Annotated in this window: 54 protein-coding genes and 1 riboswitch (2 of these 55 running past the window's edge); of the genes, 35 read left to right on the top strand and 19 right to left on the bottom strand. The window is 44.2% G+C overall.

Going from position 1 to position 57,671, the window contains the following annotated elements; genetic code table 11:
• A protein-coding gene (locus G460_RS0114620) for a TonB-dependent receptor family protein (protein ID WP_026956065.1) crosses the window boundary here: on the bottom strand, nt 1-1,783 show its 5' portion. The gene continues 452 nt to the left of window position 1, outside the view; 1,783 of the gene's 2,235 nt are visible here — the first part of the coding sequence; its start codon is at nt 1,781-1,783; its stop codon lies beyond the left edge, outside the window.
• A gap of 220 nt (nt 1,784-2,003) precedes the next feature.
• On the opposite strand from G460_RS0114620, the gene G460_RS0114625 reads away from it, so the two are divergent.
• The 3 genes from G460_RS0114625 to G460_RS0114635 all read left to right on the top strand — a co-directional run bounded on the left by G460_RS0114625 (nt 2,004) and on the right by G460_RS0114635 (nt 6,410).
• Entirely contained in the window at nt 2,004-4,055 is a 2,052-nt protein-coding gene (locus G460_RS0114625) for an alpha-L-fucosidase (RefSeq protein ID WP_026956066.1), read from the top strand.
• Between the two features lie 92 nt (nt 4,056-4,147).
• Nucleotides 4,148-4,708 carry a gluconate 2-dehydrogenase subunit 3 family protein gene (locus G460_RS0114630; RefSeq protein WP_026956067.1) on the top strand — a complete coding sequence of 187 codons (561 nt, stop codon included), beginning with the start codon at nt 4,148-4,150 and terminating at the stop codon, nt 4,706-4,708.
• Nucleotides 4,701-6,410, top strand: a complete 1,710-nt coding sequence (locus G460_RS0114635; RefSeq protein WP_026956068.1) for a GMC oxidoreductase — start codon at nt 4,701-4,703, stop codon at nt 6,408-6,410. The genes G460_RS0114630 and G460_RS0114635 overlap by 8 nt, the downstream gene beginning before the upstream one ends.
• Nucleotides 6,411-6,573: 163 nt before the next feature.
• Here G460_RS0114635 and radA read toward each other — a convergent pair whose 3' ends face one another.
• Nucleotides 6,574-7,947 carry a DNA repair protein RadA gene (gene radA / locus G460_RS0114640; protein WP_026956069.1) on the bottom strand — a complete coding sequence of 458 codons (1,374 nt, stop codon included), beginning with the start codon at nt 7,945-7,947 and terminating at the stop codon, nt 6,574-6,576.
• An 84-nt stretch (nt 7,948-8,031) separates the two neighbouring features.
• Entirely contained in the window at nt 8,032-10,854 is a 2,823-nt protein-coding gene (polA, locus tag G460_RS0114645) for a DNA polymerase I (RefSeq protein ID WP_026956070.1), read from the bottom strand.
• Between the two features lie 242 nt (nt 10,855-11,096).
• On the opposite strand from polA, the gene G460_RS0114650 reads away from it, so the two are divergent.
• Nucleotides 11,097-11,420 carry a hypothetical protein gene (locus G460_RS0114650; RefSeq protein WP_245578739.1) on the top strand — a complete coding sequence of 108 codons (324 nt, stop codon included), beginning with the start codon at nt 11,097-11,099 and terminating at the stop codon, nt 11,418-11,420.
• A 57-nt stretch (nt 11,421-11,477) separates the two neighbouring features.
• Here the strand turns inward: G460_RS0114650 and G460_RS0114655 are convergent, their stop codons facing one another.
• Entirely contained in the window at nt 11,478-11,915 is a 438-nt protein-coding gene (locus G460_RS0114655; RefSeq protein ID WP_026956072.1) for a hypothetical protein, read from the bottom strand.
• A gap of 69 nt (nt 11,916-11,984) precedes the next feature.
• Here G460_RS0114655 and G460_RS0114660 point away from each other — a divergent pair, with 69 nt between their 5' ends.
• Nucleotides 11,985-13,661: an amidase gene (locus G460_RS0114660; protein WP_026956073.1), complete on the top strand. Its 1,677-nt coding sequence runs from the start codon at nt 11,985-11,987 to the stop codon at nt 13,659-13,661.
• A gap of 32 nt (nt 13,662-13,693) precedes the next feature.
• Here the strand turns inward: G460_RS0114660 and G460_RS0114665 are convergent, their stop codons facing one another.
• Both G460_RS0114665 and gpmI read right to left on the bottom strand, forming a co-directional pair.
• On the bottom strand, nt 13,694-14,260 hold the full coding sequence (locus G460_RS0114665; protein WP_026956074.1) for a hypothetical protein: 567 nt from the start codon (nt 14,258-14,260) through the stop codon (nt 13,694-13,696).
• Complete coding sequence (gpmI, locus tag G460_RS0114670) at nt 14,257-15,783, bottom strand: 2,3-bisphosphoglycerate-independent phosphoglycerate mutase (protein ID WP_026956075.1); 1,527 nt, start codon at nt 15,781-15,783, stop codon at nt 14,257-14,259. The genes G460_RS0114665 and gpmI overlap by 4 nt, the downstream gene beginning before the upstream one ends.
• A gap of 133 nt (nt 15,784-15,916) precedes the next feature.
• On the opposite strand from gpmI, the gene G460_RS0114675 reads away from it, so the two are divergent.
• From G460_RS0114675 to G460_RS22690, 3 genes are all read left to right on the top strand, one after another.
• Nucleotides 15,917-16,315 (top strand): DUF4783 domain-containing protein, encoded by a 399-nt coding sequence (locus tag G460_RS0114675; RefSeq protein ID WP_026956076.1) that lies wholly within the window; start codon nt 15,917-15,919, stop codon nt 16,313-16,315.
• 52 nt (nt 16,316-16,367) lie between these two features.
• Nucleotides 16,368-17,225, top strand: a complete 858-nt coding sequence (gene nadC, locus G460_RS0114680) for a carboxylating nicotinate-nucleotide diphosphorylase (RefSeq protein WP_026956077.1) — start codon at nt 16,368-16,370, stop codon at nt 17,223-17,225.
• A gap of 75 nt (nt 17,226-17,300) precedes the next feature.
• A complete protein-coding gene (locus tag G460_RS22690; protein ID WP_026956078.1) occupies nt 17,301-17,705 on the top strand; it encodes an META domain-containing protein in 405 nt (134 codons plus the stop codon).
• Between the two features lie 15 nt (nt 17,706-17,720).
• Here G460_RS22690 and corA read toward each other — a convergent pair whose 3' ends face one another.
• From corA to G460_RS23205, 3 genes are all read right to left on the bottom strand, one after another.
• On the bottom strand, nt 17,721-18,824 hold the full coding sequence (gene corA / locus G460_RS0114690) for a magnesium/cobalt transporter CorA (RefSeq protein WP_051316057.1): 1,104 nt from the start codon (nt 18,822-18,824) through the stop codon (nt 17,721-17,723).
• The gene (gene queG, locus G460_RS21915) at nt 18,799-19,776 is read right to left on the bottom strand and encodes a tRNA epoxyqueuosine(34) reductase QueG (RefSeq protein WP_051316072.1); all 978 of its coding nucleotides are present in this window, start codon (nt 19,774-19,776) and stop codon (nt 18,799-18,801) included. The genes corA and queG overlap by 26 nt, the downstream gene beginning before the upstream one ends.
• 658 nt (nt 19,777-20,434) lie before the next feature.
• A complete protein-coding gene (locus G460_RS23205; protein WP_157366936.1) occupies nt 20,435-20,572 on the bottom strand; it encodes a hypothetical protein in 138 nt (45 codons plus the stop codon).
• A 166-nt stretch (nt 20,573-20,738) separates the two neighbouring features.
• Between G460_RS23205 and G460_RS0114705 the strand changes: the two genes are divergently transcribed.
• Entirely contained in the window at nt 20,739-21,839 is a 1,101-nt protein-coding gene (locus G460_RS0114705) for a vWA domain-containing protein (RefSeq protein WP_026956081.1), read from the top strand.
• Between the two features lie 5 nt (nt 21,840-21,844).
• Nucleotides 21,845-23,368 carry a magnesium chelatase gene (locus tag G460_RS0114710; RefSeq protein ID WP_026956082.1) on the top strand — a complete coding sequence of 508 codons (1,524 nt, stop codon included), beginning with the start codon at nt 21,845-21,847 and terminating at the stop codon, nt 23,366-23,368.
• A 174-nt stretch (nt 23,369-23,542) separates the two neighbouring features.
• Here G460_RS0114710 and G460_RS21920 read toward each other — a convergent pair whose 3' ends face one another.
• Nucleotides 23,543-23,827: a GxxExxY protein gene (locus tag G460_RS21920; protein WP_342667611.1), complete on the bottom strand. Its 285-nt coding sequence runs from the start codon at nt 23,825-23,827 to the stop codon at nt 23,543-23,545.
• A 169-nt stretch (nt 23,828-23,996) separates the two neighbouring features.
• Nucleotides 23,997-24,093, top strand: a riboswitch (TPP riboswitch).
• 126 nt (nt 24,094-24,219) lie between these two features.
• Between G460_RS21920 and G460_RS0114720 the strand changes: the two genes are divergently transcribed.
• Nucleotides 24,220-26,607, top strand: coding sequence for a TonB-dependent receptor (locus tag G460_RS0114720; RefSeq protein WP_026956083.1), 2,388 nt, complete (start codon nt 24,220-24,222; stop codon nt 26,605-26,607).
• A gap of 64 nt (nt 26,608-26,671) precedes the next feature.
• Here the strand turns inward: G460_RS0114720 and hflX are convergent, their stop codons facing one another.
• On the bottom strand, nt 26,672-27,934 hold the full coding sequence (gene hflX / locus G460_RS0114725) for a GTPase HflX (protein ID WP_026956084.1): 1,263 nt from the start codon (nt 27,932-27,934) through the stop codon (nt 26,672-26,674).
• A gap of 175 nt (nt 27,935-28,109) precedes the next feature.
• Between hflX and rfbC the strand changes: the two genes are divergently transcribed.
• The 8 genes from rfbC to purU all read left to right on the top strand — a co-directional run bounded on the left by rfbC (nt 28,110) and on the right by purU (nt 35,292).
• On the top strand, nt 28,110-28,664 hold the full coding sequence (gene rfbC / locus G460_RS0114730) for a dTDP-4-dehydrorhamnose 3,5-epimerase (protein WP_026956085.1): 555 nt from the start codon (nt 28,110-28,112) through the stop codon (nt 28,662-28,664).
• Nucleotides 28,665-29,414 (top strand): tyrosine-protein phosphatase, encoded by a 750-nt coding sequence (locus G460_RS0114735; RefSeq protein ID WP_026956086.1) that lies wholly within the window; start codon nt 28,665-28,667, stop codon nt 29,412-29,414.
• The gene (locus G460_RS0114740; protein ID WP_026956087.1) at nt 29,411-30,364 is read left to right on the top strand and encodes an NAD-dependent epimerase/dehydratase family protein; all 954 of its coding nucleotides are present in this window, start codon (nt 29,411-29,413) and stop codon (nt 30,362-30,364) included. Before G460_RS0114735 ends, G460_RS0114740 begins: the two co-directional genes overlap by 4 nt.
• 132 nt (nt 30,365-30,496) lie before the next feature.
• The gene (locus G460_RS0114745; protein WP_026956088.1) at nt 30,497-31,912 is read left to right on the top strand and encodes a tetratricopeptide repeat protein; all 1,416 of its coding nucleotides are present in this window, start codon (nt 30,497-30,499) and stop codon (nt 31,910-31,912) included.
• Nucleotides 31,913-31,929: 17 nt separating this feature from the next.
• Entirely contained in the window at nt 31,930-32,700 is a 771-nt protein-coding gene (locus G460_RS0114750) for a phosphosulfolactate synthase (RefSeq protein ID WP_026956089.1), read from the top strand.
• 60 nt (nt 32,701-32,760) lie between these two features.
• Nucleotides 32,761-33,696: a DUF368 domain-containing protein gene (locus G460_RS0114755; RefSeq protein WP_026956090.1), complete on the top strand. Its 936-nt coding sequence runs from the start codon at nt 32,761-32,763 to the stop codon at nt 33,694-33,696.
• Entirely contained in the window at nt 33,693-34,436 is a 744-nt protein-coding gene (locus tag G460_RS0114760) for a shikimate dehydrogenase family protein (protein ID WP_026956091.1), read from the top strand. The genes G460_RS0114755 and G460_RS0114760 overlap by 4 nt, the downstream gene beginning before the upstream one ends.
• 1 nt (nt 34,437) lies before the next feature.
• The gene (purU, locus tag G460_RS0114765; protein ID WP_026956092.1) at nt 34,438-35,292 is read left to right on the top strand and encodes a formyltetrahydrofolate deformylase; all 855 of its coding nucleotides are present in this window, start codon (nt 34,438-34,440) and stop codon (nt 35,290-35,292) included.
• Here purU and alr read toward each other — a convergent pair whose 3' ends face one another.
• Nucleotides 35,293-36,447 (bottom strand): alanine racemase, encoded by a 1,155-nt coding sequence (gene alr, locus G460_RS0114770; RefSeq protein ID WP_026956093.1) that lies wholly within the window; start codon nt 36,445-36,447, stop codon nt 35,293-35,295.
• 94 nt (nt 36,448-36,541) lie between these two features.
• Here alr and G460_RS0114775 point away from each other — a divergent pair, with 94 nt between their 5' ends.
• Nucleotides 36,542-37,135, top strand: a complete 594-nt coding sequence (locus G460_RS0114775) for a DNA-3-methyladenine glycosylase I (protein ID WP_026956094.1) — start codon at nt 36,542-36,544, stop codon at nt 37,133-37,135.
• Here the strand turns inward: G460_RS0114775 and G460_RS0114780 are convergent.
• The 3 genes from G460_RS0114780 to G460_RS0114790 form a co-directional block, all read right to left on the bottom strand.
• Complete coding sequence (locus G460_RS0114780) at nt 37,112-38,650, bottom strand: sodium:proton antiporter (protein WP_026956095.1); 1,539 nt, start codon at nt 38,648-38,650, stop codon at nt 37,112-37,114. The two genes, G460_RS0114775 and G460_RS0114780, sit on opposite strands and share 24 nt — an antisense overlap.
• A gap of 183 nt (nt 38,651-38,833) precedes the next feature.
• Nucleotides 38,834-40,060 carry a Glu/Leu/Phe/Val dehydrogenase dimerization domain-containing protein gene (locus G460_RS0114785; protein WP_026956096.1) on the bottom strand — a complete coding sequence of 409 codons (1,227 nt, stop codon included), beginning with the start codon at nt 40,058-40,060 and terminating at the stop codon, nt 38,834-38,836.
• Between the two features lie 126 nt (nt 40,061-40,186).
• Nucleotides 40,187-41,263: an anhydro-N-acetylmuramic acid kinase gene (locus G460_RS0114790; protein WP_026956097.1), complete on the bottom strand. Its 1,077-nt coding sequence runs from the start codon at nt 41,261-41,263 to the stop codon at nt 40,187-40,189.
• A 101-nt stretch (nt 41,264-41,364) separates the two neighbouring features.
• On the opposite strand from G460_RS0114790, the gene G460_RS0114795 reads away from it, so the two are divergent.
• The 11 genes from G460_RS0114795 to G460_RS0114845 all read left to right on the top strand — a co-directional run bounded on the left by G460_RS0114795 (nt 41,365) and on the right by G460_RS0114845 (nt 51,472).
• Nucleotides 41,365-42,081, top strand: coding sequence for a type III pantothenate kinase (locus G460_RS0114795; protein WP_026956098.1), 717 nt, complete (start codon nt 41,365-41,367; stop codon nt 42,079-42,081).
• The gene (gene bamG / locus G460_RS0114800) at nt 42,071-43,354 is read left to right on the top strand and encodes a BamG family beta-barrel-assembly machinery protein (RefSeq protein ID WP_026956099.1); all 1,284 of its coding nucleotides are present in this window, start codon (nt 42,071-42,073) and stop codon (nt 43,352-43,354) included. Before G460_RS0114795 ends, bamG begins: the two co-directional genes overlap by 11 nt.
• Before the next feature lie 73 nt (nt 43,355-43,427).
• Nucleotides 43,428-44,732: a hypothetical protein gene (locus G460_RS0114805; protein ID WP_026956100.1), complete on the top strand. Its 1,305-nt coding sequence runs from the start codon at nt 43,428-43,430 to the stop codon at nt 44,730-44,732.
• Between the two features lie 195 nt (nt 44,733-44,927).
• Nucleotides 44,928-45,464, top strand: coding sequence for an LPS export ABC transporter periplasmic protein LptC (lptC, locus tag G460_RS0114810; RefSeq protein ID WP_026956101.1), 537 nt, complete (start codon nt 44,928-44,930; stop codon nt 45,462-45,464).
• Nucleotides 45,461-45,673, top strand: coding sequence for a hypothetical protein (locus G460_RS0114815; protein WP_026956102.1), 213 nt, complete (start codon nt 45,461-45,463; stop codon nt 45,671-45,673). Before lptC ends, G460_RS0114815 begins: the two co-directional genes overlap by 4 nt.
• A 3-nt stretch (nt 45,674-45,676) precedes the next feature.
• Nucleotides 45,677-46,954 (top strand): hemolysin family protein, encoded by a 1,278-nt coding sequence (locus G460_RS0114820; protein WP_026956103.1) that lies wholly within the window; start codon nt 45,677-45,679, stop codon nt 46,952-46,954.
• A gap of 85 nt (nt 46,955-47,039) precedes the next feature.
• Complete coding sequence (locus tag G460_RS0114825; RefSeq protein WP_026956104.1) at nt 47,040-49,148, top strand: peptidylprolyl isomerase; 2,109 nt, start codon at nt 47,040-47,042, stop codon at nt 49,146-49,148.
• Between the two features lie 71 nt (nt 49,149-49,219).
• Entirely contained in the window at nt 49,220-49,486 is a 267-nt protein-coding gene (locus G460_RS0114830; RefSeq protein WP_026956105.1) for a DUF493 domain-containing protein, read from the top strand.
• Nucleotides 49,487-49,497: 11 nt separating this feature from the next.
• Nucleotides 49,498-49,731, top strand: a complete 234-nt coding sequence (locus G460_RS0114835; RefSeq protein ID WP_026956106.1) for a 4a-hydroxytetrahydrobiopterin dehydratase — start codon at nt 49,498-49,500, stop codon at nt 49,729-49,731.
• Nucleotides 49,728-50,468 carry a 16S rRNA (cytidine(1402)-2'-O)-methyltransferase gene (gene rsmI / locus G460_RS21925; RefSeq protein ID WP_035464487.1) on the top strand — a complete coding sequence of 247 codons (741 nt, stop codon included), beginning with the start codon at nt 49,728-49,730 and terminating at the stop codon, nt 50,466-50,468. Before G460_RS0114835 ends, rsmI begins: the two co-directional genes overlap by 4 nt.
• Before the next feature lie 197 nt (nt 50,469-50,665).
• A complete protein-coding gene (locus G460_RS0114845) occupies nt 50,666-51,472 on the top strand; it encodes an inositol monophosphatase family protein (RefSeq protein ID WP_026956107.1) in 807 nt (268 codons plus the stop codon).
• Here the strand turns inward: G460_RS0114845 and G460_RS0114850 are convergent.
• Nucleotides 51,464-52,372 (bottom strand): AEC family transporter, encoded by a 909-nt coding sequence (locus G460_RS0114850; RefSeq protein ID WP_026956108.1) that lies wholly within the window; start codon nt 52,370-52,372, stop codon nt 51,464-51,466. The genes G460_RS0114845 and G460_RS0114850 overlap by 9 nt on opposite strands.
• Nucleotides 52,373-52,477: 105 nt before the next feature.
• On the opposite strand from G460_RS0114850, the gene G460_RS0114855 reads away from it, so the two are divergent.
• Nucleotides 52,478-52,705, top strand: a complete 228-nt coding sequence (locus tag G460_RS0114855; protein ID WP_026956109.1) for a hypothetical protein — start codon at nt 52,478-52,480, stop codon at nt 52,703-52,705.
• A 55-nt stretch (nt 52,706-52,760) separates the two neighbouring features.
• On the opposite strand, the gene G460_RS0114860 is transcribed toward G460_RS0114855, so the two are convergent.
• Nucleotides 52,761-53,135, bottom strand: coding sequence for a hypothetical protein (locus tag G460_RS0114860; RefSeq protein WP_026956110.1), 375 nt, complete (start codon nt 53,133-53,135; stop codon nt 52,761-52,763).
• A gap of 166 nt (nt 53,136-53,301) precedes the next feature.
• On the opposite strand from G460_RS0114860, the gene G460_RS0114865 reads away from it, so the two are divergent.
• The 3 genes from G460_RS0114865 (at nt 53,302) to rpiB (ending at nt 55,988) form a co-directional block, all read left to right on the top strand.
• Nucleotides 53,302-54,570 (top strand): serine hydroxymethyltransferase, encoded by a 1,269-nt coding sequence (locus G460_RS0114865; protein ID WP_026956111.1) that lies wholly within the window; start codon nt 53,302-53,304, stop codon nt 54,568-54,570.
• A 16-nt stretch (nt 54,571-54,586) separates the two neighbouring features.
• Entirely contained in the window at nt 54,587-55,447 is an 861-nt protein-coding gene (gene tatC, locus G460_RS0114870) for a twin-arginine translocase subunit TatC (protein ID WP_026956112.1), read from the top strand.
• Nucleotides 55,448-55,556: 109 nt separating this feature from the next.
• Complete coding sequence (gene rpiB, locus G460_RS0114875; RefSeq protein ID WP_035464489.1) at nt 55,557-55,988, top strand: ribose 5-phosphate isomerase B; 432 nt, start codon at nt 55,557-55,559, stop codon at nt 55,986-55,988.
• A gap of 67 nt (nt 55,989-56,055) precedes the next feature.
• Here rpiB and G460_RS0114880 read toward each other — a convergent pair whose 3' ends face one another.
• A complete protein-coding gene (locus G460_RS0114880; RefSeq protein WP_169817517.1) occupies nt 56,056-56,868 on the bottom strand; it encodes an endonuclease/exonuclease/phosphatase family protein in 813 nt (270 codons plus the stop codon).
• A gap of 200 nt (nt 56,869-57,068) precedes the next feature.
• Nucleotides 57,069-57,671 carry the 3' portion of a phenylalanine--tRNA ligase subunit alpha gene (locus G460_RS0114885; RefSeq protein ID WP_026956115.1) on the bottom strand. The gene runs 426 nt beyond the window's last position, so 603 of the gene's 1,029 nt are visible here — the last part of the coding sequence; the start codon falls outside the window, past its right edge; it ends in the stop codon at nt 57,069-57,071.

The following is a 57,671-nucleotide window of genomic DNA, read 5'->3' on the forward strand; positions in this document are numbered from 1 at the left end:
CATAATCTATAGAAGCCTCAATTCCCTTTTGATCTGTCGCTCCCGCATTCCGGAAAAGTACCACGCCATTTTCATTGGTATAGGTGGTGATGGTCTCTTTCAGTTGGAGGTAGTAGGCGATCAATTCCACATTGAATTTTTCTTTCCCAAGCCTATAACCCACTTCGAAGTTGGTCCCTTTTTCGGCTTCCAAATCCAGATTGACACTTCCTTCATTAGTTCTCACCTCGTCGATAGTTGGAGGAGAAAAACCTCCGCTCACGGATCCATATACTGAGCTAAAGGCCGAAAGGCCATAATTCAAGGCGACTCGAGGAACTACCACGGGATCAAATGTGCGGCTGTTTAATCCAGTTGGACCTCCTGAAGCATCTATTTGGCGATCGATTTCATAGCCAGAGAAGTTTTCACTTAGCCCAAGTGTGAAGAGAAGCTTCTCTGTAAAATTCAACTCCGCCTGTTGAAACAAGAATCCTTGATAAGCCCGTAGTTTATCCGCAAAGCGAACTGTATCTGCATCTCCTGATCTATTGCCAAAATTCTGAGCATCCGTCCAGCTATTTTGGTATTCTGCTCCAGCGACGAGTCGAAGAGCTTTTCCAGCAAATTGACTTTCATGCGTGAACTTGGTTCTCGCGCCATAGCCAAAACCCAGCTCCTTTTTATAATCCAGGATAAATGGATTTTCGAAATCATTCGTGTTGAGATAAAGAGTCGTGCTGTTTTGGGTTTTTTCAGAAAAACGATACACATGCCCTAAGGAAAGCAAAAGTGACTTTTGGGCAATCGAACTGTTTTGTTCTACAGATCCAGGCCGGGCATGTTTCGGGTCATCCGCGACTTGATCTGCATTGAGAGCTCCGGGGATTTGATAGTTCAGATCCGAAATCAGCATTTGGGTACGGAATTCCTGTTTTTCGGAAATTGGGAAATATCCGCCCAATTGGAAAACCTTCCGATCCATGGCGGAATGATCTCGATAGCCATGGGATTTTTGGCTGACAAAAGAGGCTTCAATACCACCGTTTCCGATGGTCTGGGTGAGTCCAAGCCGGTATTTACGCAAGCCAAAACTTCCCGTCAAGTAGTCCGCGGCAATGCGATTGGAATTCAAAATAGGCTTGCTGAAAAGTGAAATAGCTCCTCCATTCCCGGCACCATAAATACTTCCTGAAGGTCCTTTGATGACTTCCGAGCTTTTGATGTTGGATAGATCCAGCAAGTTCAGAGCGGTAGTACCATCCGGAGCAGTGAAAGGCACATCATTCCAATAGACTTTGACATTTCTCACACCAAAAGGAGCTCTCAAAGAACTTCCTCGAATAGAAATCCGGTAGCTTGCAGGAGCTCTTTCTTCGATTCGTACTCCAGCTTTCTGGTTGAAAGCATTTACGGGAGATATTTCATTGAACCGGGCAAAATCCCGCTCGTTGACTTTGACGATGGCGGCAGACTGCTCCAAAAGCGGTCTTTCTGACTCAAAAGCTGAAACTGTCACCGCAGATAGGTTCATGACTTCAGGTATCAATTCAACTTGATATTCACCCGCTTCAAACCATTTTTCCAAGTATTCATAGCCTTCCTTGGCAAAAGAAATCCGCACACCATCCCCTGCTATTGCGATAATTCCGCTGCCGTTCGTCGTCAGGAATTTTTGATTTTCGGGACGCACCCGCACATTTTCCAGAGGAAGCCCACTCACTTGATCCGTGATTGTCAATTGGATTTGTGCCTGAGCGGTGAGAGAGGATATACAAATCAGAAGAACCAGCAATCTTTTCATAGTCGAAAATTAATAGGAATCGAATAGAGAACGGCATAAATCTTCTCAAACGGTCAGATTTGACTGAGACTCCTTCTCGAAAAGATAGCGAGTGCCCCTTACTAGACAGTTTGTAGAAGGTTGTTTTCCTATTATTTATAAAAAGCCCAAAAGACTTCCTGTATTTTTTTCTTTAAAATATCCCTGAAATTCGGTAGTATGCTAGCTCAAATTTGATTTCATGAAAAAGTATGTTTGGCCTTTGATGGCCCTAGGATTAAGTTACTGTCAGGAAAAAGCTCCTGCACCCGAACCGATTTTGCCAGTACCACATGAGCGCCAAGTCGCTTGGCAGGAATTGGAATTTTATGGTTTTGTGCATTTTAATATGAATACCTTCTCCGATCGTGAGTGGGGATTCGGAGATGAAAAGCCAGAGCAGTTTAATCCTACGGAACTGGATGCCAGACAATGGGCTAGAATCGCCAAGGAAGCAGGGATGAAGGGCTTGATCATCACAGCAAAACACCATGATGGTTTTGTATTGTGGCCTTCAGCCTACACCGAGCATTCAGTCAAAAACAGCCCATGGAGAGACGGAAAGGGTGATTTGATCCAGGAATTGAGAGATGCTTGTGATGAGTATGGGTTGGAGTTTGGGATTTACTATTCCCCATGGGATAGAAATCATCCCGAGTATGGACGTCCCGAATACATGACTTACATGAAAAACCAGCTGACAGAACTCTTGACCAATTATGGAGAAGTTTTCGAGGTGTGGTTTGACGGAGCCAATGGAGGCGATGGCTGGTATGGAGGAGCCAATGAAACCAGAAAAGTAGATAAAAGAACGTATTACAACTGGCCAGAAATCCACCAAATGGTGAGGGATATGCAGCCGGGAGCGATGATGTTCAGTGATGCAGGACCGGACGTAAGATGGGTTGGCAATGAGCATGGATTTGCCTACGAGACTACTTGGTCTAATCTGATGCGTGACTCAGTCTACGCAGGTATGCCAGAATATTCCCAAAAGTGGGCCTCTGGGCAAGAAAACGGCACGCACTGGGTGCCAGCTGAGTCGGATGTCAGCATTCGTCCAGGATGGTACTATCACAAGTATGAGGATCATATGGTCCGGTCACTTCCGGACTTGATGGAGATATATTACAATAGTATCGGTCGCAACTCTTCACTTTTGATCAATTTCCCGGTAGATACCAGAGGTTTGATCCATGAGAATGATGAAGCAGCGATCTTGAAAATGGCCGCCAAAATCAGAGAAGATTTTGCAAACAATCTAGCCATGAATGCTTCTATCTCAGCCAGCTCAGACAGAGGCTATGGCTATGAAGCTGAGCTTGCAGTAGATGGAGATTACGAAACGTATTGGACGCTGGAAGATGCTGCTGGTCCTGAAGCTAGTTTGGAACTCGATTTTGGGAAAGAAGTGTCCTTCAATCGACTGCTTTTGCAGGAATATACACAACTTGGACAGCGAGTGAAGGCATTTTCTTTGGAGAAAGAAGTCGATGGTACTTGGGAAAAAATCGCCGAAGGAACGACCGTGGGGCACAAAAGAATCTTGAGATTTCCAGATGTGACTGCGGAGAAAATCCGGATCAACTTTGAAGATGGAAAGGGAATCCCGGTGATTTCTGAAGTGGGTATTTACTATGCTCCTAAGATGCTATTAGCTCCGGAGATCAAAAGAGAAAAGTCAGGTTTGTTGACTTTGGTGTCACCGGACGAAGGGCTAGAGATTTATTATACAACCGATGGATCTGAGCCGACGAATTCTTCTCAGAAATATTCCGCTCCGATTCAGGTATCGGAAGCCACTACTTTACAGACGATCACTTTTGATCCAGTGTCTGGCAAAGCCAGTGACCCAAAACGTGCTGATCTGGACTATCCAAAAGCCAAATGGGAGACTCAAGCAGAAAATGGAGAGAGAGCTTTGGATGAAAATATTCATAGCTATGTGACTACCAAAAACAATGAGTTGATCGTGGATTTGGGTGAGACGCTGGAGATTCAGGGTTTTAGTTATTTCCCGATGCAAGCAAGATATCCAAGCGGACATATCACCAATTATGCCTTTGAAGTAAGTCAGGATGGAAAATCCTGGAAGCAAGTCGCTAGCGGAGAGTTTTCGAATGTCGTCAATAGTCCGATTGAGCAGAAGATCAAGTTTGATACTACAGCAGCTCAATGGATCAAAATCAAAGCCATCAAAACTGCAGATGGCAACCCAGCTACTTTGGCTGAGCTGGGAGTTTTGACCAAATAAAAACTGAACGAGGGAATTGACCGGGAAAAATGGGTTTTTGAAGATAAAATCCCTACTTTCTCGGTCAATTTGCTAATAACCCCACTGAACCTATGAACAGACGTCATGCCTTGCGGCATATCGCATTGATTTCCGGAGGACTTGCCCTGATTCCTTCCTGTGATTTCAGTAGTGACGATATCCTTGCCGCTTACGAAAAACTACAGGTCACTGCTTCTCAAAAAGAACTTTTGGGCGCAGTTTCCAATACAATTATACCTTCAGGGGAGATCAAGGGAGCTTTGGACATAGCTGTTCCTGATTTTATTCTCGTGATGGTCAATGATTGCTATACCGAAGAAGCTCAAAAGCAGTTTACTGCTGGTCTGAAAGCATTTCCGGATTTTGCAGGAAAAGGATTTGCCGAGCTAACTACCAAAGAAAGAGAGACCAAAATCCAAGAAGGGTTAGCGCTCGAGGGCGATGATACAGAAGCCGGACTAAAGCAAAAGTCGATTGCTTTTTTCCTCAACAATACCAAGCGTCTGACTATCCAGGGCTACATGGCTTCCGAATACATCCAGACAGAAGTGATTCCTTATTCTCTGATTCCGGGTCCGTACAATGGAGCCGTATTGATCTCAGACATTCAAAAACCGCGCATCAATGGCTAATCTGAATATCCGCAACAAACAGGAAAGAACATACGAAGCCATCGTGATCGGTTCGGGGATCAGTGGAGGCTGGGCCGCCAAAGAGCTTTGCGACTTGGGTGTCAAGACTTTGATGCTGGAGCGGGGTAGAGATGTCAAGCATGTCAAAGATTATCCTACTACCACGATGCTTCCTTATGAGTTTGAGCATCGGAACCAGCTGACCGAGGAGATCAAAAAGGAAAACCCCGTAGTCAGTCGTTGCTATGCTTTTCGGGAAGATGCCATGCATTTTTTCGTCAAAGACAAAGAGCATCCTTATGTCCAAGAGAAACCATTTGACTGGATCAGAGGCTATCAAGTTGGGGGTAAATCTCTTCTGTGGGCCAGACAAGTACAGCGATGGTCAGACTTGGATTTCGAAGGTCCTGCGCGGGATGGATTTGCAGTGGACTGGCCGATCAGATATAAGGATCTGGAAAAGTGGTACAGCCATGTGGAGAAATTCGCCGGGGTATCTGGGTTCAAAGACGGGATCGACGTGCTTCCCGATGGGGAGTTTCTTCCGGGCTATGATTTGAATATTGTAGAAAAGCATTTTGCGGATCAGCTGAAGAAGCATTATGGAGGAGATCGCCATCTGATCTCGGCTAGATGCGCCCATATTCATGGCAATGTGGAGCATTTTGTGGATCAGGGCCGGACTATGTGTCAAAACCGAAATCTTTGCCAGAGAGGATGTCCTTTCGGAGGGTATTTCAGTTCCAATTCGTCTACAATTCCATGGGCTTTGAAGACGGGAAATTTGACCATGAGGCCTGATGCAGTCGTGGAGTCCATTATTTATGATGAAGAAAAAGGCAAAGCGACGGGTGTACGGGTGATAGATCGGTTGACCAAAGAAGTAGAGGAGTTTTATGCAGATGTCATTTTCTTGAATGCTGCCGCATTAAATTCCAATTTGGTCTTGTTGAACTCCACATCGAATCGATTCCCCAATGGACTTGGTAATGACAATGGGCTGTTGGGTAAGTACGTGGCTTTTCATAACTACAGAGCTCAGGTCTCTGGGATCCATGAGGGACATACAGAATATACCACATCTGGAGGAAGACCGACAAGTGGTTATTTCCCAAGATTTAGAAATGTTCACAAGCAAGAAACAGACTTTTTGCGTGGCTATGCAGCTGGATTTTCTGCCAGCCGTGGCGTAAGACCAAATACAGAGGCAATTGGGATGGAGCTGAAAAACAACCTGCTCAATCCGGACCAATATGGGCCTTGGTATGTAGGTTCGCACATGATGGGAGAGACTATTCCGAAGGAAAGCAACTACGTGCGACTAGATCCAAATCAAAAAGATGAATGGGGAATGCCTCTCTTGAGCATCAATATCGACTATGATGACAATGACGAGAAAATGATCAAAGACTATCAGGAACAAATGTCTGATATGTTTGAAAAAGCAGGCTTCACGAACATTCGTGTCAATGATGATCATCGACTTCCAGGCTTGGATATCCACGAAATGGGCGGTGTAAGAATGGGCAAAGATCCAAAAACGTCTTTGCTGAATGCCAACCATCAGCTGCATGCCGTACCAAATGTCTATGTGACAGATGGGGCTTCCATGACTTCTACTTCGACGCAAAATCCTTCATTGACTTATATGGCCTTTGCAGCTAGGGCGGCTCATCATGCCGTGGCTGAAAGCAAAAAATAAATCAGAAGGCAGTATAAATAATTTGAAAATCCCGCTTCGAAAGGAGCGGGATTTTTTAGTGGATTGCCGAAGAATTCTTACCAACAATTCATAAAGCTTCTCTTGCTATACTTTAGGTCTTTTAATCCTTGGAAAAAGAAAAAATGTGGCTTTTCTCAAATCCTCAGAAAAGCTTCTGGTACATCTCCTCCAATTTGCTGACCTGGATGATTTCTATTTTGAATTTTTTCAGATCCAATCCTTTGACAGCGTATTTCGAAAGTATGATTTTTTGGAAACCCAACTTTTCGGCTTCGGCAATGCGGTTTTCTATTCTGGAAACGGCTCGGATTTCGCCACCAAGACCTACCTCGCCAGCAAAACAAACTTGCTCCGAGACAGGAGTGTCTTCGTAGCTTGAAATCAAACTGGCACAGACAGCCAAGTCCAAGGCTGGATCATCGACTCTGAGTCCACCGGCCACATTCAAAAATACATCCTGATTGCCGACACGCATTCCTCCCCTTTTTTCCAAAACTGCCAACAGCATGTTGAGCCGCTTGGCATCATGGCCTGTGCTGCTTCGCTGAGGAGTACCGTAAGTTGCCGGGCTGACCAGAGATTGAATTTCGATTAACAAAGGTCGATTCCCTTCCATCATGGCTCCAATTGCTACTCCATTCAATACTTCCTCGCGTTGTGTCAGGAGAATTTCAGAGGGGTTTGCCACAGTCCTGAGCCCTTCGGCCCGCATTTCATAGATTCCCAGTTCGTGAGTAGAGCCAAATCTATTTTTGGAAGTTCGGAGGATTCTGTAGGTCATATGCCGATCTCCTTCAAATTGCAAGACAGTATCCACCGTGTGTTCCAGGACTTTAGGGCCAGCGATAGAGCCGTCCTTGGTGATGTGACCGATCAGAAAAACAGGAGTTCCCGTTTCCTTCGCAAATTTCATCAACTCAGCAGTACATTCACGGACTTGAGAAACTGATCCCGCGGCTGATTCCACGTATTGACTAGTCAGCGTTTGGATGGAGTCTATGATCAAAAAATCTGGCTTGAGGATTTCTACCTGCTGAAAGATCTGTTGGGTGTTGGTTTCAGAAAGTACGTAGCAGCCTGGGTTTTTGGCTTCCATGCGATCTGCCCGCATCTTGATCTGAGTTTCGCTTTCCTCGCCTGAGACGTACAGAATCGTCTTTTCCTTTAAAGTCAAAGCGATCTGAAGCATCAGAGTGGACTTGCCGATTCCCGGCTCTCCTCCTATCAAAACCAATGAGCCCGGGACAATTCCTCCTCCTAATACCCTATCCAATTCCGGATCACCGGTGATCCATCGGGCTTGCTCCTCGTAGTTGACTTCTGCGATTTTTTGAGGTTTGGAGACCTTTTTGGAGCTGTTTCCTGATGGTTTCCAACTTCCCTTTCCTGATTCTTCCTTTTGGATGACTTCTTCGACATAGGTGTTCCATTCTCCACAAGCAGGACATTTACCTAGCCATTTGGGACTTTGGGCACCGCAGTTTTGACAGAAAAAGGAGGTTTTTACTTTAGCCATTTTGAAGTGAGAAATACGAATTACGATTTACGAAGGACAGTAAGTGATCTAGTCTTGATTCTTGTATCTAGCATCTTGTGTCTTTTAATGTGCTTCCAGCCAATCATTTCCAATCCCTACTTCGACTTCGAGTGGTACTGCCAATTGGATGGCGTTGGCCATGAGACCTGGAACATTGGCTTTTAGGACTTCCACTTCATCCTTGTGCGCATCAAATACAAGTTCATCGTGAACCTGAAGGATCATTTTGGATTGGAGTTTCTCTTTTTCCATCCAATCATGCACCTGGATCATCGCCACTTTGATCAGATCAGCAGCAGAGCCTTGGATTGGAGCGTTGATGGCATTTCTCTCTGCAAATCCTCTCATAGTCACATTGCGGCTATTGATATCTCTCAGATAGCGCCTTCTGCCCAAGATCGTCTCTACGTATTCTTCTTTTCTGGCCTTTTCGATGGCTCCGTCCATATATTCCTTCACAGCAGGGAATTCTTTGAAGTAGGCATCGATGATTTCCTTGGCTTCAGTTCTTGATATGGATAGCCTTTGGGAAAGTCCAAATGCCGAAATCCCATAGATAATCCCAAAGTTGGCGGTTTTGGCTTTTCTTCTCATATCGGAAGTGACTTCATCCAGAGGCACTTGAAAAATCTTAGCAGCAGTGGTGGAGTGAATGTCACGACCGGTTCTGAAAGCTTCAATCATGGATTGATCCCCTGAGAAAGCGGCCATAATCCGAAGCTCGATCTGAGAGTAATCCGCTGCTAAGAGTACATGATTTTCATCTCTTGGGACGAAAGCTTTTCTGATTTCCCGACCTCTATCCGTTCTGATCGGGATATTTTGAAGGTTAGGATTGATAGATGAAAGTCGTCCTGTGGCCGCGACAAACTGATTGTAGGTTGTGTGGATTCTTCCAGTTTTGGAATTGATCATGGTCGGTAAGGCATCCACATAGGTAGACTTGAGTTTCACCATTTGGCGGAAATCCAGAATTGCCTGAGCAATTTCATGCTCATTGGCCAGCTTACTCAAAACCTCCTCTCCTGTTGCATATTGGCCAGTTTTGGTCTTTTTCGCCTTGGGGTCCAATTTTAGTTTTTCAAACAATACGTCTCCCAGTTGCTTGGGAGAAGCAAGGTTAAATTTGACTCCGGCGATCTCATAGACGCGTTTTTCTATTTCCTGGCTTTCTGTTTCCAGAGCTTTGGAAAGCTCGGCAAGGCTCTCTGTATCGATCCGTACTCCTTCAAACTCCATCTTGGTAAGCACGGGAATCAGCGGGTTTTCTACTTCATCAAATAGCTTTTGAAGTTCATTTTCCTTCAGGATCGGATCAAAAATTTCTTTGAGCTGGAGTGTGATATCGGCATCTTCAGAGGCGTAGGAAGTGACTTCATCTTCATCCACATCCCGCATATTGCCTTGATTTTTACCTTTTTTGCCGATAAGTTCTGTGATAGAAACAGGCTTGTAATTCAAGTAATGCTCCGCCAGCCAATCCATGCCGTGTTTGCCTTCTGGCTCGATGAGGTAGTGGGCCAGCATGGTGTCATAGAGAGCTCCTTTGACTTCAATCCCATAATTTTTCAATACCAAAAGGTCGTATTTGATATTTTGACCAACTTTTTGGATTTGCTCGTTTTGGAAAAATGGAGTGAGCTGTTGCAAAATCTTCTGGGTCTCGGAGGGATCCTCTGGGCAGGGAATGTAATAGGCTTCCCCCGTGAGATAGGCAAATGATAGCCCGACTAGTTCGGCTTCCATCGCATTGACCGAGGTGGTTTCCGTATCAAAACAAACCGTTTTCTGAAGCATCAGGTACTCCATCAATTCTGCAATTGATTCTTTGCCTTTGACCTTATGATATTGATGCAGTCGGCTTGCGATCGTACCCGGTACTACAGGTGCAGAAGTCTGGACAGTTTCTTCTTCAAACTCAATCTCTACCGCAGCAGATGAACTTGGAGCTTCGCCAAACAAACCCAATTGTTCATTTTTCTGAATGACTGATTTTTTACCTTCTGTCTTGAAAATCCTATTGGATAGGGTTCGGAATTCTAGCTCTGTGAATATTGCCCGTAGCTTCTCCTCATCAAATCCATCATACCGCAAGTCCTCTTCATCAAAATCAATTGGCACATCAATTTTAATTGTAGCCAATTCTTTTGAAAGCAATCCTTGTGCGGCAAAATTTTCCACATTTTCTTTTTGCTTGCCTTTGAGTTGATCTGTGTTTTTGACGAGTTCTTCAATAGTCCCAAACTGCTTCAATAATTTTGTGGCTGTTTTGGCACCGATACCGGGGATTCCAGGGATGTTATCCACAGCATCACCCATCAATCCCAAAATGTCCCGCACTTGGTCTACATTCTCTATGTCCCATTTGGCACAGACTTCTTTTGGTCCCATGATATCCACAGCATTGCCCATGAAGGCTGGTTTGTAGAGGAAAATGTGGTCATCCACCACCTGACCATAATCCTTGTCCGGAGTCATCATATAGACTGTGAAGGATTCTTTTTCTGCCTTTTTGGCGATAGTACCGATGATATCATCCGCCTCAAATCCCTCCATTTCCAGTAGAGGAATCTTAAATGCTTTGACTATTTCTTTGACCCAGGGGATCGAAACAGTAATGTCTTCAGGCTGCTCTTGTCTATTGGCTTTGTAGGCCTCAAACTGTTCATGCCTAAATGTAGGGCCCGGCAGGTCAAATGCCACTGCGATGTGACTTGGTTTCTCTTTGGTCAGCACCTCCATCAAGGTATTGGTAAAGCCCAGCATCACTCCGGTATTGAGCCCTTTGGAATTGATTCTAGGATTTTTGCTAAAGGCAAAATGGGCTCTATAAATGAGCGCCATCGCGTCCAGAAGAAATAATTTATGCGGTTGATTTTGAGACATGATCCGTTTTTCGGGTTGAAAAAAGACAAGTGAATTAGCCCTCCAAGGTACAAAAATTAGGTGGGGACTTCGGTCACATAAAAGCGGTTAATTGGACCTCCTGATGACCAGATGTGACAATTTGTTTCCCAAAACCAAGTTTTGCCTTGTCCTAGCTACGGGTGAAAATACTTTATTTCAGGATTTTATTGATCAATTGGAAAAAGTTGAACAACTTAAAGCTTATTCACTTAACCACTTAAATGATGAAAAAACTTTTGATGATTTTCGCCCTATTTCTGTCTTTTCAGTTTGTAGAGGCTGCCCCATTGGCTAATGATACCAAAGGGAATGACAAAAAAGAAACCAAACTAACCGAGGAAGAGCAAGCCAAGGTGGACGAAATGAAAGCCAGACTGGATGAAATCATGGCCATGGATTTTGCCAATATGTCTCGCGATGAAAAGAAAGAAATCAAGGCCGAACTCAAAGAGATGAAAGCAACTGCAAGAGAAGGCGGCAAGGGAATTTACCTTTCTGTAGGAGCGATCATTATCATTATTCTTTTGTTGATTTTGATTCTTTAATTCAACAGTTTCAATCATTGATCAGGGCCGTCTCAGAGAATTTTGAGATGGCCTTTTTTATTCCTCTTGACTGTCGAGATATTTTTTGACTAGATGAGCACGCCAAGCAACTACTGTCATAGGAATGATCCAGAGCAGTTCGTTAAATAGCAAATGAAAGCCGGTTCTTTTATTCCAGCCTAATGCTGGAAGAAACTCTACGCCAAACCAAATGGCTAGCAGGATTTTACCGGCGATTCCCCCCAAGACCAGATAGAGGTAGCTGACTGGATAAAAGGCAGAAATAAAAATCACAAAACCGACAATCAGTCCAAAGGATCCATACCAGTTGCTGGTGAGCTGCTCAGGCCCCACATCCGTCATGGCAAGCCACTTGATTAGCGCCGGTCCAAACCACTTGAAAAAGGCAGACCATGCCACTGTGTACATTCCGGCGAGCAAAAGAATGCCTCTGAAATGCATTGGAAAAATGGGGAACTTCTCTTTTTGATCCATGAGTGGGTTGGTTTTAAACAGGCAAATAGACACTTTAGAGTTTGCGCTCTAACGATACAAAACTACGCTATGGAAAGAAATAAACGCCTACGATCAGCCCTCTTTATGAGTTTGGGAGCGGCGTCCTGCTTGACTTTGGGATTTACTTTTGGAAAAATAGCCGGAGAGATCACTCCCCAATCCATAGATGGAGCATCTGATATCCTTGGTTTGTCATTTACTCCTGCCGAAAAAGACAGTATGCTCCGCAACCTGACCAATCAGCTGAGCGGAATCCAGAGTTCTAGAGAGATCAAATTGGATAACTCCGTGCCACCGGCCCTGGTCTTCAATCCTCTTCCGAAGGGATTTTCTCCGCCTACCGAGCAAATGCCGCTGGACTTTGGCTTGACGGAGGAAGTACAACTGCCTGTATCCGATGTGGATATTGCCTTTTTGCCAGTACATGAGCTAGCCGTCTTGATTCGGGACAATCAACTAAGCAGTGTCCGTCTCACCCGGATCTATCTGGATCGTATCAAAAAACACTCAGATACACTGCAATGTCTGATCACACTGATGGAAGATACTGCTTTGGAAAAAGCAAAGCAGATGGATCTAGAGTTGGCTGCAGGCAAGTATCGAGGGCCACTCCATGGTATTCCCTATGGGATCAAAGACCTATTGGCTGTCAAAGGAACCAAAACCACTTGGGGAGCTGCACCTTTCCAAAATCAGCAACTAGACGAGACTGCTCAGATAGTCCAAAATTTGGATGAAGCGGGAGCTGTGTTGGTAGGGAAGTTTACTTTGGGTGCTTTGGCGATGGGGGATGTATGGTACGGTGGAGTGACCAAAAACCCCTGGAATCTTGAGCAGGGATCTAGTGGCTCTTCAGCTGGATCTGCCTCAGCTGTCAGTGCGGGTTTGGTGCCTTTTGCCATCGGTACTGAGACCCTTGGATCGATTGTGTCCCCTTCTACCCGAAATGGTGTGACTGGCTTGCGACCCACCTATGGTCGGGTGAGCAAGCATGGAGCTATGGCGCTGAGCTGGTCGATGGATAAGATTGGCCCTATTTCTAGATCTGCTTTGGATAATGGTATCATCCTCTCAGTACTCAACGGCCCGGATGAAAAAGATGCCAGCACAATAGCTGCTTCCTTTAATTTTGATAGAAAGGTAGACCCCAAATCACTCAAAGTGGGGTATTTCAAACCATTTTTTGAGGGGGAAAGAGTATCTGAAAACGATAAGAATGTGCTGGAAACTTTAAAATCACTGGGAGTAGAATTGCATCCTTTGGAGTTGAAAACGAGCATCCCTCCCGGCCCAATCGTCATGATGTTGATGGTCGAGGGGGCTGCAGCATTTGATGAATTGACCCGACTGGGATGGGATGATCAGCTGGTAGCGCAGCATCGCGGCGCTTGGCCCAATTTGTTTCGTGCAGCCAGATTTTATCCAGCTGTGGAATATGTCAATTTGAGTAGACAGCGTACTCTACTGATCGAAGAGATGCATGCTTTGATGAAAGATTATGACGTGATCGTAACTCCTTCCTTTGCTGGGTCTCAGCTTCAGATCACCAATCTGACTGGTCATCCGGCATTATGTCTTCCCAATGGTTTCAATGAGCAAGGGAGTCCTACCTCGATTACTTTTTTGGGAAATCTTTTTGAAGAAGATAAGCTGGTGCTTTTGGGGGATTATGTGCAGAAAAATACCGATTGGCAGATGAAGAGGCCTCCTCTCTTTAACCAATAAAAAAGAAAGCTCGGGCTAAACCCGAGCTTTTATTAATTGATAGCCCCTTGAATTTTCATGTTATTGGGCTTGAGAAACCAGATTTTTTGGGTGGTTTCCAGTTCGTAGTGATCGATGCGGTTTTCTCGGTTGTTCATATAGATGCCTCCGTGCGTGAAGGAGGTGTAGAACATGCTTTCACTGGCTCCTTTGAAGGTGATCCATACCGGATGATCGTTAACGATCCGCACTCTGATTTCCTGAATGGAAACCTTGGCCTCCGGTTTGGCACGGTGAATCAGGATGTCTTTCTCCACTTCTGTGGTGTAGCTGTCTATCAGTGAAGGTTTGTTGATATCAGCATCAAAGAAAGCACCCAGCTCCTCTTTCCATTCTTCCGTACTCGTGATTCGGTCAGATTGTTCTGAGACTCCGTTGATCCGAGAGATTTTTGTCACGTTTTTACCATCCAGTTTTTCGATTTCCTGATTGACAAAACCCTTGAGGTCAAAGTAAGGCAAGACCTCCATTTTGTCCGGATTCTCGATTCCAGGGGCGTTTTCGCAGGAAGTAAGAAAGCAGAAAAAAACTGCTATAATCGCTAGTCCTTTGAGTCTCATTCAGCCAATAAGATTTCACCAGTCATTTCAGCGGGACTAGCCACACCCATGAGTTTAAGAATAGTCGGAGCCAGATCTCCCAGTTTACCGTTTTTCACAGGGATTTGGTCCTGCTTGTCTACCAAGATAAACGGAACCAAGTTGGTCGTATGAGCTGTATTGGGAGTGCCATCCTCGTTGATCATCATGTCACTATTGCCGTGATCGGCAATGACGATGATGGTGTAGTCATTGTCCAAAGCGGTGGTGACTACAGAGCTGGTACACTCATCGACAGCCTCACAGGCTTTGACAGCTGCGTCAAAGTCCCCGGTATGGCCCACCATATCTGCGTTGGCAAAGTTGAGACAGATGAAATCAGCGCTTTTTTTCTTCAGCTCTGTGTTGATTTTGGAAGCGATTTCATATGCACTCATCTCAGGTTTGAGATCATAAGTTGCCACTTTGGGAGATGGGCAGAGGATTCTACTTTCTCCTTCAAATTCCTTCTCACGTCCACCTGAAAAGAAAAAGGTAACGTGCGGATATTTTTCAGTTTCTGCGATTCGGATCTGTTTCTTCCCGGCTGCTTCCAAAACTTGCCCAAGAGTATTGTTCAGATTGTCTTTTTCAAAAAGCACTTTGACATTTTGGAAGGTCTCATCGTAGTTGGTAAACGTGATGTAATCCAAATCGAGCTTTTTCATATTGTAATCTTCAAAATCCCGCTGGGTCAAGACTTGAGAGATCTCTCGTCCGCGGTCTGTGCGGAAATTGAAGCAAATGACCAAGTCACCCTCTTCGATTTTCGCAAGAGGCTGATTGTCCGCACCTACATGGATGATAGGACGGATAAATTCATCTGTGACATTATTGTCATAAGATTTTTTGATAGCGGCTAGGATGTCCTTGGACTTTTCCCCTTCACCGAGTACCATCGCATCGTAGGCGAGCTTGACACGCTCCCAACGATTGTCCCGATCCATGGCGTAGTATCTTCCTACTACGGAAGCTATCTGACCTGCAGACTGTGTCAGGTGCTGCTGAAGATCTTCCAAATAGGCGATGCCTCCTTTGGGATCTGTATCTCTACCGTCCGTGAAGGCATGGATGTATACTTTTTCTACTTCATGATACTTGGCGGCATCACACAGCCCTTTGAGGTGATTGATGTGCGCATGGACTCCACCATCAGATACCAAGCCGATGAAATGGGCTTTTTTACCGGAAGCTTTCACTTTGGCAAAAGCCTCTTTCAATACCGGATGCTCGTTGAGATCTCCGTTTTTTACAGCTTGATTGATTTTGACGAGATCCTGATAAACAATTCTTCCTGCACCGATATTCATGTGTCCCACTTCAGAATTGCCCATCTGGCCTTCTGGCAATCCTACCGCCAAACCAGAAGCTTCCAGTTTGCCATGAGGATATTTGGTGTAAAGGCTATCTACAAAAGGTGTTTTGGCTTTGTCGATGGCGGATACGGCTGGGTTGGTAGCAATACCCCATCCATCTAGAATCATTAAAAGTACTTTCTTTTCCATGTGGCAAATATATTATTTTTCTTTCCAATCTTACCCGAAGCGGTCCGAGTTGATTGCTTTTTGGCATTCTGACCTAATTCCCAAAAATGGACCTGAAGATGTTGATTTTGGCTTAGTATTTGGTAAATGTGCCATGATGTTTTTATTACAACTTCTATTTTCCGTTTTTCTTGTGTTGGGGCTTCCAGAGAATCCAGCTTCACAGACGACATCCATTGACCCGGTGATAGGGGCAATAGAGTCGGGCTCCAGCTCGGACTTGGCGAGGTATTTTGACAGTAGTATTTCTTTGAATATCAACGGACAACAGGGGGATTATTCCAAAAGTCAAGCGGAGATTGTGCTCAAGGATTTTTTTAAAAAGAACCCATCGATGGGCTTTACTTTGGTGTTCAAGAGTGAGTCTAATCCCAGCTTAAGTTCCTATATCGGAAATTATGAAAGCGGGCAGGGCCAATATAAGGTTTTCATCAAAGTCAATCAGCAAGACGCTCAAGTCAAGGTCTACAGCCTGGGATTTGTAAAAGCCTAAGCATTTTTCCAAAAAAAAGACTTCATCCCATCAATATGCCTATTTTTGCGGCATGAAACCTTCCTATCTCACCGAACAGGCCATTCAGCAATTTATTCAAGCAGCTTTTGCGGAAGACATCGGGCCGGGGGATTATTCTTCTCTGGCGGCGATTCCTGAAGGTAAAGTCGGACGTGCAAGGCTCTTGATCAAAGGAGATGGAATCTTGGCTGGTGTGGAGATGGCGGAGAAAATTTTTAAAAGGTATGATCCCGGACTTCAGGTCGAAATCCTCAAGAGTGACGGCGAGCAAGTTAAGTTTGGTGACATCGGCTTGATCGTGTCAGGGTCTTCGGCCTCCATATTATCAGCAGAAAGGCTGGTTCTCAATTGCATGCAGCGTATGAGTGGGATTGCGACTTTGACTCATCAGATGACTCAGAAAATCCTCCATACCAAAGCTCGTCTAATGGACACGAGGAAGACTACTCCCAATTTTCGTCTGATGGAAAAATGGGCAGTGCATATCGGCGGAGGAGTCAATCATCGCTTTGCACTCTATGATATGGTCATGCTCAAGGACAATCATGTGGACTTTGCCGGAGGGATCCCATCAGCCATCGCCCGTACCCGGGATTATCTGGATAAAAATAAGCTCGAGCTCAAAATTGAAGTTGAAACTCGGAATCTACAGGAAGTCCAAGAAGTATTGGAGACGGGCGGGGTAGATTATATCATGCTGGACAATATGGACTATGAGACCATGCGCCAAGCTGTAGCGATGATTGATGGACGCTTTCTGACAGAAGCCTCGGGAGGGATCACCGAAGAGACACTGGCTCAGGTAGCCGACTGCGGAGTAGATTTTATCTCTATGGGAGCTTTGACTCACTCTGTCAAGAGTATGGATATCAGCCTAAAAGCATTTTAATTGAAATTTCTTACTGGTTTGGAAGTGACTTTTGGCTTGATTTCTGTCTAAAGAGTAACGAATCAATACCAACTCATGAGAAATTTATTAGTACTATCAGCCATTCTCTTTGTATTTTCCTGTAGCTCTAAGTCCTATCCCGATGCCAAGTGGGAAGGGAAGCCTTGGACTTTGGTAGAAATAATGGGAATTCCTGTTCAGACTTCAGGTTCTATTCAGGATGCGCATTTGGAGTTTGATTCTCGCAGAAGAGAAGCTTCCGGCAATGGAGGTTGCAATCGGATCATGGCTCCTTACGAAATAGAGAAAAAGGGACAGATTGAATTTGGAGAAATAGGCCTGACTCGAATGGCTTGCCAGAATGCGGCCTTTGAAAATAAGTTTTTGGAAACCCTGAAATCCGTTCGATATTATTCTTATTCCGGAGGAGAACTGCTTTTTAAAAACGGTAGAAAGGACGTCATTCTCAAATTCCAATAAAAGACAGAGAAGCTTTCAAAACCAATTCTTGGATTTGAAATACCAGATCATCCCGACGACCATCGTACCCATCAGCCCTAATGCATAGTAGTAGCCATTAGTCCAGTGGAGCTCAGGGATATTGTCAAAATTCATCCCATAGAGTCCAACTACAAAGCTCAGTGGAATGAAAATAGTGGAGATGATGGTGAGCACTTTCATGACATTGTTCATGCGATTAGAAAGGCTGTTCATATACAGATCTAGCACGCCAGAGGACATGTCCCGGAATACCTCCATTGTCTCGATGACCTGAATTGTATTTTCGTACAAATCCCGAAGGAAAGGCTTCACCTCTGCCGATATCCGGTTTTCTGCATATTTGTCAAAAGAGCCGATAACTTCCCGCAGTGGATATACCGACCTGCGTAGCTCAGACATTTCTCTTTTGAGTAAATAAAGTGCATTTAGTGTATCGTTACCAGGTGTATTGAGAGCAAGGGATTCCAGGTTTTCGATTTTCTCCCCGACATTTTCCATTACCAGAAAGTAATTATCCACCACTGCATCCAGCAAGGCATAGAGGAGATAGTCAGCTCCTCTCTTGCGGATATTGCGGGTGATATCCTCCAGTCGGACGCGTACAGGTTGGAAAACATCTCCTTTTTTCTCCTGAAATGTGATCAATACGTCCTCCTTGAGGATAAAACTGATCTGTTCCTCATCGATTGGAGATTCAGGATTGGGACATTGGATCATCTTCAGGGAAGCAAAAATGTAGGAGTCAAAAATCTCCATTTTGGGACGCTGATCTTGCAGAATATCTTCCAGTGTCAGCTTGTGGATGCCAAATTGCTGTCCGATTTTCTCCAGAATACTTACATCATGCAGCCCTACGATGTCGATCCAGAGTACCTTTTTGCGATCCGCATGGATTTTGGAAAGCTGACCGACCTGGATGGACTTTTCGACCATCTCGCTTTCGTCAAAGGTGATTACTTTGATCGATACTTCCTCTTGGCGTTTTTCACGATTGAAAACCAATGAACCCGGAGGAAGTCCTACTTCAGGATGTTTGATCTTTTTGTGGGGTCTAAAAAGCTTCTGAACGTTTCTAAAACTCGGTTTTTTTGCCTTCATCCGTTGGGGTTGCTGCTGATTTTGCATTCAGAAATTCGATATTTCTTTTCAATCCAGCAAATTTGGTGCGCTTTAGGGCGGATTTTTTGAAAACCTTTCGGAAAGTTTCCTCGGTTATTTCCTTCCATTCCGATCTTGATATTTCCTGCAACGAATCTGAAGGAGAAAATTTGGGTTCATGGTGGGCTTTGGAAAAACGGTTCCAAGGACAGACGTCCTGGCAGATATCACAGCCAAAAACCCAGTTTTCCATTTTGTTTTGGAACTCAGTGGGTATAGCATCCTTCAGCTCGATCGTCAGGTAAGAAATACAGCGAGAGCCGTCTACTACCCCAGCTTGTGCGATGGCATCAGTGGGACATGCATCGATGCAGGCGGTGCAGGTGCCACAGTAATCTTTGGTCAGGGGACTGTCGGGAGTAGCTTCCAGATCGATGATCAACTCGGCGAGGAAGAAGAAACTTCCCATTTCCCGATTCAGGAGGAGACTGTTTTTCCCAAGCCAGCCCAATCCGGCTTTTTGGGCCCATTGACGCTCCATCACCGGAGCGGAATCCACAAATCCTCGTCCGTCGATCTCTCCAATTTCCTCTCGGAGGATTTCCAGAAATTCGTTAAGCTTCTCTCGGATCACAAAATGATAATCCTCACCATAGGCATATTTGGCGAGTTTGATGGACTCGGAAGACTCAGGAAGTTTCTGCTCAGGGTAATAATTGTATATCAGCGACACCACCGTTTTGGCACCTTCTACGAGTTGGGTTGGGTCGAGACGCTTGTCAAAGTGATTGGCCAAATAGCCCATTTGACCGTTGTAATTCCTGCTGAGCCATTCTTCCAATCTCGGTGCTTCTTCCTCGAGAAATCCCGCTTTCGCAATCCCACAATAGTCAAAGCCCAGCCGCTTAGCGGTGGATTTGAGAATGGCGGCGTGTTTTTCGGCAGAGTTCACGGGACAAAGATAGGGGACTTCACTGTTCTCCCAATTGTAGGAAGAAAGCAGGAAAATCAACTTAATCAATGAGCTTTGCTTGTTTGAATTAAATCGATAAAAGAATAATTCGTAAGTCTAATTTTTAAATAGGCTCTTGGAGTTCACTGGAGGAAATGTAAAGTGGATCAAAAGAAAACTATAACTTTATCAAATCCCCTTGTGCACCAATATGACTCGAGTAATTCTGCTTTTTTTCATGCTAACTTTTCATTTAGCCACTTTTGCCCAAAGGAATCTCTATACAATTGCCCGATCTGAGGATCAGAGGTGGTTCACGATCGAGTCTATCGAAAATCGGCAATTCAGCTCAGAAGAATATCATATTCCAAAAGATTGCCACCCATCTCTGATACAGGAGCAAATAAATTTTGAGCGAGATTTCGCCTCTTATTTTACTGAAGAGGAATTGGAGCTTTTCCTAGAAATAAAGTTAGTCGGAAAACTGAGCTTTAATGATAAAGGCAGAGTAGAGCAAATGTCCTTTTTGACAAAGGTGGAACCCACGCCTTTTTTGGACTATTTTCCACGAATTGAAAAGCTGGTATTAGACCACATTGATCTCAGTGCTACTCCCTGTAAAAATCTTAAAGACAGGATATTTAATTTGCACTTGCCTTTATACATAAGGGACAGAGATGAATAATTGGGGGAAGACCATGATACATTGCCCCTCAAGAGTTTCCGGAATCTTCACATCCGCTACCAAGACCGAATAACTGCTACCAAGACATCCGACCAGCAGCCAATTCTTCATCTTTTTTGAGAATTTCTCTGCTTTATTAAACTCACCAAGCCCCCCGTTTGTTATCTGTTCTCTTAGCAGTCATGATTGGATATCACCGGTTTCAATCTTATTTTCAAAAGAGATTGGACTCTCTACTAATCTCTTGAATCTTGATTCTAGCATCTAAAATCAAAAAATGAAGGGTTTCCGCTTTACACAATATATTCCTCCGCAAGATCCAGAGAAAAATACCTTTGAGAACTTGCTCAATATTTTTCTCCAGCTGGTCACCATGACTGGAGGAGATGCTGCCGAAGCTTTGAGCTGGCTCAGCAATCTGGACAACCGCTATCAGCTTACCAATCCCAACTATGGCATCGGGGATTTCATAGAAGACCTCAAGTCTAAAGGCTACCTCACGGAAGAAAACCAAAAAGGCGAGTTTAAAATCACCGGTAAAGCGGAGCAGTCCATTCGAAAATCAGCTTTGGAGGAGATTTTTGGAAAGCTCAAACGAGGGAAATCAGGCCAACATAAAACAACTCATTCGGGTCAGGGAGAAGAAAGAGGCACTGACCGAAGATCGTATCAGTTTGGCGATAATCTGGATCAGATTGCCCTGACAGATTCTCTTCGAAATGCCCAAGTCAATCACGGCTTTGGTGGGGATTACCTGCTGACCGAAGATGATTTGGAAATCGTGGAGAATGAGTACAAATCTCAGACTTCTACCGTTTTGATGATCGATATCTCCCACTCCATGATTTTGTATGGAGAAGATCGAATCACTCCTGCCAAGAAAGTGGCGATGGCTCTGGCAGAGCTGATCAAAACCCGCTATCCGAAGGATACTTTGGATATTATCGTATTTGGAAATGATGCCTGGCAGATCGAAATCAAGGATTTGCCCTACTTGCAGGTGGGACCTTATCATACGAATACGGTTGCGGGGTTGGAACTGGCGATGGATTTACTCCGCAGGAGAAAAAATCCGAACAAGCAGATCTTTATGATCACCGATGGAAAACCTACCTGTCTGAAAGTTGGGATCAAGTATTATAAAAATGCCTTTGGCATCGATAGCAAAATCCTGAATCGTACGCTGAAACTGGCTGCTCAATGCCGAAAGTTAAAGATTCCGGTGACGACTTTTATGATTGCTTCAGACCCGTATTTGAAAGAATTTGTCAAAGAATTTACCAAAGTAAACAATGGAAACGCCTACTACAGCAGCCTGAAAGGGCTGGGCGATCTGATTTTTGAAGATTTTAGAAGAAATAGAACGAAACGCTTTTGAACCACATGAACTACCAAAACCTAACAGGAAAAGAACTCACCCAAATCAAAACACTTGGACAGCTCAAGGCTTCCGGCTACCAACCCAAATCCATCAAAGAAGAACTGCGTGACAATCTGATTCTGAAGATTAAGCGTAAAGAAAATGTCTTTGAAGGAATCTGGGGATACGAGGATACGGTGATCCCAGACATTGAGCGGGCGATTTTGTCCCGTCACAATATCAACTTACTCGGACTTCGTGGACAGGCCAAAACCCGGATCGCGCGGATGATGACACAGTTGCTCGATGAGTACGTTCCGGTCGTATTTGGGTCAGAATTGAATGATGATCCTTTGGCTCCTTTGAGCACATTTGCAAAGGAAAAGATCGAGGAAAAAGGAGATGAAACTCCCATCATCTGGTGGCATCGGGATGATCGATACACCGAAAAATTGGCGACACCGGATGTGTCTGTAGCAGATCTGATCGGCGATGTGGATCCGATCAAGGCAGCAACTTTGAAATTGAGTTACAATGATGAGCGCGTGATCCACTATGGTCTCGTTCCTCGTTCCAATCGCTCCATTTTCGTGATCAATGAATTGCCGGATTTGCAGGCGAGGATTCAGGTAGCACTTTTCAATATTCTACAAGAAGGAGATATCCAGATTCGTGGTTTCAAATTGAGGCTTCCTTTGGATATCCAGTTTGTATTCACAGCCAATCCTGAGGATTATACCAACCGGGGAAGTATTGTGACCCCTTTGAAGGACCGAATAGAAAGTCAGATCATCACCCACTATCCAAAATCGATTGAAATAGGGAAAAGAATCACCGCTCAGGAGGCCAATGTAAAAGGGAAACCTGTGGATAAGATTTTTATCCCCGAGTTGATGAAGGATCTTATCGAACAAATTGCTATCGAGGCGAGACATTCGGAGTATGTGGATGAAAAAAGTGGAGTTTCGGCTCGTTTGACAATTTCTGCCTATGAAAATCTTGTTTCAGCTGCAGAGAGGAGACTTTATCTCAATGGAGAAGAGAGCACCGTGGTCCGAATTGCAGACTTGATTGGTGTAATTCCTGCTATTACCGGCAAGGTCGAACTAGTCTATGAAGGGGAGCAAGAAGGCGCAGGATTAGTTGCTTACAATTTAATTGGAAAAGCTATCAGATCTCAATTTGTAAACTATTTTCCATCGCCTGAAGAGAAGAAGAAAGCGAAGGAAGGAAATCCTTACGTGATTCCTTTGGCTTGGTTTGGGGAAGGCAATGTGTTGGATTTGGAAGCTTCTCAATCCGATAAGGAGTACAAATCACTTTTGCATGCTGTACCAGGATTAGAAGAAGTCGTGACTCAGTTGGTCAGCAAAATCCCGGAGAAGGAAAAAGAATTCTTTATGGAGTTTGCACTTCATGGCTTGGCTGAATATTCTCAGCTCAGCAAACGAATGCTGGATACAGGCTTGCAATTCAAAGACCTTTTCAGTTCCATGTTTGATATGGGACCAGGGGATGAGGATGATTTTGAGGAGGACGATTTATAATCTGTAAAACCGCAGAGACGCTAAGGGCGCAAAGTTTACTAAGATGGACTTTGCGCCTTTTGAGTGTTTAAGTGAATTTTCCTATAAATTATTGACAACTCTTGTTACTCCATCTATCAATTTGATAGAATTGAAATTGACGAGTAAACCTAGTTTTTTATCTGTAAGCTTTACTTAGGTGAGTAATTGGGCTTTGTGAATAGGTGCAAATTCTGAAACAGTTTTGACTTCTATTATTACTTTTTCCTCTACCAAGAGATCTAATCTATAACCCACCTGAAGATTAATCCCTTTGTAAAATACCGGAACAGGGACTTGAGTTTGAATATTCAAGCCCTTCTGTGATAATTCAAATGCTAAACATCTTTCGTAACTACTTTCCAGTAATCCTGGACCTAGTTGTTTATGAACTTCGATCGCAGCTCCTATTATTTTAGAGGAAATTTCATTTTCAGTCATAAAAATTGGATTGATTGAAACTTTCTAAAAATCAATTGATTAAGAATTTAGTAAATATTGAAGATTTATTAAATTCATTTCTGCGCCCTTTGCGCCTCTGCGGTGAAGATTAAGAATTAAAATCCCTCCCCTGCATTTGCAATCAAACTTTTCACCTTTACCTTTGTCATTAGATCATAAGGGGTGCCCTAATATCACGGGCTGAGATCATACCCATACTACCTGATCCGGGTAATGCCGGCGAAGGGAAATGAACAAACAAAGTAAAAGATAGCTGGTCTATGGTACCGCTGGATCGCTATGTGATTTGCTTTGCAAGCGGGTAAACAATCACGGATGACTTCCCTTGAGTCTTCCCATGTTTCACTCAAAACCCGAAAGGGATTTTACACATGAAAAATTTTATTTTGTCCTTGGCGGCTTTGCTGCTGAGTGCATCAGCTTGGGCTCAAGTCAGCCTTAGTGGGAAGGTGTTGGATGAGGAAAGCAGAGAGCCCTTAGTCGGAGCATCTGTTTGGATTGAGAAAATCGGCAAAGGTGCCGTAACTGATCAAAATGGAGATTTTGCAATCTCAAAACTTCCAGAGGGGAATGTAGAGTTGCGAGTTTCTTTTTTGGGATTTGAGACCTACAGACAGGCGGTGACACTACCTCTGTCGGGGAGTCTGGAGATTCTGTTGACAAGTCGGGAATTTCTCAGTGAGGAATTTATTGTTTCAGCCACACGGGCTTCGAGCAACACCCCGACTACTTTTACCACGGTGGACAAGGAGGCGATTGCCAAGCGAAATTTGGGGCAGGATATTCCCATTTTGCTCAATTTCACGCCATCTGTAGTCACCAATTCGGATGCAGGTGCCGGAGTGGGCTACACAGGAATGCGAATCCGAGGAACAGACCAAAGTAGAATCAATGCAACCATCAATGGCATCCCTCTCAACGATGCGGAGTCGCATGGGATTTTCTTCGTGAATATGCCGGATTTCGCCAGCTCTGTGGACAATATTCAAATACAGCGAGGAGTAGGTACATCTACCAATGGAGCGGCTACTTTCGGGGCTAGCTTGAATTTCCAGACGGATACACACAAAGAAGATGCTTATGCTCAGTTGGACAATAGTTTTGGTTCCTTCAATACCTGGAAACATACCGTCAAAGCAGGAACTGGCCTTTTGAATAACCGTTTTGCCTTTGATGCCCGACTTTCCAAAATCACTTCGGATGGCTATGTAGATCGCGCTTTTTCTGATTTGCAGTCCTATTTTATCTCAGGAGGATATTTTGGAGAAAACCATGTGGTGAAAGTAAATGTGTTTTCAGGCAAGGAGCAGACGTATCAGTCTTGGTACGGTTTGCCGGAAAGTAAGCTAGAGGACGATCGTACTTTCAACTATTACACCTATGACAATGAGACTGATAATTATCAGCAGGATCATTATCAAGCCATCTATAGCGGACAGTTTGGTGATAATTGGAAGGCGAATTTTGCGCTACACTACACCTATGGGCGTGGCTATTACGAGCAATACCGGGAAGACGATGATTTTGGAAGTTATGGTTTGCCTCCGGTCATCATCGGGGATATGACTATCAACAGCACAGATATTATCCGCAGAAGATGGCTAGACAATGATTTTTATGGGTTCGTCGGGTCTGTGAATTATGTGTCAGATAGTGGATTGTGGGACATTGTCCTTGGTGGAGGAGCCAATCGCTATGATGGTGGGCATTTCGGGGAAATCATCTGGGCGCGTGTCGCTGGAGATACAGATATCCGAGATCGCTACTATGACAATGATGCTGTGAAAGATGACCGAAACATCTACGCAAAAGCGACTTACGAGCTCAAGCCGGGGCTAAATCTTTTTGGAGATGTCCAGTTTCGCGGGATCAATTATAGTTTCTTCGGAGTCAATGACGACCAGCGAATCGTAGATGGACAAGAAAATTACAATTTCTTCAATCCTAAGTTGGGACTTTCCTACGAAAAGGGGAATCAAACCTACTATGCGAGCTATGCCGTGGCCAATCGTGAGCCTACACGTTCCGATTTTACAGACAATCCGATCTCAGAAGTGCCTCGCCCAGAAAGATTGAACAATATCGAAGCCGGTGTACGATCCCAGTCGGGCAACTTTAGCTACAATGCCAACTTCTATTACATGGATTACAAGGATCAGCTGATTTCCACAGGGCAAATCAACGATGTGGGTGCTTATATTCGGGAAAATGTGGAATCTTCCTATCGTGCCGGCATCGAGTTGGACGGAGCATATCAGCTTTCACCATCCTGGACTTTTGGAGGAAATATTGCTTTTTCCCAAAATCGAATCGCTGAATTTACGGAGTACGTCGATGATTACAGTACGGATGAGTTCCAGCAGGAGTCCTTCACTTATGAGGATACAGACATTGCCTTTTCTCCCAATGTGGTAGGATCTGCGATGATCGAGTTTAAGCCTGTGAAAAATCTGTCCCTCAACTGGATGAGTAAATATGTGGGCAAGCAATACCTTGACAACACTTCCAATGAAGGGAGGACCCTCGATGCATTCTTTACGAACGATATCCGCATCAGCTACACGGCACAGCCGAGATACTTCAAAAATTTGGAAGTCAACTTGTTGATCAATAATGTGTTCAATGAGCTGTATGAGCCAAATGGCTATACATTCAGTTACTATCTTCCTGGAGAAAGCGGAAAAGATTTAGTGACTGAAAATTATTACTACCCTCAGGCAGGAACGAATTTCTTACTGGGATTGAGTATGAGGTTTTAAAAGCTAAATGCTTATAAAAATCAAAGCCCTGAAAATTTTCAGGGCTTTTTTAATTGTTTAAAATTTAATCTTCCTCCTTCTCCTCAAAAACGAAGGTTTCATCCTGCAAGTAATGTGGATAAATCTTCAAATGTTGTTTTTTGACTTCCTGAACGAGCTTTTCCCGAAATTCTTCTACATTGACTCCAGAACCAGCAGCCATGAATACCGGCTGGATTCCTGTCTTTTTTTCATAAGCCTCAGACAAAGAATCAAAGTCTTTGAAATCTGCTTCCTCTAGCTCTATTTCAGACATTTCTTGGATTTTCTCTTCAGAAGGCATGGTTTCTGCCAAGTCGATCTTGTTGAAAACCAAAAGGACCGGCTTATCTCCGGCATTGATTTCCCGAAGAGTCTGAGTCACCACAGAGATATGATCTTCAAAGCTCGGATGAGAGATATCCACTACATGAACCAGCAAATCAGCTTCCCGGATCTCGTCAAGCGTGGACTTGAAAGACTCAATCAAGTGGGTAGGTAGCTTGCGTATAAAACCCACCGTATCAGATAGCAAGAATGGAATATTTTCCAAAACCACTTTTCGAACAGTAGAATCTACTGTTGCAAAAAGTTTGTTTTCTGCCAAGATATCGGTCTTGGTGATTAGGTTCATCAGGGTGCTTTTGCCCACGTTGGTATAGCCGACCAGTGCCACTCTGACGATGCCTTTTCGGCCTTTCCGCTGAGTTTCGCCTTGCTTTTCGATTTCTTTCAGCTTTTGTCTGAGCAGGGAAATCTTGTTTCGAATATCTCGTTTATCCGTTTCGATTTCCTTTTCACCGGCACCACCCCGGGTAGAAGTACCACCTCTCTGTCTTTCCAAGTGAGTCCACATTCTGGTCAGTCGTGGCAAGAGGTATTGAAATCTTGCCAACTCCACTTGTGTTTTGGCTTGTGCCGTTTGAGCTCTATTGAGGAAAATATCCAAGATCAACAGTGATCGATCGTAGATTTTTACTTTTAGTTCATTTTCAAGGTTTCGCATCTGCGATGGAGAAAGGTCATCATCAAAAATCACCATATCCACCTCGAAATGCTCCACATAGGATTGGATTTCTTCAAGTTTACCTTTCCCGACAAAGGTTCGGATATCAGGTTTTTCCATCTTTTGGGTAAAGCGATAGACTGCTTTCACACCCAGCGTTTCGGTCAAAAAAGCCAGTTCATCCAAATGCTCCTCGATGACTTGATCGGAGTCCTGCTGCCGGACAACACTGACCAAGACGGCAGTTTCCTGTTTGGGAGCTGTATCGTATAGTTTTTGAAGCTTTCTGGAGAATTTACTCATATGTATTACTTTTCAGTAGATAAAAGCCTTCCAATCTCAGATTAGTTTCATTTGGGATCAAAACCCCATGAAAATGAGGGAAAGGGAAACAAAGTTCGGCATATTTCCTCAATTTAGATTAGGATTGTCCTAGGCCTAGTAGTTATTTTGTCCCGTTGACAAAAAATACCTTTGTATGGCCCTGATTTCGGAAGCAGGAATTTCCGGCGTATTAGAAATTCACCCCAAAATATTTGAAGATTCCCGAGGTTATTTCTTCGAATCCTACAGAGAAGATTGGCTGGTTTCCAGAGGTATTACCCACGGATGGATTCAGGACAACCAGTCTTTTTCTCAAAAGGGAACGGTAAGAGGACTCCACTTTCAACGGGGCTCATTTGCCCAAGCGAAGCTCGTCCGCGTGATCCAAGGCAAAGTCAAGGATGTAGTGGTGGATTTGAGGAAAGGCTCACCGACATTCGGAGAGACATATTCTGTGATCTTGGATGCTCACAAGCATAATCTTCTGTATGTACCGGTTGGATTTGCCCATGGGTTTTCGGTGTTGGAAGATGCTGTTTTTGCTTACAAGTGCTCCAACTATTACCATCGGGAAAGTGAAGGCGGAATCCTGTGGAATGATCCGGCACTTGGTATAGATTGGGAGGTGGATTATCCGCTTTTGTCTGAGAAAGACCAAGATTGGCCTACATTGAATGAGTTTAAAAAAATAAGTGAAGGAGGATTGTAAATGGGATTTTTAGACCTATTCAAGAAAAAACCAGAGATTATAGAAGACTTAGATCTGAGTTGGATGCAAGTAGATATGCATTCACATTTGATTCCGGGCATAGATGATGGCTCCAAATCGATGGAGGAATCTTTGGAACTGGTGCGCAGATTGAGCTCCTATGGCTTGCAAAAGATCATCACGACGCCCCATATCATGTCAGAGTACTATCGCAATACTCCGGAGATCATCAACATGGGTCTAGAGGATCTGCGAAAAGCAGTCAAAAATGAAGGAATAGGGGTAGAAATCGAGGCTGCCGCAGAGTACTACATGGATGAGATTTTTCTGGATAAAGTGAAAAACGGAGAAGAGTTGCTGACCTTTGGAGATCAGTATATCCTGGTAGAGACAGGTTTTATCAATAGACCTCAAATGCTTTTGGAGACCTTTTTTCATTTGGAAATGGCGGGGTACAAACCAGTATTTGCCCATCCGGAGCGCTACCAATACCTCTTATCCGATAAGAAGACTCTGGAAGAGATTTTGGAGAGAAAAATCATTTTGCAAGTCAACTTACTATCACTGACTGGATTTTATTCCAAGCAGGTCAAAGATTTTGCCGAGGATCTACTGGAGCGAGGCAATGTCCAGTTTTTTGGTACTGACTGTCACAACAGTAGGTACTTGGATATGTTGGAGTCTCTTCCCAAATCCAGAACCTATCAGAAAATACGAGGCAAAGACTGGAAAAACCCTTCTCTTTCATGAAGATTTTCATCACAGGCATTACCGGCCTTTTGGGCAGCTATGTGGCTCGGGAGTTTGCAGACTTGGGAGAAATCCACGGTCTAAAACGAACAAGCTCCTCTACCCGACTGCTGGATGAGGAGGACTTTCCGATTATCTGGCATGAGGGAGATCTGAGCGACCAAGAGTCTTTGGAGCATTTTATCCAAGGGATGGATTTGGTGATCCACGCTGCGGGCTTGGTTTCTTTTGATTCCAGAGATTCAGATGCTTTGATGGAAGTCAATGTACAAGGCACAGCCAATCTTGTCAATGCCATGCTGAATGCTCAGGTCAGCAGACTAATCCACGTATCTTCGGTAGCTGCGATAGGTCGGAGCTCGGGGATTTCGCAGATTGATGAAAAATTCAAATGGGTGGAATCTTCTCTCAATACAGATTATGCCATATCCAAATATGGCGCTGAATTGGAGGCGTGGAGAGGTGAGCAAGAAGGGCTAAACTTGCTCGTAGTCAATCCGTCGATTTTGCTTGGTAAAATCGCAGATGAAAGAAGCAGCACGACGATCTATGATTATGTGCTGGAAGAGCACGGGTATTATCCTACAGGACATATCAACTACCTCGATGTGAGAGATGCAGCGAGGATGATTCGAGGGCTGTATGAAAAAAATGCTTGGGGACAGCGATTTATTCTCAATGCAGCCAGTATGCCATACCAGGAGTTTTTTCAGAAAATGGCAGAGATCTTTTCCAAAAAAGCGCCTAGCAAGAAAGCTAGTGGGATATTGTTGAAATTGGCCGTTATCCTTGCAGGACTCGGTCGGACCCTGGGCATCAGCAAAAATCCGCTCAATAAAAAAACAGCCATGATCTCGACTCAAAAAATCTCCTTTGATAATCAAAAGGCGACTCGTCTCTTGGAGTATGAGTACCGAAGCTTGGAGGACACTTTTTCCTGGGCCAAATAAACTTATTTTCCCTCCTTGCCGTTTTGTCTTTTCTTAAGAAAAAAGTTTGGCTTTTTTCTGATAAAAATTAACATTTGGTCGTTTTGAGAGACCACATTATTTGGTATCTTAAATAAACCTTAACCTATTCGAATGACCGGAGATCACGATCACGACTGGGAAGAAGACAAAAAGCTCGTCGAGCGTTTTGAAAACTCCCTCAAATCCAATCTGGATTTATATTTCGATGAAGAGGAACTGGAAGATATCATCCGCTTCTATTTTGACCAGCAGAAGTTCCTGAAAGCATTGAGGACGTCCGAGTTTGCTCTGGAGAAATTCCCCTTTTCGGTAGAGATCAAATTGCTCAAAGCCCAATGTCTCATCTTCAATGATGAGCTGGAAGAGGGTTTGGGTATTTTGGAAAATCTCAACAATATTTCACCCAACAACGAAGAAATCGTCTTGGCTTTAGCCAACGCCCATATTTTGGCAGGAAGCCATCAGGATGGGATAGATCTATTGGAAAAATACCTTCCCCTTGCCGAAGACCAGGCAGAGGTATATTATTCGCTGGGCAATCTATTCAGGGCCAAAGGTGAAAACGGAAAGGCAAGCTATTATTTCAAGGAAGCTGTCAAGATCAGAATCAATCATGAGGATGCCTTATTTCAGTTGGCGATGATCACTGAGGAAGAGGGTTCTTTTGATGAAATTCTGCAGTTCTACCAGGAGTTTATCGATCAGGATCCTTATAGCGCAGGTGCTTGGTACAACCTTGGAGTAGTCTACAATCGACTCGGCAAGTTTGAAGATGCGATCAAGGCTTATGACTACGCCATTTTGATTGATGATTCATTTGCCTCTGCCTATTTCAATATGGGCAATGCTCTGATGAATACACAGCAATATGAGCTAGCGCTGGAAGCCTATCAAAACACGATCAACTGTGAAGGGGCTAATTCGGAAAACTGCTGCTACATGGGAGCGGCCTACGAAAAGCTTGGCAAAATCGACGATGCCTTCAAGTATTTCAAAAAATCAGCAAAACTGGATGAGGAGTACGAGGACGCTTGGTTTGGCTTGGGTATGTGTATGCTCAAGAAAGAAAAGTTTTTTGAGGCGATTCATTATTTCAAAAAAGCGATTCATCTCAGCAAAGAAAACGCAAACTTTTGGGTAGGACTAGCTGATGCCGAGTTTAACTTGGGCAATCTTCAGGCGAGTTCGGAAGCCTATGAAGAGGCTATCAATCTGGAGCCAGGGATCATGGAGACCTACGTCAATCTGTCTGTTATTTACTTTGATCAAAATAGATTTGAAGAATCCATCGACGTGATCCGCGAAGGAATCGAAGAGCTTCCCGAGGAGGCAGAGCTCTATTATCGCATGGTCGTATACCAAATCAAGATGGGCAAATACAAAGAAGCGTTTTCTTATTTGGAAAATGCTTTAACTTTGGACTTTGATAGGCATACGGTTTTGTATGATTTGATGCCGGAGCTCAAGCAGCAAAAGGCCATCTACAAACTCATTGCACAATACCGGGACGATAAGTTATTGCCCTAAACATTAAAAACAATCGAATGAATTATGTGCTAAAGAATATCCCTGTACGGACTGAGAAGCCACGTACCTCGGGATTTACTATGGCGATGGACAAAGGTCTCAGTCTCAGAGCGACAGAGGATTTTGTAGAGAGCTGCGCGGATTACGTGGATATTGTAAAACTCGGCTGGGCGACATCCTATGTGACGAAGAATCTCAAGGAAAAAATTGCCATCTATAAAGACGCCGGAATCCCTGTTTATTTTGGGGGGACTTTGTTTGAAGCTTTTATCGTCCGAGGTCAGTTTGAAGACTACAGAAAAGTACTCGACAAGTTCAAATTGGAATTTGCAGAGGTATCCGATGGCTCGATTTCTCTCAATCATGATAAAAAATGTGAATTTATTTCCACTCTTTCTGAGCAGGTGACTGTTTTGTCGGAAGTAGGTTCTAAAGATGCGGCCAAAATCATTCCTCCATACAAATGGATCGAGCAGATGCAGACTGAATTGGCTGCGGGTGCCTGGAAGGTGATCGGTGAAGCCCGTGAGGGTGGAAACGTGGGTCTTTTCAGAGACTCGGGAGAAGTAAGACAGGGATTGGTAGAGGAGATTTTGACTCAGGTGCCTGAGGAAAGAATCATCTGGGAAGCGCCGATCAAATCCCAGCAAGTTTGGTTTATCAAGCTTTTGGGAGCCAATGTAAACTTGGGAAATATTTCTCCATCTGAAGTCATTCCTTTGGAAACTATCCGATTGGGGCTGAGAGGAGATACTTTTGATCACTTCTTGGGAGAGATTAAACTATAAGAAACACTACATACCGATAGGCTGATCGATTGATTTTCGGTCAGCCTTTATTTTTGTCTGATGAATAGGATCAAAAATTATTTGCTTACCTACCTCAAGGGGATGGCTATGGGAGCGGCGGATATCGTTCCAGGAGTCTCCGGTGGGTCGATCGCTCTGATTACCGGGATCTACCAGCGCTTGCTGGACAGCATCAATTCATTCAACGGAGCCAATCTTTCCCTGCTGCTGAAGCTAGAGTTTAAGCAATTCTACAAAGCTGTCAACGGGACATTTTTGCTTAGTTTGTTGCTAGGGATTCTGACCTCAGTCTTCACGATGTCCAAAGTGCTCACCTATCTGATGGATGAGCATCCGATTCCGCTTTGGTCCTTTTTCTGTGGCTTGATACTGGTCAGTGCATTTATCATTCTGAAAGAGATCAAACGCTGGCATTTGGGTGTGGTCTTGTCAGTTATTTTGGGAATCATTATAGCTTGGTGGGTGACTTCTTTGCCTCCGACTACTTCACCAGATGCGATTTGGTTCACATTTGTTGCGGGGGCGATTGCCATTTGTGCCATGATTTTGCCGGGCATCAGCGGAAGTTTTATCTTGTTGATACTGGGGAAATATGAGACGATTTTACAGGCTGTTTCAGACAAGGATTTCCTGACTTTGGGTGTGTTTGCATCCGGTTGTATTGTGGGAATTTTGTCTTTTAGTAGGTTGATTTCCTTCCTTTTGAGAAAGTTTTATTCGACGACCATAGGCCTACTGTCCGGCTTTATGCTTGGATCTATCAATAAACTTTGGCCTTGGAAAGTAGTCACGCAATACCGTACTTCCTCTTCAGGTGAGCAGAAGCCCTTCATTACAGAGAATCTCTGGCCATCCGAGTATCTACAGCAAGTCGGAGCCGAACCTAACTTGGACTTGGCTATTGCGGGATTTGTAGGTGGAATAGTCTTGGTTTTGGGCATAGATCTGCTGGCTGATTATTTGAAAAAACAATGAGAAAATTCGGTTTGATCGGGTATCCTTTGGGGCATTCTTTTTCCAAAAAATATTTCGCCGAGAAATTTGAAAAAGAGGGAATTTCAGGTTGTCAATACGATCTGTACGAGATCCCTTCTGCAGGTGAATTGAAAGGCATTTTGGAAAGAAATCCAGATTTGGAAGGGATCAATGTGACGATTCCTTACAAACAAGATGTCATTCCCATGATGTCCGAACTGGATCCGGCCTGCGAGACCATCGGTGCGGTGAACTGCATCAAACTAAAAAACGGCAAGCTGAAAGGCTACAATACTGACTACATAGGTTTCAAAGAATCTTTGACAGCTTGGCTTGGAAATACTCAGGTAAAGACCCTGGTTTTGGGTACTGGCGGTGCTTCCAAAGCCATTGTCCAAGCTTTGAAGGATTTGGGCATTGACTTTTTGTATGTGTCTCGTACACCCGGAGCCAATCAGATCTCCTACAGTCAAATTCAAGAAGATGCTTCCATTTTGGAAGAATATAAATTGATCATCAACTGTACTCCTTTGGGCACCTATCCGAAGGTAGAAGGAATTCCAGATCTACCCATCGACCAGTTAACTTCAGAGCATTGGGTTTATGATTTGGTTTACAATCCTCCTACGACAGCCCTGATGCAAGCCTGTCTGGATCGTGGAGGGAAAGCTAAGAATGGTCTGGAAATGCTCGAACTCCAAGCCGAGGCCGCCTGGAAAATCTGGAACGAAAGCGAATGAAATGAAAAAAGCCATCCTCATCATCCAATGTTTCGATCAAAAAGGGATCGTCGCGGCAGTTTCGCAATTTTTATTCAAGTATGAAGGAAACATCTTGGAAGTAGATCAGCATGTAGATGAGGAGATGGGGATGTTTTTTATGCGTGCGGCTTGGGAGCTGGAGAGTCTTTCTCTTCCCAAAGAAGAAATAGCAGAGCGATTTGAGCAAGAAGTAGGAAGGCCTTTTGGGATGGAGTTTAAGTTGCATTTCAATTTTCCCAAACCAAGAATGGCTCTTTTTGTCAGCAAGCTTTCCCATTGTTTGTTTGATATTTTAGGCAGGCATCATGCAGGTCAGCTAGACATGGAGATTCCGTTGGTGATTTCCAATCATCCTGACTTACAGCCAGTGGTAGAGTCTTTTGGGATTTCTTATGTGCATTTGCCTGTCACCAAAGAAAATAAAGCTGAAGTCGAGGCGCGGCAACTGGAGCTTTTGGAAGAAAACCGAGTAGATTTCATCGTTCTTGCGCGATACATGCAGATTCTTTCTAGCAAACTGATCGAGCAGTTTCCCAATCGCATCATCAATATCCATCATTCTTTTTTACCGGCATTTGTTGGGGCAAAGCCATATCATGCGGCTTACGAAAGAGGAGTGAAAATCATCGGGGCTACGGCGCATTATGTCACTGAGGAGCTGGATGCCGGGCCGATTATCGAGCAGGATGTGGCTCGCGTCAGGCATCACAATACGATTCCCGAGCTTGTGCAGATTGGTCAGGATGTGGAGAAAGTTGTGCTATCCAAAGCCATCAAATATCACCTTGACCGAAAAGTCTTGGTGGTCAAAAACAAAACGGTGATTTTCTACTAATTATGGGATGATCCTTCTGGGAATGTCCTGAGGCAGACGCGTCAACAACTCATAATTGACCTGCTGGGTAGATTCTGAAAAAGAAGCCACCGTAATCTCTTTATTTTTTTGATTTCCGATCAAAACCACTTCATCCCCTACTTTTATATTTTTGACTTTGGTCATGTCCACTGCGATGGCATTCATGGTGACTGTGCCGACTACCTGACAATAGGCTCCACCGATCAATACCTGACCGGAATTGGAAAGCAACCTGCTATACCCATGGCCATAACCCACTGGTACGATGGCCAGGGTCATGTTTTGAAGTGCCATGAAGCTATTGCCATAACCGACAAACTCCCCCATCTTCACTTTTTTGATGCTCATCACTTGGCTTTTCCAGCTGATCAGTCGCTTGAGTGGGTTTTTATTGCTTTTGGGTAGATCTTTCAGCTTCGCAAAATAGGTTTCTTTGGTTGGCCAAAACCCATAGCCTGCAATGCCGATTCTGACCATATCCATGATGGTTTCGGGGAAAATCAAAGTTGCCGCAGAGCAGGCGGTATGATACTTTCGAAAGAAAAGATTGTGTTCAGAAAGATAGTTTTTGAAATCGTAATAGACAGAAATCTGATTTTTTACTCTGACGAAATTGCTGACGCTTTCCGCTCCTGCATAATGGGTGCAAAGCCCTTCTAAAATGACTTGGTCTTTTGCTTGCTGAAGCGTCTGGACAAGCTTCTCTCGCTGCTCCCAGTCAAAGCCGGTCCGATGAAAACCCGTCTCGACTTCCACGTGGATTTTTGCAGGGATTCCGATTCTAGAGGAGATGGTTATGGCTTTTTCCAATCGTTCAAAATCAAAAACATAGAAGCTGATTCCTGCTTGGATGAGTTGTGGCATTTCCTCTTCATAGAGCATGCCCAGGATCATTATTTCTGAATTTTTGGTCGAGTTCTGCCGGACCATCCAGGCTTCATCTGAGCTGAATGTGCTGAAATGCCTGATGCCCGCCTTTTCCGCTATTTCTACCATTTGCGCGATTCCATGCCCATAGGCATTTCCTTTGACTACGGCCGAAATGGTGGGTTTCGGTCCGATTTCTTTTCGGATATAGCGGATATTTTGGCGGTAAGCTTTGGCACTGATTTCTAGAAAAGAAGTGGCAATCATAATTCTGCGACAGGTTTGGACGCAAAAATTAATCGGAGCAGATTCCAATTCCCAATTTTCCCTACATTTAATTCTAAATGCTTTTTAAAAGAACATGAAAGAAGAAAAAAGATGCGGCTGGTGTTTGGGTTTTGAGGAATATATCCGATACCATGATGAAGAATGGGGAGTGCCTGTCCATGATGATCAGGTGCATTTCGAATTTCTGATATTAGAATCCGCTCAGGCGGGCCTTAGCTGGTCCACGATCCTGAAAAAGAGAGAAGGCTACCGAAAGGCTTTTGCCGATTTTGATTACAAAAAAGTCGCTGAGTTTTCGGAGATCAAAGCCGAAGAATTGCTTCAAGATCCAGGGATCGTTCGAAACAAACTGAAGATCAATGCTGCGATCAATAATGCCAAACGCTTTCTGGAAGTGCAAAAGGAGTTTGGTTCCTTTTCCAACTATATCTGGTCCTTTGTAGGAGGAAAACCCATCCAAAATGCTTGGGAAAATTATAAAACCGCTCCTGCCACTACTCCGGAATCGGATCAACTGGCGAAAGATCTTAAGAAAAGGGGCTTTAAATTTTTGGGATCCACGACGATCTATGCCCATATGCAAGCAACCGGCCTGGTGAATGATCACCAAGTCGATTGTCCTCAATATCAAATTGTGAAAGCTTTAGGCGAAGGCAAAGAATACTAGCCACACCAAAAACAGCAATGGAAGCAAGACTGGCAAAGAGAATCGGATGATGTAACCAAAGAAGGATGGCATTTTGATTCCGCTTTGCTCAGCGATGGACTTCACCATGAAGTTGGGTCCATTTCCGATATAGGTCATCGCTCCAAAGAACACTGAGGCGACGGCAATAGCCATTAGCTGGAAAGCTGACTCTGGAAATCCATCTGCCGCAAACATCCGGACTTCTTCGATATTATTGATAGAAGCTCCTTTGGAAGCCATCGCTGCGGCGAGGAAGTTGAGGTATGTCGGTGCATTGTCCAAAAATCCTGAAAGCGTACCCGTACCCCAATACAAGGTGTTGTGAGAGATCATGGCCGCTCCTTCTGGAGATTTGGCAAAGTTTCCTACCAATTCCAAAGCAGGCATCATCGTGCCGAAAATACCAATAAAGATAAAGGCCACCTCGCGAATCGGTTCGAAGTTGAATTCATTGCCTTTGATCGCTCGCTGATCAGCAAACTTGTAAGAGAAGAATGCCACGGAGAGCATGATGACCTCACGAAGGAAAGAGAATTTTTGACCATCATAGACGATAGCCGGTACCCATTCGATCACATTGGGGTCGAGGAAAACTGAACAAATCACAATAAATAACCAACCAAAGTTTTTGATCCCGATCATCGAGAATTTGTTGGTATAGGTCACATCTTCTAGTTCACTTTCATCACTGGCTTTGCCGAGTTTTTTGTCGATGAAATAGAAGACTACCGCTAACAGTCCCAGCGCAAACAACCAAGCTGGCCAGTTATGCTCCAAAGTCCAGAAGAATGGAATCCCCTTCAAAAATCCCAAGAACAAAGGAGGATCTCCGATCGGTGTAAGTGATCCACCGACATTGCTGACCATAAAGATGAAGAAGATGATATGATAAGCCTGGATATTGCCTTTATTCAATCTGATAAATGGACGGATCAAAAGCATGGAAGCTCCAGTGGTCCCGATGAGGTTGGAGATGACAGCACCGATCAGGAGCAAACTCACATTGGCCATCGGAGTGGCTTTTTTGTCGATTTCTATCAAAATCCCCCCTGAGGCGATGTAAAGTGAAGCCAAGAGGGCGATGAATTGCACATATTCCGCCAAAGCATGTACAGGTGCATGGACATTTCCTAGAACAAAGAGATAGTAAAGCACCACTAAAATAGCCAGTCCAACAGCGATTTTTGGGTAATTGTGATGCCAAAAATGCTCATAAAACAAGGGACCTGTGGCGATCATCAAGAGAAGCGCTACAAATGGGATCACTAGCCAAGCAGGAGGAGTGTGATGTGCCTCTTCACCATGGCCTTCTTCTACATGTGAGTCCTCAAGTGCGGAGGCATGGCTATCCTGTGTATCGTCCTGTGCGTGCCCTGCCTGGGCTATCAAACTGCTGGAGACAGTGTTCTCCACAGCCATGTTTGAGCTGGCATTGACCTCAGTAAAAAATAATATTCCGAATAATAAGGATATGCCAATAATAAAGTTCTTCATGAGAGTAATTTGGTATGCCGGGTAATCTTGTTCGGTCAAATTAAACAAATATTTGTTCGTTGCCGATCGCTTGTTTGGTTTTTGCTAAACTACAGATTTTGTTTGAATTGCCACAACCAGTAAAAGCCGCCCGGAGGATTTAATCAAAAATTAATATCTCCCGGGCAAAGCCAAAGAATGGTTTTACACGAGTTGACCCAGAGCTATTTTAAAGGAGCTTTCAGCCAGTTTTGTTTTTGTGGAATTTTCAGAGTGGGTTTTTTTCAATGCTCGATGGATTGTCTCACTTACATCTCCGAAAATGGCTTGATCTGTCACTTCGGCTTCGGCGCTCATCAGGTAGGCAAATACCCGGGCCATCCCACAATTGGCGATGAAATCCGGAATCACGGATACCTGCTGATCGGTCCAGGTGCCGATCGGTCCAAAGAAAATCTCCGGATCGGCAAAGGGGACATTGGCACCGCAAGAGATCACCTCGAGACCTGCCTGAATCATCCGCTCGGATTGCTCTCTGGTGATGAGTCTTGAGGCTGCGGCTGGGATAAATATTTCACTTTCCACATCCCAGATTTGATCATTGATTTCTTCGAAAGGAATCAGGTTTTCAGCGACCAATTTGTTTCCTTTCCTGTTGACAAAGAGCTCACGAACCTCATCCAAGGTAAAGCCTTTCTCATTGATCAGTCCGCCTTCCCGGTCGATGATACCTACGATCTTTACACCTTCCACTGCCAAAAAGCAGGCGGCGGCGGCACCGACATTGCCCCATCCCTGTATGACAGCCCGTTTGCCCTGAAGCTTTCCTCCCCAGATGTCATAGTAATGCTTCACGGCCTCAGCCACGCCAAAACCTGTGATCATATCTGCCACGGTATACTTTTTGGGTCCATTTGGAGTGAAATGTGGATCCTCAAGTACCTTGGCTACTCCCTGTCTTAGCTGGCCGAGTTTTTTGATTTTTTCCGGTTCTGTGGCATGAAAGTGTCCATTGACGATGCCCTCCTGCGGATGCCAGATTCCAAAGGACTCAGTGATAGGGATGACTTCATGGATCTCGTCGACATTGAGATCACCACCGGTGCCATAATAGTTTTTGAGAAGAGGAGTGACAGCCTTGTACCATCTTTTGAGGACTTCCTCTTTTCTGGGATCGTTTGGATCAAAATTGATTCCGGATTTTGCTCCGCCGATGGCTGGTCCCGAAACTGTAAATTTGACCTCCATGGTTTTGGCAAGAGACTCTACTTCTCGCTTATCGAGGCCTTTGCGCATGCGCGTGCCTCCACCTGCTGCTCCACCTCTTAGACTGTTGATGACGACCCATCCTTCGGCTTCACTCTCTGAGTCAGACCACTCAAAGGTGATTTCCGGCTTTTGATTTTCAAATTTCTTTAATAATTCCTGCATTCAATTTGGGTTTATATGCAGGCAAAAATAGAAAATTATGAATATCCCAGATGTTATCTTTTATCAAGACCCTGTGCAACTTTTAGGAGGTCGACTCAGCAGCTCGTCGGCTTTCAGACTGATCTGTCAGTTCTCGTAAATTGTGCCCCCACAGGAGTTGTGACTTGCTCCAGTCACAGAGGCAAGACAATTGTCAATCCCAAGCAGTCTCAGATGTCCCAAAAATGCGAAAATCAGTGCTTCTTTGAATTCGATCAAGTTGGTATCAGCCTGTGAATAGTCCCAGCTACCTTCGAGATGGGCATCCAATCTATCGATGAAATGATCATGATAGGCACCTCCTCCCGTGATCAGGACTTTGGGGCTTTCTCGGGCGGCAAATTGCCGGATCACCCGACTCATTTGTACAGCATAATGCTCAGTGAGAGTTGCCAGCTTGTCCTTGCTGGAGGCTGAGGATCGATCTATAAGCGGCAAGAAATCCTGCTCCAGATCCTCTCTTCCTAGGGATTTGGCACCAGATTGCTGATAAAAATCAAGTTGGTTGAGCTGCTCAAGAAGTTCGGGCTGAACATTTCCCTCTGAGGCCCATTTTCCCGAATGATCAAACTCCGCTCCCAAGGTCTGGGCGATGGGATTGAGTAGTAGATTGAATGGGCTGACATCAAAGGCAATTCTTTTTCCCAGATGATCCATGCTGATATTGGAAATGCCACCGAGATTGATGCAAAAGTCCATTTCAGGAAAAAGCTCCTGATCTCCAATCGGAACGAGCGGAGCACCTTGCCCGCCGAGCTGGACATCTTTCATCCGAAAGTCATTGATAACTTTGAGCCTGGAAGCCTGCTGAATCGCCCAGCCATTTCCTATTTGGAGACTGAGCCCTTTTTTTGGCTGATGAAATACTGTGTGACCATGGGAGCAGACAGCCAGAGGAGCTGCCTGATGTCTTTCACAGAATGCTTTGACCTCGCTGCCTATCCATCTGCCAAAGTCTACGTCCAAAAGATGCAGCTCCAGTGCTGTCAGCTGATGGGAGGCCTGAAGACTCTTTCCCAACTTATCCGGAAAAGGGATCGTCGCAGCTTGGAGTATTTCATATTCCCAGGAGTTCTTTTTTTGAAATTGGCAAAGCGCAATATCCAATCCGTCTCCGGAAGTGCCGGACATCAAGCCGATGAGTTGGTAGTTTTGGGAAGGCATGGGTTAATGTTTGTTAAGTGAGGGAGGATATAAAGATAATTTTAGAAAAGACAAAAAGGCCAGTTTTTTGAAATAGCTAATTTGCAAACAGAATTCGAGTTATGCCCAATCTCATAGTAGACATCGGAAATACCCGCATCAAATCTGCCCTGTATGATAAGCAGGAAAAGATTTGGGAAAATGCCCATTCAGAGCTGTCTGAGGCCAGATCGGTGTGGCAGCAGTTGGATATTGACCATAGTCTCATCTCATCGGTCAGATGGACAGAGGCTGAGCTACGGGAGAATTTGGGTTTAGATTTTCATTTTCTGACTCACCAGACACCTTTGCCTATTCAGAATCAGTACGGTTCACCGGAGACGTTGGGTTTGGACCGGCTGGCTGCGGCTATCGGCGGGTGGAGTCAAGCTGGAGGTGGAGCTGCATTGGTAGTAGATGTAGGTACCTGCATGACATTTGAGTTGGTCGATTCTAGGGGAATCTACCGGGGCGGTGCTATCAGTCCCGGCTTGGCGATGCGTGCCAAAGCGATGCATCAATTTACCGCACGTCTTCCACTAGTGGACGTTGGGCCAAAGCCAGCTTCTCATTTGGCGGATTCTACCAAGACCTGTATGCAGGCAGGTGTCTGGTACGGTATAGCGTATGAAATAATTGGCCATATAGAGGCCTATAGAGTCGAATTTCCTGAAATTAAGGTCTTTGTTTGCGGAGGAGACGCTCATTCTTTTGATTCATTGGCAAAAGACCACATATTTGTAGTCCCAAATTTGGTCCTAGACGGACTGAATTGTATTCTAAACCACAATGTTGAGTAAAATCAAATTGCAATTGCTGGGTGTATGCTGCACCCTTTTCTTATTTTCTGAAGCTCAGGCACAGTCCAGTGCCTCTACCTATTCCGCTCTGGGAATCGGTGAGTTTAACTATTCCGGATTGACACAAAATCAGGCCATGGGTGGCTTGGGAATCAGTTTTGGTACCGCATGGAATCCAAACTATGTCAATCCAGCCCTTCAGGCCAAAAATTCCATTTTCAACTTTCAGGCAGCACTAAACTATAAGACCATCGATGCGAGCAATGGCTCCCAATCTCAAAATGTAGACGGTGGAGGTCTTTCTTACATTGCGATGAGCTTGCCTTTTAAGCCAGGGAAATTTGGAGCAGGAATGGGGCTCAATCAGATCACTTCGGTCAATTACAGACTGCAAGTCGCCAGCATGGTAGACAATGCAGACATACAGTCTGTCAACAATATCACCGGCAATGGTGGGATCAGTGAAGCCTATCTTAGTTTTGGCTATGTGGTAGCAAAAAATCTGAGCTTGGGTATCCATGGATCTTATCTATTTGGCTCTACGATCCGGACCAATCAGCTATCTCTCTATGATGAAGAAGGAGTCGACGTAGGCTACCCTTCTGAATATTATGAAAGATTAACAGTTTCAGATGTAGGCTTCAAATTTGGGGCTCATTACTTTTTGCCTGTGGGTACTGAAAGCAAGTTGCACTTGGGTGCCATTTATCAGGTACTAGGGGATGTTAGTGGAAAAGCTTTTGCCAAACTGGCAGCATTTGGGGAAGCTAGCGACCCGGATACGGATGGAGACTTGGTTTTCAATGATGAAAAAGGAAGTATCTATATACCAAATCGTTATGGATTCGGTGTGACGTATGAAAAAACCAATAAATATGCAATCGGATTGGAAGGCCAGTATCAGGATTTCAAGGATTACACTAATTTTGTTGGAGACCCATTAGACCTCAAAGAGACCCTGAAAATAGGCTTGGGAATGCAGATCGTGCCAGACTATCTAGCCGTCGACAATCAGCTCAAAAGAGCCACTTATCGGGTGGGATTGGAGTTTCAGCAGACTCCCTATTACCTAAACCAAACCAATATCAATGACCTTGGCATTAACTTTGGAGCTTCGATTCCTGTTAATCAATTGTCTTTGGTAAATTTCGCTGTGAAGCTGGGGCAAAGAGGAACTACCTCGGCTGGATTGATCAGAGAAAACTACGTGAACTTCACCCTAGGCTTCTCTCTCAATGACAATAGCTGGTTCTACAAAAGAGTATTTGATTAAGAATAAAAAAATATCTGGGCCGGGTGACTCGCTCAGAGAGAAGATAAATTAACCGAATTAAACAAGTCAAACCATGAAAATTAAATCGACCCTTCTGGGGCTTTCCGCCTTTCTTCTGGCCGGTATGGTTCAGGCCCAGGATGGATGGAATTTCCCTTCTGATCCTGCGCAGGAACAAAAAGCAAGAGAGCTGAACGCTGCCTACAATGACTACATGCAGTCAGAGCAATTTGTAGAAGCTACCAAACCATTACATTGGCTATTGGTAAATGCACCTGATCTAAACGAAGCCATCTATATCAATGGTACAAAAGTATATGACGGGGCAGCTAACGCAACTGCGGATGAGGCTCAGAAAAGAGTGTATCAAGATTCTGTCATGTTGATCTATGACAAAAGAGGTGAACTTTATGACAATGCACCTAAGTGGATTGAAAACAAAGCCTATTACGCTTATCAGTATTACAAAGATGACAAAACGAAAGTAGGTTACATCGTTTCTACTTTTGACAAAGCTATCGAGTTGAATGGTGAACTTGCCACTCCTGCATTGTATGCATATTATTTCAATGCGATCTACAGAGACTATGCTTACAATAAGTCATTCACTCCAGAAGAAATTTTGGCAAAGTATGACTTTATTCAAAAAGAGCTAGATAAGGCAGAGGCAGCTGGAAGCGACATGACTCAAACCAAAGGTACGCTGGAGCAGATCCTTGTAGCCATGGAATTGATCGATTGTGACTTTATCGAAAATACGATGGGACCAAAATTGGCAGCTGACCCTACCAATGAGGCTTTGGCACAGCAAATCTTCAAATATTCTGTGCAGTACAAGTGTCTTTCTTCTAGTGCATTCTTGTCTGCATTGGAGTTGATTGACTCTAATAATCCAACTTATGCTACTTCTCAAGTGAGAGCGATGAGATATATCCAAGAGCAGGATTATGCGAAAGCTCAGCCTGTATTGGAGAAAGCATTGACTTTGGCCGAAAACGATGCTCAAAAAGCAGAAATCCAAATGGATTTGGCGAAAGTACATGCTAACTTGGGTAGAAAAGGTGCCGCAAGAACAGCCGCTAAAGAAGCTGCAACATTGGATCCTGAAAAGACCAAAGATGCTTATTCTATGATTGCAGGATTGTATATGAACTCCTTCAATGACTGTAAAGGTGGTCAATCCAGAGTAAAAGACCGTGCGATCTTCATGGCTGCGTACTATGCGTACCAAAAAGCCGGAGACTCTCAGGGTATGGCGCAAGCTAGAGCTCAGTTCCCATCCAAAGAAGAAGTCTTCACCGAAGGTCTTCAAGTGGGTAGCTCTATCAGCACCGGATGCTGGATCGGAGAGTCTGTAACTATTGCTACTAGAGACTAATAGTTTCCAAATAAATCTTAAAAAGGCAGTCCTTGGGCTGCCTTTTTTCGTTGTCTGATGCTATATCGACCATCTTCTTATGGGCTAGGAATGTTTGAATGTCTCTGCTTTTTGGACAGGAAGTGATCCTAGTCAGCAAGGAGAATTTGGCTAGAGGCATCATTGCAGATTATCAGATTCATTTAACTTTGTCCCATGAAGAATTTCATCTTTGGTATTTTTTGTCTTTTGAGTATCAGTTCTTGTCGAGAAGATATCGATGCGGCCGCTTTGCAAGTATACGAGGGCCCCATGCGGACAGGAGTCAATATTCATGTGGTCCATTCTGACTCGGCTAAGGTGAGGACGGAGATCCGGGCAGCCAAGCAAATGGAATTTCTGAATGGGAACATGGAGTTTCCCGAAGGGATTCTGATTGAGTTTTTTGAGAAAGATGGGAGCAAAGGGACTACACTCCAAGCAGATAGAGGGTATTTTATCAAAGAAAAAAACATCTATAAAGGAGAAGGAAATGTCCGAGTGGACAATGAGATAGAAGATCAGCACCTGCAGAGCGAGGAGCTTTTTTGGGATCCAAACAAAAAGCGGATTTATACCGAGACATTTGTGACAATTCGGGACAAAGAGACACTTTTCAATGGTACCGGAATGGAAGCTGATGAAAGTTTTACAAATTACACCCTCAAAAAATTAAGAGATAGCCGGACTATATTGCCGGGAGAAGAATTATGAAATTACCTGACGTCTTGATCCTTTCCTTGTCTTTGGCACTGATCATCATCGGAATCCACCAAACGATGACTGTAGGAATCGGTTTTTCTTATCCTATCTTTATGTTTGGTGTGGCGCTGTTGTTTTGGTTTCAATACAGAAGAACCAAAACCCAAAAGCCTCCCACAGAAATCCCGGGTAGCAAACCCAAGAAAAAACGGAAGCGATAATCCATGGAGACCAGCTATTTGATCTACGTACTCATAACCCTGCTGTTTTCGGCATTTTTTTCAGGTATTGAGATCGCCTACATTTCCGCCAATAAGCTTCAAATAGAGCTACAGAATAAGCAGGGAAGCCTGAGTGGCAGAATTCTCAGCGGCTTTGTGCAGCGGCCAGGCCAGTTTATCGGTACTACCTTGATGGGCAATACCATTGCACTGGTTCTTTACGGGATTTTTATGGCTTATTTACTGGAAGACCCATTGAGGATGCTTTTGGGTAGCTTTGCCAATGAGGGATCTATACTGGTTTTACAAACTTTGATCTCCACAGTTATCGTTTTGATCACTGCGGAGTTTTTGCCAAAAAGTCTCTTCATGCTCAATCCTAATAGCATGCTGAATGTATTTGCTGTGCCGATGATGCTGATTTATTATCTGATGTTTCCGGTGGTTTGGGCCGTGGTGGGACTTTCTCGCTTTTTTATTACCAAAGTACTCCGCTTAGAATACAGTGAGGACAAGCCGGTTTTTACCGTGACAGATCTCAATAGCTTCATCCAAGACCATATGAATCAGTCCAAGTCCGATGGGACAGCGGAGATCGATACCAAGATTTTTGACAATGCAGTCGAGTTTAAGACAGTCAGACTGAGAGAATGTATGGTGCCGAGGACGGATATCGTCGCGGTGGAGGTAGAAGATAGCATCGAGGAACTTAAAGAGGTTTTTGCCGAAAGCGGCCATTCTAAAATCATCGTCTATCGTGAGACCATCGATGACGTGATCGGATATTGTCATCAGCTGGAGCTTTTCAAAAAACCCAAGAGCATCGAAGATATTTTGACGCCGATCATCATTGCACCTGAGTCTGCTCTTGCCAATGAATTATTGATAGAATTTATTCAGGAAAGAAAAAGTCTCGCCTTGGTGGTAGATGAGTTTGGTGGGACCAGTGGCATCGTCTCGATGGAAGACATTATCGAAGAGATTTTTGGGGAAATCGAAGACGAATATGACAACGATGACCTGATCGAACAAAAAATCGGAGATTTTGAATACTTGCTGAGTGCGCGTCATGAGATTGATTATCTGAATGATAAGTATGATTGGGAATTGCCGGAGGGAGAATTTGAAACCATTTCTGGCCTGATCCTTTCCCATACCGAAAACCTTCCCAAAAAGGGCGAGTCAGTGATGATAGGGCCATATACTTTTACGATTATGACCAAGCAGGATCATCGAATAGACTCCGTGAGGCTCAAAATCAGCTCCCCGGGTATTTTTTAGGTAATGGTTTGATTCAGAATATATTTTGAATTTCGTTACTAATGCTATTATTTTGCGACACTTCTAAAAAAGCGTAGTAACAATAATGGCGTTAATCAAACAAATAAGACAGCGGACAGGTCTCGCAATCGGTGTCATTGCCGGCGGGTTAATTTTATTCCTTTTGGGGGGTGACTTATTGAGTCCAAATTCCAGCCTTCTCAATTCCAGCCAAAACATCGTAGGTGAGATAGCAGGAGAAGATGTCACATATGAAGAGTATGTGGCCAAGGTTGAAGAGTTTCGTGTAGCTTATCAGCAGCGGACTGGAAGAGCTCCTTCCGAAGTAGAGATGTATACTGTCAGAGAGCAGGCTTGGCAGGCTCTGATTGTCGAGCGAGTTTTCAAAGAAGAATATGAAAAACTGGGATTGACTATCTCCTCTGCGGAGCTGGTAGATATGGTCCAAGGAAAAAATATTGTTCCGGAATTGCGTCAGCAATTGGTCAACCCACAGACAGGTCAGTTTGACAAGACTCAGTTGATTACCTTCTTGCAGTCTTTGGAGACAGCGGATCCAGCGCAGCAGGCATTTTGGGCTCAGCAGGAGCAGTTGTTTGCAGAGTCAAGATTGAGAATCAAATATGACAACCTCTTGGCTACTTCTGAGTACGCTACTTCAGCGGAAGCCAAAATGGAATACAAAGCAGCTAACTCTATAGCAGATGCTTCTGTTTTGTACATCCCTTACTATGCAGTAGAAGATGATGCAGTGAGCTTCACTGATTCCGAATTGCAATCTTACCTGAACAGCCATAAGGACATGTTCCAAACTGGCAATTCAGCAAATATCGAATACGTGAGCTTCAGTATCTTGCCTAGTGGCGCTGATTCCGCGGAAGTGATTTCAACTATTGAGCAGTTGACACAAGAATTGAGCAACTCCGATCAGGATTCTCTTTTCGTCAATAGAAACTCTGAGTTGAGACCAGCATTCTATACGTTCCGTCCAGGTGATCAGCTTCCAGCTGACTTGACCAACAATGTGGATGAAGTAGTAGCCGGAGAGACTTATGGACCATTCGTGACTGCCAATTCAACCTATATTTCTTTCAAAGTATCCGATCAATATGATGGAACTCCACGAATGAGAGCTTCTCATATTCTTTTTGGAACTGAAGGAATGGACGAAACTGCCAAAGCTGCTGTGAAAAGTCAGGCTGAAGAAGTTTTGGCTGATCTGAAAAACGGAGGAGACTTTGCTCTAGCTGCAAGACAATACGGTCAGGATGGTACATCCCAAAATGGCGGTGATCTCGGATGGTTTGCCAAAGAAGACTTTGTAGAGCCTTTTGCTAATGCTACCTACGCTAGAAATTCCACTGGCCTTCTTCCCAACTTGGTTGAGACGGAGTATGGCTATCATATCATCGAAGTCACTGAGCTTCCTAAGTCTCAGTACACCAAATTGGCTGTACTTCAATTGGAATTGGTTGCATCTGATGAGACTAGAAATGAAGCTTTCAGAAATGCTGACTCTTTCGCAGCTGAATCTGGCAATAGAAATGAATTCACTGAAAATGCTGTAGAAAGCAACTACAGAGTTCTGCAGGCAAACAATGTGGATGCAGGTGCCAGAAACCTAAACAACATCCAAAACGCAAGAGAGGTGATTCGTTGGGCTTTTGCAGAAGCTTCTCAAGGTGAAGTATCCGCTGTGTTTGAACTGGACAATGCTTATGTGGTAGCCTCTTTGGTCAGCAAGAAAGAAGAAGGAGATGTCGCTCTAGAAGATGTGCGTACTCAAGTGGAAGGACAAGTAAGAAACGAAAAGAAAGCAGAAGCTATCAAGCAGGCTATCGCCGGAAAGGCAAGCTTGGAAGAGATGAAAGCTGTATATCCAGAAGCAGCTTCTCTGAATGAGATCCCAGATCTTAAATTGAGCTCTTCTGTCATTCCAGGAATCGGATTTGCCCCTCAGGCAATCGGAGCGATCTTCGGAGTAGGTCAAGGAGCAATGACTCAGCCGATCGTGGAAGATATCGGAGTCGTAGTCGGCAAACTCAACACCTTGACGCCAGCTGCTGAAATCGGAGACTACACCAGCTACCAGGCTCAGCTGACTCAGAATGCCGCTCAGCGGACTTCCTACCAAGTCATGATGGCTTTGCAGGATCTGGCAGATGTGAAAGATTATAGATACAAATTCTTCTAAGAATCTCAATTGGAACCCATGCCGACCAGCATGGGTTCTTTGTTTGTATTCACTAGATAAGGTAAACCCGAATGCAAAAGAATTTCAATACAGCAGCTTTTAAAGAGAAACTGGAAGCAGGGACAGAATTTCCTGCTTTGTACATGTTTAAATTCATTGTTCCTAATGGGAAAGAACAAGAAGTAGAGGCTATTTTTCCCAACCATGAGGTGATCAAGAAGCCGAGTTCGGGAGGCAGGTATATCAGTACTACCATTCAAGTCATGGTAGAAAGTGCAGATCAAATTATCGCTTACTACGAGCAGGCCTCTTCCATTGAGGGACTACTTTCACTCTAAAACAAAAGACTATGTGGAAAGAAGAAAACAATAAGCTCAAGAAGACATTCAAATTTGAAGATTTTCAGGAAGCCTTTGCCTTCATGACCCGTGTGGCCTTTTTGGCTGAGGCGCAGCAGCATCATCCCAATTGGTCCAATGTCTACAATGAAGTCGTGATTGAGCTGACCACGCATGATGCTGGCAACACGGTCACCGAAAAGGATCGTAAGCTAGCCAAAGCCATAGATGAGCTGAATGCATGAGTGAATCAGTGATCCAATTATTTTTGGTCCCAACACCAATCGGGAACCTGAAGGATATCACGCTGCGTGCCTTGGAAGTACTCCAGTCTGTAGATGTGATCTTAGCAGAAGATACCCGTACCACAGGAATGCTTCTCAAGCACCTGGAAATCAGCAATACGCTGCAATCTTACCATATTTTCAATGAGCATAAGGCAGTGGAGAAGCTAGTGGAGCGTATGAAAAAGGGAGAAGTCTTCGCATTGGTCAGTGACGCAGGCACTCCTGGCATCTCCGATCCTGGTTTTTTGCTTGTCAGGGAGGTTTTGGCAGCTGGCTTGGAAGTTCAATGTCTCCCCGGACCGACAGCTTTCGTACCAGCCTTGGTCAATTCTGGCCTACCCAATGATCGCTTTGTTTTCGAAGGTTTTCTACCACATAAGAAGGGTAGAAAAACTCGAATTGATTCCCTTCTAGAAGAGACTCGCACGATGGTCTTCTATGAGTCTCCACACCGACTGATCAAAACATTAGAGCAGCTTTCAGAAGCTTTTGGAGCGGAGCGACAGGCCTGCGTATCCAGAGAGCTCACCAAATTGCATGAGGAAAATGTACGGGGATCTTTAGACGAATTGATCACTTACTATGAAGAAAATCCTCTCAAAGGAGAGATCGTCCTGACGGTCGAGGGGAAAACTGAAAAGAAAGAAACTCGAGAGGAGAAGCAGGAGCGTAAGCGTGCCAGCTGGAAGGATTGATGATTTAAATGTTTAATCGTTTTTGTAACGCCATCAAATTTCCTTTGATTATTGGGCTAGATGACCGATGTCCGATGCCCGAAGTTTGCAAGACTGGATCTTCAAAGCTGATTCTCTAACTAGGTACTGTCAAAGTTTGGTGAAAGTACGAACCTTCATAGTTTCTAATAACTAATTACCACTTACCTAATTTTTATATGCTAAGCCAAGAAAGACTCAAAGAACTACTGGACCAAACCATCCTCGTAGCCAAGGAGGCAGGAGCCTTTATTCGAAAGGAAAGAGAGCATTTCGATATGGATGCTGTGGAGCACAAAGGCTTCAACGATTTGGTATCTTATGTTGACAAAGAGGCTGAGCAGATCATCGTAGACGGTCTCTGCAAAGTTTTGCCCGAGGCAGGGTTTATAACGGAGGAAGGGACGAACACGACTCGAACCGAGCATTTAAACTGGATCATTGACCCTCTGGATGGCACGACCAACTTTATCCATGGAATTCCTGTGTTTTCTGTGAGCATTGCCTTGATAGATGAGCAAGACTTGGTGTTGGGAGTAGTTTATGAGGTCAATCTGGACGAGTGCTTCTATGCGAGCAAAGGCGGAGGAGCCTTTTGTAATGGCAAGCCAATCCATGTGAGCAAAGCCCCTGATCTCTCAGCGTCCCTGATTGCTACTGGTTTCCCCTATTACAACTTTGATCTGATCGATCGTTATTTGGCCACCTTGAAGTCACTCATGCAGACTACTCATGGTTTGAGGAGATTTGGTTCGGCTGCAGTAGATTTAGCCTATGTGGCTAGCGGAAGAGCCGAAGGTTTTTTTGAATACAACCTGAATTCCTATGATGTCGCTGGTGGGGCTATTATAGTCCAGGAGGCAGGGGGAACAGTTACGGACTTCTCAGGAGGGAAGGATTTTGTCTTTGGCAGACAAATCGTGGCTACCAATGGAAACATCCATCATGAAATTCTCGCTGAGCTGGATAAAGTCTGGTCATCCTAAGAAATAGTACCAGAAAGCAAGACTTCCTATCGAGATCACCATTCCCAAGCCTGAGAGCAAGGCTGCCAATCGGGGTGCCAAATGGTAATTGATCGCAACGATAGAGCCTGTGATCATCGGCGCCATGGCTGATTCTAGGACGGTGACTTTGAAGGTCAATTCCTCGGGATCAAGGAAGTGCCTGTAAATCAAATACACCAATGCTGGGGCCAGTACCAAACGAAAGCCCAAGCCATACCAAAAGTAAGCTGAAGTCAAATCTGCTTTTTCTACTCTGAATCGCAGTCCTATGGCTAGTAGGGCTACTGGGGCCATTGTTTTGCCTATGCCTTGAAGCAGTGGAATCAGAAATGAGGGAGTCTCCCATCCCATCAAGCTCATGATCAGCGTGCCGATCAAAAAACCGAAAGGCGGAAATTTGATGATTTTTAGGGGGATTTGAGCGAGATTGCCGCTTTCGTGACTATAGATGGATCCGATGACGATGGCCAGGGATGACACCAGCAAAAATGATCCTCCCTGATCCATCAGGAGAGCTGCAGGGAGCCCAGCTTTGCCGTATAGCGCTTCTATCACAGGAAATCCAAGAAAGGAGGTATTAGCCAGACCGGACACAATAGAAAGACAACCGATCACCTGCGGACTCCAGTGAAACACTCTTCCTAAAACTCCAAATACCAACCAAGACAGCAAGAACGTAAACCAAGCAGCTGAAATGGGAATCAAGAGATCCCAACCCGGATTGATCTGAGGAATATATAGCAGCGCCAAAGCAGGCAATACCAGATTGAAAAGGTAAGAATTGACCCAAAAAATGGCTTTCTCAACAGGGAATCCCTCGCGTCTCTGAAAATAAAGTCCGGCGAGCAAACACAAAAATGAGATAAGGGCTCCTATCATCCCGGCAAGTTAAAAAACTCGGCTTTTTTAACATTAAAATAATTTGGCATAATTGTAGTGTCTTGAAAATCAGTATACTTTTGTTGGTAAATAAACCTAGAATCTATGACGAAACTGATACCGATTTTTATCAATGGTGGCAAGTGGATTCAATTATCCCAACTTTCGACGGAGCAAGGACAGAAATTGAAATCTTGGTTGCCCGTCAGCTGCCTCAAAAAAGTGCTCTACAACGGGATGGAATTGAAAGATTGTGTGGATTTTGAAACCTACGAATATTGGTTTAGAAGTCATCAGGTCTCAGGACAGCGTCAGGCTGCGTTGGATTTTTGATATCAGACTTTTGGCTTCCTCTTCTTTTTGTATCATGCGTTGAGTAATTAGGCTCCTACTCCAGCCCAAAACTTTTGCGCTTTTCATCAAAGTACTTTTCTAAATCAGGATAATAGGTGCTCGTCGCTTCTGGGATGCCATCTAGGACCAGTTCCATTTTGCCTTCCAGTTCATCTTGATTGACTTGCATGCCTTCGATCAGATAGATCAAGTCTTCTAAATTGAGAGGTTCTTCAATTTTGGAAGGGTAAAGCATATACTCGTTTCCATAAAAATCCACTGCTTCCAGCTGTATGCTATAATCCAAGCGATGTGCGTAGATGCTGATTTGCTCTCCCCAAGTAGATTCCGGAAAATTCAACTTGACCAGAAGTGCCGAAGAAACCTCCTCGGAAAAGTAGGTGTCGGGCTGAAATTTGAAATTGATCATAGCCTAAATTTACGATTCCTCTGCTGCTTGAGACAAGAGATCGGGAAAAGCATTTTTTCAATGCGATTCTACATTGGATAATAAGGACTTTCGGGCTATTTTTGGGCCTGATTGGAAGCAGGCCACTGCCTGATTTCTCCCATTTTCGCCTTTCAATACCAAAACTATGAAAAGAGATTCGGTTGTTTTTGACCTCATCGCACAAGAAGAAGACAGACAAAAGCGTGGCATTGAGCTGATCGCTTCGGAAAATTTCACCAGCAAACAGGTCATGGAGGCCGCTGGGAGTGTATTGACCAATAAATACGCAGAAGGACTGCCTAAAAAGCGCTATTATGGTGGCTGTGAGGTAGTGGATGAAATCGAGCAGATAGCTATCGATAGAGCTAAGCAGCTTTTTGGTGCTACTTGGGCCAATGTACAGCCTCACTCTGGTGCTCAGGCCAATGCAGCGGTGATGCTAGCTTGTCTGAAAGCCGGTGATCCAATTTTGGGATTTGACTTGTCACATGGCGGTCACTTGACTCATGGTTCTCCGGTCAATTTCTCAGGAAAATTGTACGAGCCTCATTTCTATGGTGTGGAAGAGGAGACAGGAGTGATCGATTACGATAAGGTGGAGGCGAAAGCACTGGAAGTACAGCCAAAAATGATCATTTGCGGTGCTTCGGCATACTCCAGAGATTGGGATTATGAGAGATTGAGAGCGATAGCGGATGAAGTGGGAGCAATCCTATTGGCGGATATTTCGCACCCATCTGGTTTGATAGCCAGAGGTTTGCTAAATGATCCTTTGGAGCATTGCCATATCGTCACCACGACAACACACAAGACCTTGAGAGGTCCTAGAGGCGGTTTGATTGTGATGAGAGAGGACTTTGACAACCCATGGGGACTGACTACTCCAAAAGGAGAAATTAGAAAAATGTCTTCTCTACTGGATATGGGTGTTTTCCCAGGTACTCAGGGAGGCCCATTGGAGCATATCATCGCAGCCAAGGCGGTAGCTTTTGAAGAAGCTCTTTCTGATGAATACATGGAATACGTACTACAGGTCAAAAAGAATGCATCCGTGATGGCGGAAGAGTTCGTAAGTCTTGGATACCAGTTGATTTCCGGAGGTACAGACAATCACTTGATGTTGATCGATCTGCGAAATAAGGATTTGACAGGAAAAATCGCCGAGGAGACCCTAGGCAAAGTAGATATTACTATCAATAAAAATATGGTGCCATTTGACACCAAATCACCTTTTGTCACTTCTGGGATGCGAGTAGGTACTGCTGCGGTGACTACCAGAGGATTGAAAGAGGAAGATATGAAAAAGATCGTTCGACTGATTGACAGAGCGCTTCAGAATCATGCCAATGAATCTGAATTGGATAGCATCCGTAAGGAAGTCAATGAGTGGATGGTTCAGTTTCCATTATACTAAAGATTAGAATACCAACGTGGCATTAGACCAATATCGAGAAGAGGAGGAAGAGGAAGGAATGTCCTTTTTGGACCATCTGGAGGCTCTCCGGTGGCATTTGTTGCGCTCAGTAGCAGCCATACTTATACTTTCAGTGATCGCTTTTCTTTCCAAAAGCATTGTATTTGGAATGGTTATTTTGGGTCCTTCCAAAGTGGACTTTCTGACCTATCGGGTGCTTTGTGACTTAGGTGATTACTTGGGAATCTCTGCACTGTGTATAGATGAATTGCCCTTTACTATCCAAAGTAGGCAGATGACTGGCCAGTTTTCCATGCACATGACCTCCAGTTTTGTGGTGGGATTTGTAGTGGCTTTCCCCTATGTCTTTTGGGAGTTCTGGAGATTTATAAGTCCTGGGCTTTATGATCAAGAGAAAAATGCTGCCCGTGGCGCGGTTTTCTTTGTCAGCTTGCTCTTCTTTATGGGGGCTGCATTTGGATATTTTATCCTGTCTCCCCTTTCGATCAACTTCCTGTCCAATTACCAACTCGACCCGACCATTCTCAATGAGTTTGATATCGGATCTTATGTGACCACGTTGATCATGTTGGTACTTGCATCTGCGATTATGTTCCAGTTGCCGGTGGTGATTTATTTCTTATCCATGTCTGGATTGGTGACCTCCGGAATGCTACGTGCTTATAGAAGACATGCGATTGTCGTGATTTTGGTGCTTTCTGCTGTAATCACTCCTCCAGATGTGATCAGCCAATTGCTCATCGCGATGCCTATCCTTGTCTTGTACGAAGCTGGGATCACCATTGCAAAGCGTTTGGAGAAAAAGCGTGCCATCAAGGCAGCAGAATACGCTAGACAAGAAGAAGCGGAAGATTAAAAGTCTGAATGCTGTAGGCTTAAAGCTTTGTTAAAGTAGAAGGGAATTACTATTTCAGAATTGCAACCCAGTTTTAGCGGTTAATCGTAATTCGTAAATCAAATATGAAATGAAAATAGCTATCGGAGGCGATCATGCCGGATTTGAATACAAAGGGAAATTGATTCAGAAGCTGGAAAGCCAAGGACACGAAGTCAAAGATTTTGGTCCTTTTTCTGATGCTTCTGTGGATTATCCTGATTATGTGCACCCATTGAGTTCCGCTGTGGAAACAGGCGAATTTGACTTGGGTATCGTAATCTGTGGCTCTGGAAATGGTGTCGCGATCACTGCCAATAAGCATCAAGGAATCAGAGCAGCATTGGTGTGGAATGAGGAGTTGGCGTCTTTGGCCCGCCAGCACAACAACGCCAATGTTTTGGCTATCCCCGCTCGGTTTATTTCGTATGAGTTGGCAGAGAAAGTCACAGAAACCTTCTTGACTACGGAATTTGAAGGTGGCCGTCATGCCAACCGAGTCAATAAAATCGCCTGCAGCTAATCAGTAACTGAGAGATTTTTAAGCCCATCTTATGAAACTAGGATGGGCTTTTTCATTTGGTTCAAAACTACTTTTCCTGCAATATTTCAAACTCCGCCATCACAGGAAAGTGATCAGAAAGTTTTTCAGTAGGCCCTTGATTGAAGACTTCTAGGTTAACGCACTGCTTCGCCAATTTCGGACTTGCCAAAATGTAATCGATTCTCACTCTATTTTGAAAGATTGATTCTGGCGTTTGCCCATATTGACCTACTAATACAGGTGCTGGAAACGTAAAGCTTTCCTGAAAATCCAACTTATTCAATCCCAAGTCAATGGCTGGCACAGACAGGAATTCTGAAATAGGCGCATAGTCAAATTCTCCATGTCTTAGGTTATCATACTGGTCTCCTACTTTTTTCTCCATCCCTGCTTTGAGCTCTACTTTGGATTCGAGCCAGTAAGCATCCAGTGGAGAATGGGAATTGAAGTCGCCCAGAATAAGATAAGAATCAGTTTGAAGTTCTTGAATTCTGGATTTGATCTGCCTAGCTTCTCGCAATCGAATATCGCTGTCAGATGGAGATAGATGGACTACAAAAAAATCTATCCCATAGGTTTTCACATGAAGGAGTCCATGCCAAAAGTTGTCCACATTTTTTTCGATCAATTCAATTGGTTCTTTTGAAGTCAAACCTGTAGGATATCCACGCTCCTTTAGGATATACACATAGGGATGCCCCCATTTCTCGGCATCTGCTCTAAGTTTAGATTCATCATATCCACACAATTCCTGCAAAGCTAAGACATCTGGGTTTTGCTCTTTCACCCAATGAATCAACTCCTTATTTCTCAGACTATCCTTTCCCCAGTCAAATCCATTCCAAATATTATAGGTCATCACCTTTAATTTTTTGGAATTTGTTTGCACTAGTATGGATTGATTTAATCCAATTGTAAACAATATTAATAGGAGGGTTTTGAATTTCATTGATTAGAAAAGGCTTACTGTGTTGTATAAATCTAAAATGGGGAATCTTGGTGGAACAAAAAGTATGTTAATACAAAAATAAACCCCGACTTTTTAGCCGGGGTTTGAGTTTATAGCAAAGGCTTAAACTGCCTTAGGAATCTCACATCATTTTCGGTGAAGAGCCGCAAATCTTTGATTTGGTATTTGAGCATGGCGATTCGTTCTATACCCATTCCAAATGCAAAACCTGTGTATTTTTTAGAATCAATTCCGCAATTTTCTAACACATTGGGATCTACCATGCCAGAACCACCGATTTCTACCCAGCCGGTACCTTTACAGATTGTACATCCTTTCCCTCCGCAGATCAGACAGGAAATGTCTATTTCGGCACTTGGTTCGGTGAATGGAAAATAGGAAGGACGAAAACGCACTTTAGTTCCTTTTCCAAACATCTCTTTTGCGAAGTGATATAGCGTGTTTTTCAAATCTGCGAAACCGACGTTCTCATCTACATAGAGTCCTTCTACCTGATGGAAGATACAGTGTGCTCTCGCAGAGATAGCCTCATTTCGATAGACACGTCCAGGAGAAAGTGTACGTATCGGAGGTTTTTGGTTTTCCATGACACGCACCTGAACCGAAGATGTATGGGTACGTAAGGCGATATCAGGATTTTTCTCAATAAAGAAGGTATCCTGCATTTCTCTCGCCGGATGGTTTTCCGGGAA

Source organism: Algoriphagus vanfongensis DSM 17529, assembly GCF_000429465.1.
GTDB lineage: Bacteria > Bacteroidota > Bacteroidia > Cytophagales > Cyclobacteriaceae > Algoriphagus > Algoriphagus vanfongensis.

Excerpts from the sequence above, each read along its gene's own strand:
- G460_RS0114625 (WP_026956066.1), top strand. The coding sequence starts at position 2,004 with ATGAAAAAGTATGTTTGGCCTTTGATGGCCCTAGGATTAAGTTACTGT.
- G460_RS0114630 (WP_026956067.1), top strand. The coding sequence starts at position 4,148 with ATGAACAGACGTCATGCCTTGCGGCATATCGCATTGATTTCCGGAGGA.
- G460_RS0114635 (WP_026956068.1), top strand. The coding sequence starts at position 4,701 with ATGGCTAATCTGAATATCCGCAACAAACAGGAAAGAACATACGAAGCC.
- radA (WP_026956069.1), bottom strand. The coding sequence starts at position 7,947 with ATGGCTAAAGTAAAAACCTCCTTTTTCTGTCAAAACTGCGGTGCCCAA.
- polA (WP_026956070.1), bottom strand. The coding sequence starts at position 10,854 with ATGTCTCAAAATCAACCGCATAAATTATTTCTTCTGGACGCGATGGCG.
- G460_RS0114650 (WP_245578739.1), top strand. The coding sequence starts at position 11,097 with ATGATGAAAAAACTTTTGATGATTTTCGCCCTATTTCTGTCTTTTCAG.
- G460_RS0114655 (WP_026956072.1), bottom strand. The coding sequence starts at position 11,915 with ATGGATCAAAAAGAGAAGTTCCCCATTTTTCCAATGCATTTCAGAGGC.
- G460_RS0114660 (WP_026956073.1), top strand. The coding sequence starts at position 11,985 with ATGGAAAGAAATAAACGCCTACGATCAGCCCTCTTTATGAGTTTGGGA.
- G460_RS0114665 (WP_026956074.1), bottom strand. The coding sequence starts at position 14,260 with ATGAGACTCAAAGGACTAGCGATTATAGCAGTTTTTTTCTGCTTTCTT.
- gpmI (WP_026956075.1), bottom strand. The coding sequence starts at position 15,783 with ATGGAAAAGAAAGTACTTTTAATGATTCTAGATGGATGGGGTATTGCT.
- G460_RS0114675 (WP_026956076.1), top strand. The coding sequence starts at position 15,917 with ATGATGTTTTTATTACAACTTCTATTTTCCGTTTTTCTTGTGTTGGGG.
- nadC (WP_026956077.1), top strand. The coding sequence starts at position 16,368 with ATGAAACCTTCCTATCTCACCGAACAGGCCATTCAGCAATTTATTCAA.
- G460_RS22690 (WP_026956078.1), top strand. The coding sequence starts at position 17,301 with ATGAGAAATTTATTAGTACTATCAGCCATTCTCTTTGTATTTTCCTGT.
- corA (WP_051316057.1), bottom strand. The coding sequence starts at position 18,824 with ATGAAGGCAAAAAAACCGAGTTTTAGAAACGTTCAGAAGCTTTTTAGA.
- G460_RS23205 (WP_157366936.1), bottom strand. The coding sequence starts at position 20,572 with ATGAAGAATTGGCTGCTGGTCGGATGTCTTGGTAGCAGTTATTCGGTC.
- G460_RS0114705 (WP_026956081.1), top strand. The coding sequence starts at position 20,739 with ATGAAGGGTTTCCGCTTTACACAATATATTCCTCCGCAAGATCCAGAG.
- G460_RS0114710 (WP_026956082.1), top strand. The coding sequence starts at position 21,845 with ATGAACTACCAAAACCTAACAGGAAAAGAACTCACCCAAATCAAAACA.
- G460_RS21920 (WP_342667611.1), bottom strand. The coding sequence starts at position 23,827 with ATGACTGAAAATGAAATTTCCTCTAAAATAATAGGAGCTGCGATCGAA.
- G460_RS0114720 (WP_026956083.1), top strand. The coding sequence starts at position 24,220 with ATGAAAAATTTTATTTTGTCCTTGGCGGCTTTGCTGCTGAGTGCATCA.
- hflX (WP_026956084.1), bottom strand. The coding sequence starts at position 27,934 with ATGAGTAAATTCTCCAGAAAGCTTCAAAAACTATACGATACAGCTCCC.
- rfbC (WP_026956085.1), top strand. The coding sequence starts at position 28,110 with ATGGCCCTGATTTCGGAAGCAGGAATTTCCGGCGTATTAGAAATTCAC.
- G460_RS0114735 (WP_026956086.1), top strand. The coding sequence starts at position 28,665 with ATGGGATTTTTAGACCTATTCAAGAAAAAACCAGAGATTATAGAAGAC.
- G460_RS0114740 (WP_026956087.1), top strand. The coding sequence starts at position 29,411 with ATGAAGATTTTCATCACAGGCATTACCGGCCTTTTGGGCAGCTATGTG.
- G460_RS0114745 (WP_026956088.1), top strand. The coding sequence starts at position 30,497 with ATGACCGGAGATCACGATCACGACTGGGAAGAAGACAAAAAGCTCGTC.
- G460_RS0114750 (WP_026956089.1), top strand. The coding sequence starts at position 31,930 with ATGAATTATGTGCTAAAGAATATCCCTGTACGGACTGAGAAGCCACGT.
- G460_RS0114755 (WP_026956090.1), top strand. The coding sequence starts at position 32,761 with ATGAATAGGATCAAAAATTATTTGCTTACCTACCTCAAGGGGATGGCT.
- G460_RS0114760 (WP_026956091.1), top strand. The coding sequence starts at position 33,693 with ATGAGAAAATTCGGTTTGATCGGGTATCCTTTGGGGCATTCTTTTTCC.
- purU (WP_026956092.1), top strand. The coding sequence starts at position 34,438 with ATGAAAAAAGCCATCCTCATCATCCAATGTTTCGATCAAAAAGGGATC.
- alr (WP_026956093.1), bottom strand. The coding sequence starts at position 36,447 with ATGATTGCCACTTCTTTTCTAGAAATCAGTGCCAAAGCTTACCGCCAA.
- G460_RS0114775 (WP_026956094.1), top strand. The coding sequence starts at position 36,542 with ATGAAAGAAGAAAAAAGATGCGGCTGGTGTTTGGGTTTTGAGGAATAT.
- G460_RS0114780 (WP_026956095.1), bottom strand. The coding sequence starts at position 38,650 with ATGAAGAACTTTATTATTGGCATATCCTTATTATTCGGAATATTATTT.
- G460_RS0114785 (WP_026956096.1), bottom strand. The coding sequence starts at position 40,060 with ATGCAGGAATTATTAAAGAAATTTGAAAATCAAAAGCCGGAAATCACC.
- G460_RS0114790 (WP_026956097.1), bottom strand. The coding sequence starts at position 41,263 with ATGCCTTCCCAAAACTACCAACTCATCGGCTTGATGTCCGGCACTTCC.
- G460_RS0114795 (WP_026956098.1), top strand. The coding sequence starts at position 41,365 with ATGCCCAATCTCATAGTAGACATCGGAAATACCCGCATCAAATCTGCC.
- bamG (WP_026956099.1), top strand. The coding sequence starts at position 42,071 with ATGTTGAGTAAAATCAAATTGCAATTGCTGGGTGTATGCTGCACCCTT.
- G460_RS0114805 (WP_026956100.1), top strand. The coding sequence starts at position 43,428 with ATGAAAATTAAATCGACCCTTCTGGGGCTTTCCGCCTTTCTTCTGGCC.
- lptC (WP_026956101.1), top strand. The coding sequence starts at position 44,928 with ATGAAGAATTTCATCTTTGGTATTTTTTGTCTTTTGAGTATCAGTTCT.
- G460_RS0114815 (WP_026956102.1), top strand. The coding sequence starts at position 45,461 with ATGAAATTACCTGACGTCTTGATCCTTTCCTTGTCTTTGGCACTGATC.
- G460_RS0114820 (WP_026956103.1), top strand. The coding sequence starts at position 45,677 with ATGGAGACCAGCTATTTGATCTACGTACTCATAACCCTGCTGTTTTCG.
- G460_RS0114825 (WP_026956104.1), top strand. The coding sequence starts at position 47,040 with ATGGCGTTAATCAAACAAATAAGACAGCGGACAGGTCTCGCAATCGGT.
- G460_RS0114830 (WP_026956105.1), top strand. The coding sequence starts at position 49,220 with ATGCAAAAGAATTTCAATACAGCAGCTTTTAAAGAGAAACTGGAAGCA.
- G460_RS0114835 (WP_026956106.1), top strand. The coding sequence starts at position 49,498 with ATGTGGAAAGAAGAAAACAATAAGCTCAAGAAGACATTCAAATTTGAA.
- rsmI (WP_035464487.1), top strand. The coding sequence starts at position 49,728 with ATGAGTGAATCAGTGATCCAATTATTTTTGGTCCCAACACCAATCGGG.
- G460_RS0114845 (WP_026956107.1), top strand. The coding sequence starts at position 50,666 with ATGCTAAGCCAAGAAAGACTCAAAGAACTACTGGACCAAACCATCCTC.
- G460_RS0114850 (WP_026956108.1), bottom strand. The coding sequence starts at position 52,372 with ATGATAGGAGCCCTTATCTCATTTTTGTGTTTGCTCGCCGGACTTTAT.
- G460_RS0114855 (WP_026956109.1), top strand. The coding sequence starts at position 52,478 with ATGACGAAACTGATACCGATTTTTATCAATGGTGGCAAGTGGATTCAA.
- G460_RS0114860 (WP_026956110.1), bottom strand. The coding sequence starts at position 53,135 with ATGATCAATTTCAAATTTCAGCCCGACACCTACTTTTCCGAGGAGGTT.
- G460_RS0114865 (WP_026956111.1), top strand. The coding sequence starts at position 53,302 with ATGAAAAGAGATTCGGTTGTTTTTGACCTCATCGCACAAGAAGAAGAC.
- rpiB (WP_035464489.1), top strand. The coding sequence starts at position 55,557 with ATGAAAATAGCTATCGGAGGCGATCATGCCGGATTTGAATACAAAGGG.
- G460_RS0114880 (WP_169817517.1), bottom strand. The coding sequence starts at position 56,868 with ATGACCTATAATATTTGGAATGGATTTGACTGGGGAAAGGATAGTCTG.